We start from the raw sequence: 56,090 nt of genomic DNA, 5'->3' as shown, positions 1-56,090 counted from the left end.
GCCCGCGTCCCTGACCGCCGAGATCGCCACGGTCAAGCAGGACATCATCAATGGCACCATCAAGGTCAAGTCGAAGAACCAGCCGACCGGCTGATTCCGCCACGGTCTGAGCGGGCGCGTGCCTGGTACACGCGCCCGCCTACTGGCGTGTGGGCCCGCCTGCTCGGGCCTGGCGCGTCCGTCAAGTCCTCGATAGCTTCCGCCGATCGACTCTGATGCCCGGCGTGAGGAGTGTGTAACAAGTGCGTCTGGAACTTCGCGGCATCACCAAGCGATTCGGTTCGCTGGTCGCCAACGACCACATCGACCTGACGGTCGAGCCAGGTGAGGTCCACTGTCTGCTCGGTGAGAACGGTGCCGGCAAGTCCACGCTGATGAACGTCCTCTACGGACTCCTTCAGCCCGACGAGGGCGAGATCCTCGTCGACGACGTCCCGAAGACCATCAGCGGTCCGCGCGACGCCATCGCCAACGGCATCGGCATGGTGCACCAGCACTTCATGCTGGTCCCGGTGTTCACCGTCGCCGAGAACGTCGTGCTCGGCGACGAGGTCGAACTCGGCGCCAGCCGCGGCCCGCTGGGGCTGCTCGACCGCCGCCGTGCCCGCAAGGACGTGCGGGAGGTCTCCGAGCGCTACGGCCTCCCGGTCAACCCCGACGCGCTGGTCGAGGACCTGCCGGTCGGCGTCCAGCAGCGTGTCGAGATCGTCAAGGCGCTGGTGCGCAACGCCCAGACGCTGATCCTCGACGAGCCGACCGCCGTGCTCACCCCGCAGGAGATCGACGACCTCTTCGTCGTCATGAACTCGCTGCGCGAGGCGGGCAAGTCGATCGTCTTCATCACCCACAAGCTCAAGGAGGTCAAGGCGATCGCCGACCGGATCACCGTGATCCGGCGCGGTGCGGTCGTCGGCCAGGCCTCGCCCAGCTCCAGCGAGCAGGAGCTGGCCTCGATGATGGTCGGCCGCAGCGTGCAGCTGGTCGTCGACAAGGAGCTGAGCAAGCCGGGTGCTCCGTCCTTCCAGGTCGAGAACCTGACGGTGCTGGACGCCAACGGCCAGGCCGCCGTCGACGACATCTCCTTCACCGTCCACGACGGCGAGATCCTGGGCATCGCCGGGGTCCAGGGCAACGGCCAGTCCGAGCTGGCCGAGGCGATCCTCGGCCTGGTCCCGGCCGCCGCCGGTTCCATCTCGCTGGACGGCAAGCAGCTCAACGGCCGGACGCCGCGTCAGGTGCTGGACGCGGGTGTCGGGTTCATCCCCGAGGACCGTGGCCACGACGGCGTCGTCGGCGAGTTCACCATCGCTGAGAACCTGGTCCTCGACCTCTACAAGTCGGCCCCGTTCGGGCGCGGGCTCTCGATCAACCTGGGCGAGATCGAGAAGAACGCGACGCACCGGATCCAGGAGTTCGACATCCGCCCGGCCGTGGCGCAGCACCCGGCGGGCAAGCTCTCCGGCGGAAACGCGCAGAAGGTCGTGGTGGCACGCGAGTTGTCGCGTCCGCTGCGGCTGCTGGTGGCCTCGCAGCCGACCCGTGGCGTCGACGTCGGCGCGATGGAGTTCATCCACAAGCGCATCGTCGCCGAGCGCGACCAGGGACGGCCGGTCGTGGTGGTCTCCACCGAGCTGGACGAGGTGCTGGCGCTGGCGGACAAGATCGCGGTGATGTACCGGGGCAAGATCGTCGCCACGGTCCCGCCGACCACCTCCCGCGAGGAGATCGGTCTGCTGATGGCGGGTATCACCAACGGCCAGGCGCCGCAGGCCGAGACGGCCACGGGCGAGGCGGCCACGGGCGAGGCGGCCGACACCGGGACGGGGAGCAATGACAGCGCGGCGGACGCCGCACCGACGAACACGGAGGAGGCGGACTCGTGAGCACGCCCGAACCTGAGAAGAACGAGGCCGACGCCGCCAAGGCCGATGCCGCCAAGGCCGCCGCCTCCGCGCAGCCGAACGGAGCGACGCCGACCGCGCCGAAGCCGTCCCGCGACTGGGGCACGGTGATCCGCAACGTCTTCACCGCGGAGAACTCCACGACCGTCACCATCTTGGCCATCGTGCTGGCCCTGGTCGTCGGCGCGATCCTGATCGTGGTGTCCAACACCGACACCATGAACAAGCTCGGCTACTTCTTCGCCGCCCCCGGGGACTTCCTCTCCTCCGCCTGGAACGACATCTCCAGCGCCTACACCTCGCTGTTCAAGGGTGCGATCTTCGACCCGGCGACGGTCTCCGGCACGCCGTCCCAGTTCTTCGGCCCGATCTCGAACACCCTCGAGTACGCGACGCCGCTGATCTTCGGCGGTCTGGCGATCTCGGTGGCGTTCCGGGCCGGGATGTTCAACATCGGCGGCCAGGGCCAGCTGATCATCGGCGCGATCTTCGCCTCCTACGTCGGTTTCTCCTGGACCGATCTGCCGGGTCTGGTGCACATGATCGTCGCGGTCCTCGCGGGCATCGTCGGCGGCATGCTCTACGGCGGGCTGGTCGGCTGGCTCAAGGCCTACCGCGGCGCGCACGAGGTGATCGTCACGATCATGCTCAACTACGTCGCCTTCTTCTTCCTGGGCAGTTGGCTGCTGAACACCTCGGTGTTCCACAACCCGTCGGCGGCGGGCCAGGCGATCTCCAAGCCGGCCAGCCCCAGCGCGGTGCTGCCGCACCTGTTCGGCGACTCGCTCTTCACCGACATCGGCCTGCTCTTCGCGCTGGCCGCGACCTTCGGTGTGGCGTGGTTCTTCAAGCGCAGCAAGCTGGGCTTCGAGGTCCGTGCGGTCGGTCTGCGCCCGAGCGCGGCGCGCACCGCCGGCATCAACGTCAACCGGGTCCAGATCGCCTCGATGCTGATCTCCGGTGGGCTGATGGGCCTGATCGGCGTGACCCAGACCCTCGGTCTGGCCAACCCGAACAACAACTCGCTCAGCCCCAACATCGACGCGGGTCTCGGCTTCACCGCGATCACCGTGGCGCTGCTGGGCCGCACCAAGCCGTGGGGCGTCGTCTGGGCGTCGCTGCTCTTCGGCGCGCTGCAGGCCGGTGGTGCGCTGATGCAGACCCAGGCGCAGGTCTCGATCGAGATCATCACCGTCATGCAGGCCCTGATCGTCATCTTCGTCGCCGCGCCGCAGCTGGTGCAGGAGATCTTCCGGCTCCGGGCCCACAAGATCGACACCGGTGGCAAGGGCGACGAGAACGCGCCCGCCCCCGACCCGTTCCACACGACCGACACCACCAACGTTGCCGGAGGCGAGGCATGAGCACGGCATCCACCGCTACCGGGAACAACAGCACGGGCGGCGACATGCTCTCGCTGGCCGACGCGGCAGCCAAGCGGTCCAAGCTGGTCAGTGGCATCGCAATGGCCGTGATCGGCGCGCTCGGCCTGTGGGGCTTCGGCTTCGGCTCGCGTACCTCGAACGGCGTGCACACGCTGTTCGGTCTGGAGCTCGTCCCCGGCACCGGCAGCCTCAGCCCCATCTCGGCCCCGGCCCAGCCGGTCGCGCTGGCGCTGATGTCGCTGGCCGTCGTCTGCGGCCTGGTCCGGGCGTTCGCGCCGGTGTCGAAGAAGGTCCAGCTCTGGCTGGCCGGCGTCTACTTCGCGGCCTACGTGGTGGCCTTCCTGGTGTGGGCCGCGGCCGGGTCGTCCGTCGGCCTGAACGTTCCGTCGATCATCCAGCAGACCGCGCTCGCCGCGGTGCCGCTGGTGCTCGGTTCGCTCAGCGCGCTGCTGTGCGAGCGCTCCGGCGTCGTCAACATCGCGGTCGAGGGCCAGTTCCTCTTCGGCGCGTTCGCGTCGGTGCTGACCGCGTCCACGACCGGCTCGGTCTGGGCCGGTGCGGTCGCCGGCTGCCTCGGCGGCGCGCTGATGTGCGCGCTGCTGGCCGTCTTCGCCAACCGCTACCTGATCGAGCAGGTCGTCCTCGGCGTCGTGCTCAACCTCCTTGCCTCCGGCGTCACCGGCTTCCTCTACGACCGGCTGATGTCGAGCAACGGCGGCGAGTACAACAAGGGGCTGGGCTTCAACAACATCTCGATCCCTGGGCTGTCGTCCATCCCGATCATCGGCTCGCTGTTCGACGAGAACATCCTGTTCTATGCGGCCTACGTGCTGGTGCCGGTGATCTGGTTCCTGGTCTTCCGCACCCGCTGGGGTCTGCGCACCCGCGCGGTCGGCGAGCACCCGACGGCCGCCGACACCGTCGGCATCAAGGTCATCGGGCTGCGCTACCGCAACGTCATCACGGCGGGTCTGCTGTCCGGTCTCGGCGGTGTCTGGCTGACGCTGGGTCTGGCCAGCCAGTTCGGCAAGGACATGAGCGACGGCAAGGGCTACATCGCCATCGCGGCGCTGATCGTCGGCCGCTGGTCGCCGATCGGCGCGCTGGGCGCGGCGGTGCTGTTCGGCTTCGCCACGGAGATCCAGCTGGCGCTCTCCTCGCTGAGCACACCGATCCCGGGCGCGTTCCTGGCGATGGCGCCGTACCTGGTGACCATCTTCGTCGTCGCGGCGCTGGGCGGCCTCTCCCGTCCGCCGGCGGCGTCCGGCAAGCCGTACATCAAGGGCTGAGGGATTCGCGATGGCGGAGACGAAGGCGGACCTGGTCATCGACTGGGACGAGCTGCGCACGGCCGCCCGGGAGGCGATGGGACGCGCGTACGCGCCGTACTCCCACTTCCCGGTCGGCGCGGCGGCGTTGGTCTCCGACGGCCGGATCGTCAGCGGCTGCAACGTCGAGAACGCGAGCTACGGCCTCGGCCTGTGCGCGGAGTGCGGCCTCGTCTCCGCGCTCCACGCCACCGGCGGCGGGCGGCTGATCGCGTTCACCTGCTGTGACCGCGACGGCAAGCCGTTGATGCCGTGCGGCAGGTGCAGGCAACTGCTGTGGGAGCACGGGGGAGCGGAGCTGATCGTCGAGTCCGTCTCGGGGATCCGGCCGCTGGCCGAGCTGCTGCCCGACGCGTTCGGACCGGAACGACTCTGAGGTAGTTGCACTCTGCCAGGGGCGTGGGGAACTGTTGCGCAACGGGCCGGATCCAGGCGATCCGCTCGGTGGTCAACCCCGACAAGCTCGGCCGTCTGGGGCCGGTGGCCGACGCCTGGGCGCTCAACCGCGAGGCGCAACAGGCCCGTCGAACGGCAGAGGACTAACGGCGGACGAGTAACGGCGGGGGAGTAACGACGGCGGCAGCCGCGCACGGGTGGTGCACGTCCGTGACCTGCGGGATCGTGGGGTCTGGGCGGAATCAGCCCGTGTTGCGACTTCGCGCCTGGTGCAAGCCTTGGTTACGCGCGTAGAGTTGCCGCGTCATCCCCCCGGGTCATCCCCGCACCTCAGGAGCCACCGTGGACGCCATCTCCGTCATCCGCGCGAAGCGCGACCGCGCCGAGCTGACCGATGCTCAGATCGACTGGGTGATCGACGCCTACACCCGCGGCGAGGTCGCCGACGAGCAGATGTCCGCGCTGGCGATGGCGATCCTGCTCAACGGCATGAACATGCGCGAGATCTCCCGCTGGACCGAGGCGATGATCCGCTCCGGCGTCCGGATGGACTTCTCCGCGCTGCCGCTGCCGACCACGGACAAGCACTCCACCGGCGGCGTCGGGGACAAGATCACCCTGCCGCTCGCCCCGCTCGTCGCGGCCTGCGGCGCGGCCGTGCCGCAGCTCTCCGGCCGCGGGCTCGGCCACACCGGCGGCACGCTGGACAAGCTGGAGTCGATCCCCGGCTGGAAGGCGCTCCTGTCCAACGACGAGATGATGCACGTGCTGCGCGAGACCGGCGCGGTGATCTGCGCGGCGGGTGACGGCCTCGCCCCGGCGGACAAGAAGCTCTACGCGCTGCGCGACGTCACCGGCACGGTCGAGGCGATCCCGCTGATCGCCTCCTCGATCATGTCGAAGAAGATCGCCGAGGGCACCGGCGCGCTGGTCCTGGACGTGAAGGTGGGCTCGGGCGCGTTCATGAAGAACCTGGCCGACGCCCAGGAGCTGGCCCGCACCATGGTCGGCCTCGGCAAGGAGGCGGGCGTCAACACCGTCGCGCTGCTGACCGACATGAGCACGCCGCTCGGCCTCACGGCGGGCAACGCGCTGGAGGTGCGCGAGTCGGTCGAGGTGCTGGCGGGCGGCGGCCCGGCGGACGTGGTCGAGCTGACGCTGGCGCTGGCCCGCGAGATGCTGGCCGCCGCGGGCGTGAGTGGCAAGACCGGTACATACAAGGACCCCGAGACCGCCCTCAAGGACGGCTCCGCGATGGACCACTGGCGTCGCATGATCGCCGCTCAGGGCGGCGACCCGGACGCGACGCTGCCGGTCGCCCGCGAGCAGCACGTCGTCACCGCGCCCGCCACCGGCCTGCTCACCGGCCTGGACGCCTACGCCGTCGGCGTCGCCGCCTGGCGGCTGGGTGCCGGTCGTGCGCGCAAGGAGGACCCGGTGCAGGCGGGCGCGGGCGTCGAGATCCACGCCAAGCCGGGCGACAAGGTCACCGCGGGCCAGCCGCTGCTGACCCTCCACACCGACACCCCGGACCGCTTCGCCTACGCCCTGGAGGCGTTGGACGTCGACGGCGCGGTCACCGTCGCGCCGGAGGGCACGGACTTCCGCCCGACCCCGATCATCCTCGACCGGATCGCCTGAGAGCGCGTCCGGCAGGTCAGGTCACGGCCCGTAGGTCAGCAGGACGCTCGTGTCCAGCCGCCACGGGCCGACCTTGACCGTGTCGCCGAAGGCGAAGTGCTCGCGGCTGGCATACCTCGGCTGCGAGTGCACGATGCCGGTGCCGTCGCGGGGGTCGACGATCAGGTAGAGCGGGATCCCCATGGCGGCGTAGTCGCGGACCTTCTCCTCGTAGTCGTTCTCCGGGTTGGACTTGGAGACGACCTCGACCACCAGCAGGATTTCGGAGGGATGGAAAGCCGCGTCCTCCTCCTCGAGTGCTTGCTCGGGGAAGACCATGAGGTCAGGACGTCGAAGCCGACCCAGGCCCTGGTCCTCCAAGTCGGCTCCTCCGTGAGCGATGAAGCCAGGGTGGGTGTCGGGAAGCTGCTCGTTCAGCTGCCGGGCGAGCTTCAGGACCGCCAACTCGTGTCGCTTGACGGGCGACATCATCATGACGATCTCGCCGTGGGCGATTTCCACACGCCCTATCCCGGGTACCTGAGGCAACTGATCCGCGATCGCGCGGAGCCGGGCATATGTGGCGGCGTCCATGCTCATGCACCGAGTGTAACGACGCGTACCCGCTCACTGCCGGGCGTAGACGGCGACGAAGTCGCGGCTGGAGTAGTCGTAGTAGCGGGTGGGCGCGCGGACGAAGTTGACCAGGTTGTGGGGGACCGGGTTCTTGGGGTCGTGGGTGGCATCGTAGGAGATGTAGGACGGCCAGCTCAGGTTGATGTCCAGCATCATCGCCGTCACGGCGCCCGCGCGCTGCAGCATCGTCGCCAGGTCCTGGACGGTCAGCAGCCGCCCGCCGACGTAGACGATGTCGCCGTTGCGGTCGACGCCCACGCCGGAGCGGGCGACCGCCGGGTTGCCGCCGTCGTCGAGGCCCCAGGTGGCGGTCCCGCCGTAGCGGGCGTCGTCGGTGACCTGGCCGTTCAGCACCAGCGGGACCAGGCACTGGCGGACGCCGGTCACGTCCGGGGCCATGGAGACGGTCCGACCCCAGACGCCGACGGTGAGCGAGCCGTCCTTGTGGAAGACCTCGGACGCCGCGCCGTCGCGTAGATAGCCGACGGTCCGCCCGTCGAGGTAGAAGCCGCCGTGCGCGTCGCCGTTGGAGACCTTGAAGCCGCCGTTGTAGGCGGCCACCAGGCCGAGGCGCTCGTTCGGCGTGATCGTCGGCGGCACCGGCCAGGTCCCGCCGGGCTCGGCCACGCCGGGGTGGAGGTCGAAGCGGAGCGCCTTCTGTTTCATCCAGACGACGCCGACCGGGTTGCCGCTGTCGTACGCGGCCCACCGGACCAGCGTGCTCTGGACAACCGGCCGACCGTGCTCGGTGACGAGCGGGGTGAAGACGCCCTCGCCGTGCTGGGCGGGGGAGACCAGCGGTTGGACCGGCGCGTGCATCGGGATCGGTGGGAGCATGGGCGTCCGGGCCGGGGCCGGGTGAACGGCCGTCAGGGTGTGGGCCTCCGCCGCCGTGCCGTTCGAGGCGCAGGTCAGGGTGTGGACGGTGTGCTGGTGCCGGTTGTCGACCAGGTCGACGACGGAGCTGAGACCGTGGCAGCGTCCCCAGAGCACGAGCTTGGTCTCGGTCCCGGCCGGACCGGGCGCGGCCAGCGCGTCCTGCACGCAGTACCCGACGCCGGCGGCGAGGGCCAGGGCCGTGCCCAGGGCCGCCCAGCGGAGCCGCTCGGGGGTGAACGCGTTCTTGCTGATCCTGGGCAGTCGCATGGGGACCTCTTCGCTCGGCGCACAGGTCCGGGGAGACGTACCCCGGCGGGAGCGGCCCGCCGGGAAGTTCACCCACCCGGCGGACCTGTTCCCGCGTCGCTTTGGGCGGGCCTACCCCAGCGCCGCAGCCTGTGTGCGCCTCAGGTGCGCGGCTGAGACGGAGCCGTACGCCGTCACGCCCAGCGCCAGCACCATCGCCGCCAGTGCCACCATGACCGTCGCGTTCCATCCGGCGGCGTGGTACGCGTCCGCGCCGACCGAGCCGCCGAGGCTGTTGCCGAGGTAGTACGCCGCCAGGTAGAGCGCCGAGGCCTGCGCCCGTCCGGTGGTGGCCGTCCTGCCGACCGCCGCCGAGGCGACGCAGTGGCCGGTGAAGAAGCCCGCCGTGATCAGCACCAGGCCGAGCAGGGTCAGCGCCAGCGAGTCGGGCAGGGTCAGCAGTAGGCCGACGGAGGTCGTCCCGGCCGCGACGTACAGCGCGCCGCGTCGGCCCAGCCGGGCGCCCACCCGGGCCGACAGGGCCGAGGCGACCGTGCCGACGAGGTAGACCACGAAGATGGAGCTCGCCAGGGCCTGCGGCAGGTTGAACGGCGCAGCGACCAGCCGGAAGCCGAGCACGGTGTAGACCGCGCCGAAGACGGTCATGAAGAGCAGGCCGAGCGCGAAGAGCCGGGACAGCAGCGGGTTGCGGATGTGTCCGGTGACGGTCCGCCAGAGTGCGCCGGGGTTCACCGGTCCGGGGCGGAAGCACTGCGCCTTCGGGATCAGCACCCGGAACGCGATCGCGCACAGCAGCGACGCGACGGCGACGGCGGCCAGCCCGGCCCGCCACCCGTACGCGCCGGCGACGACGCCGGAGAGCAGCCGGCCGCTCATCCCGCCGATGCTGTTGCCAGCGACGTAGAGGCCCATCGCCGGGGCCAGCGCGGACGGGTGGACCTCCTCGGCGAGGAACGCCATCGCCGTCGCGGGCAGCCCGGCGAGCGCGACGCCCTGCAGACCGCGCAGCGTGGTCAGCACCGCCAGGCTGTCCGTGAACGGCAGCACCAGCGCGATCACCACCGCGGCGAAGACGGAGGCGGTCATGATCCGCGTCCGGCCGAAGCGCTCGGAGAGCGCGCTGATCGGGATCACCGCGAGCGCGAGCCCGATGGAGGCAGCCGAGACGGTCCAGCTGGCCTGCCCGGGCGTCAGGTGGAGGCCCTGGGAGAGGGAGGGGAGCAGGGCCTGGGTCGAGTAGAGCAGCAGGAAGGTGGCCAGACCCGCTCCGAAGAGCGCCAGCTGGGTGCGGCGCAGTCCGGGGGAGCCGGGCAGATGGCGCAGGTCGGCGTCGGGAAGGTCGAGGTTGGGGAGGGCGGGGAGGGTGGTGCTGCTGGCTGGGGCTGCTTCCGCTGGCATGCTTCGAAACTAGGTCCGGGGCATTGATGCGTCCAATACATCAATGAGCGAGTATCCATACCATGAGGCATCATCGCAGCTTGGAGCCCGCATCCCTCCCAGCGGAACTGGCCGCGCTGTCGCCCAGATCACCTGCCGCGCTGCTCTCCCCGCTGCTGGCGCAGTTCGCGGCGGTCGCCCGGCAGGAGCACGTGACCCGGGCGGCGGCGGAGCTGGGCATGCCCCAGCCGACGCTGAGCCGGGCCGTGGCCCGGCTGGAGTCCGAGCTGGGCGTCGCGCTGCTCTCCCGCGAGGGACGCGCGGTCCGGCTGACCCGCGCCGGACGGGTCTTCCTCGCCTCGGTGGAACGGGCGTTGGCCGAGCTGGAGCGGGGCGTGGACGCCGCCCGCGCCGAGGCGGACCCGATGGGCGGCCGGGTCGCCTTCGGCTTCCTGCACACCATGGGGACGGAGGCGGTGCCGATGCTGCTGCGCGGCTTCCGTGCGGAGTTCCCCCGGGTGCGGTTCCAGCTGGTGCAGGACTACGGCGAGGCGATGCTGGACCGGTTGCGCGAAGGGGAGTTGGACCTGTGCCTGCTCTCGCCGCGCCCGGAGGACCCGGATCTGACGTCGCGTCGGATGGGGGAGCAGCGGCTGCGCCTGGTCGTCCCGGCGGACCACCCCCTGGCCGGACGCCGCCGGGTGCGGCTGGAGGAGTTCGCCGAGGACACCTTCGTCACCCTGGTCCCGGGCTACGGGATGCGCAGGATCACCGACAGCCTGTGGGCGGAGGCCGGGTTCACGCCACGCATCTCGTTCGAGGGCGAGGAGGCGGAGACGCTGCGCGGCCTGGTGGCCGCGGGCCTCGGCGTCGCGGTGCTGCCGCCGTCGTCGGTGCCGCGCGCGGACGTGGTGGAGCTGGCCCTGACCTCCGCCGCGGCCCGCCGCGAACTGGCCCTGGCCTGGTCGTCGGTCCGCCCGCTCCCGCCTCCTGCCGAGGCCTTCCGCGACTACGTGCTCTCCGAGAAGGACCATCTGCCGCTGCACAGTTGACCTGCTCCCCGGATGTGATCGTTCGGTGTGCAGGCCGCGACCGCTGCGACCGGCCTGTATGACGCCTCGCTACGATGCGCACGGGCGTGCGAGGAATGCGTATGGCGACCGGGGGGGCCGCGCACGTCTGTCGGTGTGTCATGACTCCCGGTTGAGCTTCGAGGAGAAGGCACCCGTGAGTTACCCGCCCTATGGCAGCGGCCCCGGGGGCAACGCGCCCCAGCCGAACAACCCGTACCAGAGCGGCTTCCCGCCGCAGGGGCAGCCTCCGCAGCAGTCGCAGCAGCAGCCGAACCCGTACAACCAGGGCCCGGCTGCGCCGCAGTCGCCCTACGGCGGGCAGCCCGCATACGGCGGCCAGCCCGCTTACGGCGGCCAGCCCGCTTACGGCGGTCAGCCGCCGTACGGTGGTGGGCAGCCGCCCTTCGGTGGCGGGCCGGGCATACCCGGCGGCGGAGTCGGTGGCTCCGGAGGCTCGGGCGGTGGCGGACCGAAGCGCTCGAAGAAGAAGCTGCTGATCACGGTGGGCATCGTGCTCGTCGTGCTGGTCGGCGGCGGCACGGCGGTCATGGCCGCCGTCGGCAAGAGCAACGCGGTCAGCACCTCGTCAGCGGGCGGGAGCAGTTGGGCTCCGCCGGCGTGGGCCACAAAGGCGAACGACATCGGCGCGGCCGATCCCAAGACCAAGGTCCAGGGCACGGTCTGGTTTGCGAAGAAAGACCCGAACAGCCTGGCCGAGTACGCCGAGAGTGTCGCCACTCCTGGATCACCGGACTATCACAAGTATCTGACTCCAGATCAGTTCTCCTCGAACTTCACCAACGCGACGGACGCCGGCACCGCCGTCGAGGACTGGGTCCAGCAGGCCGGGATGACGATCGTCTCGCAGGACGACCAGTCCGTCGTCGTCTCCACGACCTTGGGTGAGGTCGAGTCCACGCTCAAGGTCCAGGTCGACAAGTTCAAGCACGACGGCCGAGTGGACATCGCGCCCACCGGTCAGCCGCAGTACCCGTCCGACGTCAGCCAGTACGTCGCCAGCGTCACCGGTCTGACCACCTCCTCGCCGGTCTTCAGCGACTTCGTCGCCCAGTCCGGGGCGACTGCTCCCAAGAAGAAGGGCAAGCATGTCGCGGCGGCAGCAGGCAAGTACGCGCCCGCTGATGCCAGCGGCTTCAGCTCGCAGTACTGCAGTGTCTACTGGGGGCAGAAGCACTGGAACGATGCCCCGCCCGGCCCGGGTGGGCCACTGCCGATGCGGATGTGCGGTTACACCCCCGACCAACTGCGGCACGCCTACGGTGTGGCACAGAGCGGTCTGACCGGCAAGGGCGTCACGGTTGCAGTGGTGGACGCCTTCGCCTCGCCCACCATCGTGCAGGACCTCGCCCAGTACGACCAGCAGATGGGCCTGCCCCAGTTCGCGCCCGGCCAGTTCACGCAGGTGTCGCCTGCCGGGGGCTTCGACCCCAGCAGCACTCCTTCGGACGTGGAGAACTGGGCGGGTGAGGAGACGATGGACATCGAGGCCATCCACACCATGGCCCCGGACGCGAAGATCGTCTACTACGGAGCGCGCGCGGACACCGACTCCGACTTCGACAATGCGCTCGAGGATGTCGTCGCCAAGCACACCGCCAACATTGTCAGTTGCTCCTGGGGCGGCCCCGAAGCCGACAACCCACAGGAGGAATACCAGGCCGAGACCCAGATCTTCCAGCAGGGTGCCGCGGAGGGGATCGGCTTCAACTTCTCCAGCGCCGATAACGGGGACTACACGAAGTTCGCATCCGAGGCCTCCGGCAGCGCCGACCAGACCACGACCCCGGCGGTCGCCTACCCGGCCTCCAACCCGTTCGTCACCGGGGTCGGCGGAACGAGTCTCGGCATCGGCGCCAACGGCAGTTACTCCTGGGAGACCGGCTGGGGCAACTGGTACCAGCCCGTTTCCGGAAACAGCTGGGCTGCGCCCACCACCTTCATCGGCGGTGCCGGCGGCGGCAACAGCAACGTCTTCCCGGAGCCCCCGTATCAGAAGGGCGTCGTCCCGAGCTCCCTGACCACCGTGTCCACCGGCACTGCGAACCGGGAGGTGCCCGACGTCAGCATGGACGCGGACTGGGACACGGGCATCTTGATGGGCCAGACCGTAAACGGCACGATCAGCGTTGATCCCAGTTCGAGCGGGTCGGGGGGTGCAACCTTCAGCGAGAGCGGCGGCAAGTACGTTGCCTACGAGTCCGGCGGCACCAGCCTGGCCGCCCCGATGTTCTCCGGGGTCGAGGCGGATGCCCAGCAGGCGGCGGGCGGGGTGCCGGTCGGTTTCGCCGATCCCGCGCTCTACAAGATGGCCGGAACGCCTGCGCTCCACGACGTCGCCGGGGTGCCTGCCGCACTTGGACATGAGCCGGCTCAGGAGGGTTGGGACCAGAATCAGCTTCCCGAGATGATCACCATGGACTCGGACACAACGCTGAAGACCGCAGTCGGCTACGACGACATCACTGGCAACGGCAGCCCCGCGCCGGGCTTCCTGACCTGGTTCAAGGATCACCCGAACGGCTGAGCGGAAGCGCTACTTGTACGGAGGGTGCCCAGGGGTCGGGTCGTGCCGGCTGACCTGGGCGCCCTCGCCGTTTCCGGGGTGCGCGGCGGTGAACTTCGGAGTTGCATCTACGCGCGTAGGGGCTACCATCGGCAGATGGTGACCCAGACGCCCCCCAGCCCTCTTGCCACGCCTGAGCAGATCCGCCGCGCACCCAAGGTCGTCCTGCACGATCATCTCGACGGTGGCCTGCGCCCGCAGACGATCATCGAGCTCGCCGACGCCGTCGGATACGACGCTCTCCCCGAGCGGGACCTGGCCAAGCTCGGCCAGTGGTTCCGTGACGCGGCCGACTCCGGCTCGCTGGAGCGGTACCTGGAGACCTTCGCCCACACCTGCGCCGTGATGCAGACCCGCGAGGCGCTGATCCGCGTCGCCTCCGACTGCGCCGAGGACCTGGCGGCCGACGGCGTCGTCTACGCCGAGGTGCGGTACGCGCCGGAGCAGCACCTGGAGCGCGGGCTGACCCTCGACGAGGTGGTCGAGGCCGTCAACGAGGGCTTCCGCCTCGGTGAGGAGCGCGCCCGCGAGAACGGCGGCCGGATCAAGGTCGGCACCCTGCTCACCGCCATGCGCCACGCTGCCCGCTCCCGCGAGATCGCCGAGCTGGCCAACCGCTACCGCGACCACGGCGTCGTCGGCTTCGACATCGCCGGCGCCGAGGCCGGTCACCCGCCGACCCGGCACCTGGACGCGTTCGAGTACCTGGCGGGCGAGAACAACCACTTCACCATCCACGCCGGTGAGGCTTTCGGTCTGCCCTCCATCTGGGAGGCGATCCAGTGCTGCGGCGCCGACCGTCTCGGTCACGGCGTCCGCATCATCGACGACATCACCGTCAAGGACGACGGGCAGGTCGAGCTCGGCCGACTCGCCTCCTACGTCCGCGACAAGCGGATCCCGCTGGAGATGTGCCCCACCTCCAACCTGCAGACCGGCGCGGCCAGCTCCTACGCCCACCACCCGATCGGCCTGCTGCGCCGCCTCCACTTCCGCGTCACCGTCAACACGGACAACCGGCTGATGAGCGGCACCAGCATGAGCCAGGAGTTCCAGCACCTGGTGGACGCCTTCGGCTACACCCTGGACGACCTGCAGTGGTTCACCGTCAACGCGATGAAGAGCGCGTTCATCCCCTTCGACGAGCGACTGGCCATGATCAACGAGGTGATCAAGCCGGGATATGCCGCGCTCAAGGCGGAGTGGCTCTTCGTCTGAGGTCTCCTCGGCTCTCCTGAGCACCTCTGGTTCCTCACTCTTTCGAGGGATGCGGGATTTGGGGTGCGCCGCGCCTGCTGGATACGTTGGGCGGCCAGTCGGGCACCGGGAGTGACTGTCGGCGCTCGGCGGCACACGACGCAGACGACAGGACACGAGGAGACCGCTCATGAAGAAGGCCACGTTGCAGGTAGCGGGCACGACCCTGCTCGGCGCCGCGGTTGTCGCGGCCGTCGCCGGTCCGGCCGCGGCGGACCCGGTCGGCGGCGCGGCGCCGCAGCTCGGCTCGCTGACCAGCGGAGCCTCGTCGCTGACCGCTCCCAACGGCGGTCTGTCGAGCGTGACCTCGACGGCCCAGGGCCTGATCAACAACACCGCGCCGACGGTCCAGGGCGCGACGTCCTCGCTGCCGACGTCCTCCCTGCCGATCGCCACGCGCTCGATGCCGGAGCAGCGCGCGGCGGCGCCCGCGCCCCTGGGCGGCGGCCTGCCGGGCACCGACCAGTTGACGGGCGGCGTCGGCAAGGCCCTCGGCGCGCTGCACGGCCTGCCGATCCAGGCCCCGGCCATCAGCTGACGTACCGACAGTTGCTCCTTGGCCGGGCCGGGCCGGACTGGACCGGATCGGTCCGGCCAGGCGTGTCGACGTCGGCTCAGGGCCTGTCGGCTCACTGGCACCGTCGGCTCAGGGGTTCAGTCGGAGGGGAGCAGCAGCCACAGGGCCAGGTAGACGACGAACTGCGGCCCGGGCAGCAGGCAGGACAGCACGAACAGCACACGGACGGTGAGCGGGCTCAGCCCGAAGCGACGGGCGATTCCCGCGCAGACGCCGCCGAGCATGCGGTCGCCGCGGGGACGAGCGAGGGTGGCGGTCGCGGACATGGGATCACTCCTGAGGATCGGGCCCGGGCGGGTGTTTCTCCCGTTGTCCCGGGCTTCGTTTCGATACCTCAAGCCTCCCGTGCGGGAAGCCCCGTCGCGTCAGCCCCGCCGATGATCCGAACCCTGCCCGAACCCGTGCTCCGGAGGGACCTGACCTCAGGGGTTTTCTCAGGGGCGCTCTCGGGGGCGTGCTCAGGGCTGCCTCCGAGCCCCAGGCCGGAGGAGGCAGCGCGCCGTCGCAGCCAGGCCCGTCCGGCCGGGACCACGGCCAGGTGCGCCAGCGCGATTCCCAGCATGGCCAGCACGATGTCGTCGACGTTCGGCATCTTCAGACCGAGCGTGGTCTGCACGACCTCGATGGCGGTGGCGATCAGAATGCCCGTCAGCAGGGTCCGGGCGAACGAGCCGAACGCGGGCGCGTCCCGCCGTCCACCGGCGAGCGGCAGGAGCACGCCGAGCGGCGCGAGTGCGAGGACGCCGCGCAGCAGCTCCAGATAGGCCTGCGTGGTTCCGGCCGCGAGCTCCACCTTGACCGAGGCGAGCGGCGTCAGGTTGGTGTCGGCCACCCACGGGGTCGGCGTGGTGTGGACGGTGACCCAGAGCAGCACGCCCAGATGCACCGTCAGCAGCAGGAGTCCGAGCCGCCGTGCGCCCTGGTGTACGTCCACGGCTCCAAGGACGCGGTGGTGGCGCGGGTGGTTGCGCAGCGGTCAGCCGTGTGGCCCCCGTCACGCGCGAGGTGCAGTTGCCCCTCCGCGCCCCTGGGGGTGCGACTACCTGTTTCACGGTGCCTGACTGCCGTCCGCCGACGGCGAGAGGCTCAGGCAGGAGTCCAGCGACTCCGTGCTCTGGCTCGCGCTCGGCGTCGGGCTCGGTGCGGTCGTCTGCTGCGCCGCCGACGCCGCCGACGCCGCCTCCCCCGGCGGTGCCGTGGCATCGAGGCCCGGGATCAGGGCCAGCCAGGCAGAGGGGCTGGCCGACGCGGGGACCAGGAAGCTGGGGGCCGCCGGTTGTTCGGGCCCGTTCGAGGCACCGGGGGTCGGTGGGCAGGCGGTTCGGGACGCGGGCAGGCCCGCGTCGACCGGTACGGCGGTGCTGCGGATGCCGCAGCCGGTCAGCGCGAGCGCGGCGACCAGGCCGAGGACCACCGCCGCCCCCGTGCGTCGCGTCCGAGTGCTACCGCGGAGCTCCAGGCGTCGTTTCACTTCGCGTCGTCGCCTTCCTGCGTCGGCGGAGGGGTCATCGGCAGGCGCAGGGTGAAGACCGCGCCGACGCCGTCGACCGCGTTGGCCGCCGAGATCGTGCCGCCGTGGATACGGGCGTTCTCCATGGCGATGGACAGTCCGAGGCCGCTGCCCTCGGAGCGGCGGCGCGAGGCGTCCGCCTTGAAGAAGCGGTCGAAGACGTGCGGCAGCACGTCCTCGGGGATGCCGGGACCGCCGTCGGCGACCTCGACGACCAGCTCGTCGGCGACCTCGTCGACCCGGGTCCGCACCCGGACCGGCGAACCGCCGTGCTTGAGCGCGTTGCCGATCAGGTTGGCCAGCACCACGTCGATCCGGCGCGGGTCCACCGGGACCATGATGCCGCGCGGCGCGTCCAGTTCGACGGCGTCCAGCCAGGCGCGGGCGTCGATGGTGGAGGTGATCAGGTCGGCGATGTCGACCTCGTCGCGGACCACCTTCGCGGTGCCCGCGTCAAAGCGGGTGACCTCCATCAGGTTCTCCACCAGCTCGGTCAACCGCCGCGTCTCGCTGACGACCAGGCGGACGGCCGGCTCGATCATGGGGTCCAGCGAGTCGGCCTCGTCCTCCAGGATGTCGGTGACGGCCGTCATCGCGGTCAGCGGTGTGCGCAGCTCGTGCGACATGTCGGCGACGAACCGGCGGCTGGCGTGCTCGCGGGCGCTGAGGTCGGCGACCTGCTCCTCCAGTGCCGCGGCGGTGTGGTTGAACGTGCGCGAGAGCTCCGCCAGCTCGTCCTGGCCGGTCACGTCGAGGCGGGCGGCCAGATTGCCCCTGCCGAGCTGTCGCGCCGCCTCGGCCAGCCGGGCCACCGGCCGCAGCACCGTCGCCGCGGCCGCCTGCGCCAGTAGCGCCGCGCCGACCAGGGCCAGCAGGGTGGCGATGCCGAGCGACCAGGCCAGCGAGTCCATGTCGCGGCGCTCGTCGTCCAGCGACTTGAACATGTAGGCGGTCGGTCCGTCGGGCAGCACCCTGGTGCCGCCGATCAGGTAGGGGACGCCGTCGATGCTGACCCGCTGCCAGAACAGGTGGTACTGGTTCGGCGCGGTGGTGCACCGCACGCAGGGTGTGTCGACCTGCTGCTGCAGCGCGGTCGGCACGGTCGTCGGGGAGAACTGCGGGTTCGAGCTGACGGCGCAGCTCGGCGAGGTGAGCAGCACGTCGTAGCGGAGGCCGGTGGCGGCCACCGCGTCGGCGGTGTACTGCAGCTGCGCGCAGTTCGGGTCCAGCGGCAGCGCGGTGATGTTGCGGTCCAGCGACGCCCGGAAGTCCGCCAGCGCGGTGTCCTGGGTGCGCTTGAGCACGGCGTCCCGGTTGAGCCAGTACGCGATGCCGGACGACGACACCGCTGCGGCCAGGGCGACCAGGGCGAAGACGGCGACCATCCGTATCCGCAGCGAGGTCAGCCGGAGGCGCCGGGCCAGCCAGCTCGCGCGCGGATGCGCGGGACGCGGCTCGTCGCCGGTCCCGGTGCGGGTGCCGGTCGTGGTCCCGGTACCGGTTCTGGACCCGGCACGGCCGCTGCCGCGCTCGGAGGGCCCGGAATGCCCGGACCGCCCGGTCTGCTCGGACTGGTCAGGTGGCTCAGGGTGCCGGGTGTGCTCGTCGCTGGTGCTCATCGTCACGCGGGAACGTCCAGGCGGTAGCCCACGCCGCGCACCGTGCGGATCAGCGTCGGGGCGGACGGGACGTCCTCGACCTTGGCGCGCAGCCGCTGGACGCAGGCGTCGACCAGGCGGGAGTCGCCCAGGTAGTCGTGCTCCCAGACCAGTCGCAGCAGCTGCTGGCGCGAGAGCGCCTGGCCGGGACGACGGCTGAGCTCCAGCAGCAGCCGCAGTTCGGTCGGGGTCAGCTGGAGTTCGGAGCCGGCCTTGGTGACGATCATCGCGTTGCGGTCGATGACCACGTCGCCGAAGGCCGCCGAGTCCGAGCTCTCCCGCTCGCCACGCCGCAGTACCGCCCGGATCCGGGCGTCCAGCACCCTCGGCTGGACCGGCTTGACGACGTAGTCGTCCGCGCCCGACTCCAGGCCGACGACCACGTCGATGTCGTCCGAGCGCGCGGTCAGCAGGATGATCGGCAGCTGGTCGGTGCGACGGATGCGCCGGCACACCTCGAAGCCGTCGATGCCGGGCAGCATCACGTCCAGCACGATCAGGTCCGGTCGCTGCTCCTTGAACAGGCGCAGCCCGTCCTCGCCGGACGCGGCGGCCGAGATGCGGTGGCCTTGCCGGGTCAGCGCGAGTTCGAGACCGGTGCGGATCGCATCGTCGTCCTCGATGAGCAACAGGTGAGACACGCGGTTCATTGTGGCCTACCGGACGGGGGTGGATCGAGCCTGTGCGAGGAGGCTCCCGGCCGCTCCGTCCCGGAACAGGACCTTCGACCCGTGCTCTGTTGCACGCCTGTGACAGTCGGCGGACAGCGCGATGACGACCCCTTGGCAGGATTTTCGGTGTCGGGAGGAACACCGGGGGCCCGACACCGCAACGGACGCACCACTGGACACCGAGGGAGCACACGATGAACGCAGTCATCGAGGCCCACGCCGACAAGGCCGCCGCGACCCTGCCTCAGCCGCTGTACGCGCTCCGCTCTGTTCCTGGTGTCGGACGCCAGGGAGCCGCGAACGGTTCCACGGGTCACACCGACCCGTTCGAAGCGGCCTCCAGCCGCACCGACGAGTTCACCGCCTACGTGCAGGAGCGCCGAGCCTCCCTCTACGCGACGGCCTACCACCTGACCGGTGACCGCTTCGCCGCCGAGGACCTGCTGCAGAGCGCGCTCTTCAGCACCTACCGGGCCTGGGACCGGATCTCCGACAAGGCCGCGGTCGGCGGCTACATGCGCCGCACCATGACCAACCTGCACATCTCGGCCTGGCGCCGGCGCAAGGTCAACGAGTACCCGACCGAGGAGATGCCGGAGCCCGCGGGCTTCGCCGACACCGACGCGATGGGCGGCACCGAGCTCCGCGCCGTGCTGTGGCAGGCGCTGGCGAAGCTGCCGGAGAACCAGCGCACCATGCTGGTCCTGCGGTACTACGAGGGCAAGACGGACCCGGAGATCGCCGACGTGCTGGGGATCAGCGTCGGCACGGTCAAGAGCAGCATCTGGCGCGCGCTGCGTCGCCTCCGCGAGGACGAGAGCCTGGCCGCCGCAGACGGTGACCTGGGCCACGCCTTCGGCGAGCTGGTCGCCTGAGAGAGCTTTTCTGAGGGGGGGTGCTGCGGGTACGGGGGTAGCCCGCAGCGGCAAAAGGCCTGGAATCGGCGTTGGGGGACGCCGGGTCCAGGCCTTTTGCCGTGTGCCGGGCTTTCTGTGTCCTACGGCTTTGTCCCACGCGGCTTTGTCCTGCGCGGCTGCGTCCTACGCCGCCGTGGGCTGGACCGGTAGCGCCTCGCGCCCCTTGGCGCTGACGCGCTGCAGCGCCTCGCGGCCGTTGCACGGAACCGCGCCGAGATCCTTCTGCCGCGTGACGACCGCGCGCTCCGCGCGCATCAGGCGGTAACCGCGACGGAGCAGGTACGGGACGGACTTCCGCGCCTCGCGGACGTCGCGGAGGAAGCGGCGGTACGCCGTGGTCAGCGCGTGGTTGCGCAGGCAGATCGCGTCGGCGAGCAGCCCCTCCGCCTCGCAGGCGCGGACGATCTCCGCGGCGAAGATGCCCTCGGCGAGGAAGACAGGAGAGTCGATCGTCAGCGTGCGCGCGTCGACGCGGCCGTTCGCCGGGATCGAGTAGACGGGGACCTCGGTCGTGCCGGTCCCGCACAGCGCGCGGATCGCCGCGACCGCCTGGTCGAAGTGCCAGGACCGCGGGTCGTCCCAGTCGACGCTGTCGTCATGGAGCCGGGGCAGGGTCGGGTCGTCGCCGTCCTTGTAGAAGTCGTCGAGCTGGAGCACCGGGAGACCGGCGCGCTCGGCCAGCGTGGACTTGCCGGAACCGGACGGGCCGCAGAGCAGGATGACGCGGGCCGGAGAAGGGTTCACGGAAGAGGTAGCCACGGGACACCAGTGTGACATCCGCAGATAAAGAAGCGGGCACGAAAGAGCGGGCACGTGCTCACGGCGAGAGAGCACGTGCCCGCGTCAGTGTGGGGAGGGTCACATCCCCATCGGGTGCCAGACCGTCTTGGTCTCCAGGAAGGTCAGCAGCCGATCCGTCCCGGGGGCCGTCGTCCAGTCGAACGAGGCGTCCGCCGGGCGCAGGATCCGCTTGAGCGTGTCCGCCGCCGCGACCTCCAGCTCCTTGGCCGAGGCCGGGCCCTCGTCCGCGACGACGCCCGCCAGTTCGAGCGCGTTGACGTCGGCGTGGGAGGCCAGCGTCGGGGCGATGTCCTCGGTGCGGCCGGAGATCAGGTTGACCACGCCGCCCGGCAGGTCGGAGGTGGCCAGCACCTCGCCCAGCGAGAGACCCGGCAGCGGTGCGTTCGGGGCCAGCGCCACGACCGCGGTGTTGCCTGTGGCGATGACCGGGGCCAGCACCGAGACGAGGCCCAACAGCGAGAAGCCGTTGCCGCCCTGCGGAGCGACGACGCCGACGACGCCCGTCGGCTCCGGGGTGGACAGGTTGAAGTACGGACCGGCGACCGGGTTGGCGTTGCCGACGATCTGGGCGACCTTGTCGGTCCAGCCCGCGTACCAGACCAGGCGGTCGACGGCGGCGTCGACCAGCGGCGCGGCCTTCTTCGCGCTCAGGCCCTCCGACACCGCGACCTCCGCGGTGTACTGCTCGCGGCGGCCCTGGAGCATCTCGGCGGCGCGGTAGAGGATCTGGCCGCGGTTGTACGCGGTCGCGCCCGACCAGCCGCCGAAGGCCTTGCGCGCGGCGGAGACCGCGTCGCGGGTGTCCTTGCGGGTGCCCTGGGGGGCGTTGGCGAGCCACTCGCCGGTCTTGCGGTCGGTCACCTCGTACACCCGTCCGCTCTCGGAGCGCGGGAACTTGCCGCCGACGAAGAGCTTGTAAGTCTTGTAGACGTCAAGGCGGAGTGCCGTCGTGGGCTCAGACATCGAGGTAGGCCTCCAGACCGTGGCGACCGCCTTCGCGGCCGTAGCCCGACTCCTTGTAGCCGCCGAAGGGCGAGGTCGGGTCGAACTTGTTGAAGGTGTTGGACCACACCACACCGGCCCGCAGCTTGCTCGCCATCCACAGGATGCGCGAGCCCTTCTCGGTCCAGATGCCGGCCGACAGCCCGTACGGGGTGTTGTTGGCCTTGGCGACGGCCTCCTCCGGCGTGCGGAAGGTCAGCACGGACAGGACCGGGCCGAAGATCTCCTCGCGGGCGATCCGGTGGGTGGCGGAGACGTTGCTGAAGACCGTCGGCGCGAACCAGTAGCCGGAGGAGGGCAGTTCGCACGCCGGGGACCAGCGCTCGGCGCCCTCCGCCTCGCCCGCCGCGGTCAGCTCCTGGATCCGCGCAAGCTGCGCGGCGGAGTTGATCGCGCCGATGTCGGTGTTCTTGTCCAGCGGGTCGCCGACGCGCAGCGTCGACATCCGGCGCTTGAGGGCGTCGAGCACCTCGTCGTGGACCGACTCCTGGACCAGCAGCCGCGAGCCCGCGCAGCAGACGTGGCCCTGGTTGAAGAAGATGCCGTCGACGATGCCCTCGACCGCCTGGTCGATCGGCGCGTCGTCGAAGACGATGTTGGCCGCCTTGCCGCCCAGCTCCAGCGAGAGCTTCTTGCGGGTGCCGGCCAGCGTGCGGGCGATGGCGCGGCCGACCTCGGTCGAGCCGGTGAAGGCGACCTTGTCGACGTCCGGGTGCGCGGTCAGCGCGGCGCCGGTGCGGCCGTCGCCGGTGACGATGTTGACGACGCCCTTGGGCAGGCCCGCCTGACGGCAGATCTCCGCGAAGCGCAGGGCGGTCAGCGGGGTGGTCTCGGCGGGCTTGAGGACGACCGTGTTGCCGGTGGCGAGCGCCGGGGCGATCTTCCAGGCCAGCATCAGCAGCGGGAAGTTCCACGGGATGACCTGGGCGGCCACGCCCACCGGGCGCGGGTCGGCACCGTAGCCGGCGAACTCCAGCTTGTCGGCCCAGCCCGCGTAGTAGAAGAAGTGCGCGGCGACCAGCGGCAGGTCGACGTCGCGGGTCTCCTTGATCGGCTTGCCGTTGTCGATCGACTCGAGCACGGCCAGCTCGCGGGAGCGCTCCTGGATGATCCGGGCGATGCGGAACAGGAACTTGCCGCGCTCGCCGCCCGGCAGGGCGGACCACGAGGTGAAGGCCCTGCGGGCGGCGGCGACCGCCCGGTCCACGTCGGCCTCGGTGCCCTGCGCGAACTCGGCGAGGACCTCCTCGGTGGAGGGGTCGACGGTCTTCAGCGCCTCGGAGCCGGTGGAGTCGACGAACCCGCCGTCGATGAAGTGCCCGTACGTCGAGGCGATGTCACCCGCGGCGGCGCGCGACTCGGGCGCGGGGGCGTACTCGAACAGTGCCATGGTGATCAGTCCACCGTCACGTAGTCGGGACCGGAGTAACGGCCCGTGGAGAGCTTCTGCCGCTGCATGAGCAGGTCGTTCAGCAGGCTGGAGGCGCCGAACCGGAACCAGTCCGGGCTCAGCCAGTCGTCACCGAGGATCTCGTTCACCATGACCAGGTACTTCATGGCGTCCTTGGTGGTGCGGATACCCCCGGCCGGCTTCACACCCACCTGCACGCCGGTGGCCTCGCGGAAGTCGCGTACGGCCTCCATCAGTACGAGGGTGTTGGCCGGGGTCGCGTTGACGGCGACCTTGCCGGTGGAGGTCTTGATGAAGTGGGCGCCCGCCAGCATCGCCAGCCAGGAGGCGCGGCGGATGTTGTCGTAGGTGACCAGCTCGCCGGTCTCGAAGATCACCTTGAGGTGGGCGGAGGTCCCGTCCGGGCGCTCGCAGGCCTTCTTGATCTCGGTGATGGTCTCGAAGACCTCCGAATACCGGCCGGAGAGGAAGGCTCCCCGGTCGATGACCATGTCGATCTCGTCGGCCCCGGCGGCGACGGCCTCGGCGGTGTCGGCCAGCTTGACCGGCAGCCCGGCCCGGCCGGAGGGGAAGGCGGTGGCGACGGCGGCGACGTTGACCGGCGCGCCGCCGAGGGCCTCCTTGGCGAAGGGGACCATGTCCGGGTAGACGCAGACGGCCGCGGTGTGCGGGACGTCCGGGTTCCCGGGGTCGGGGGATTGGGCCTTCTGGCAGAGCGACCGGACCTTGCCAGGGGTGTCGGCACCCTCCAGCGTGGTCAGATCGATCATGGAGATGGCCAGATCGATGGCGTAGGCCTTGGCGGAGGTCTTGATCGACCGCGTGCCGAGCCCGGCGGCGCGCGCCTGCAGGCCGACGGCGTCGACGCCGGGCAGCCCGTGCAGGAAGCGACGCAGGGACGCCTCGGAGGAGGCGATCTCGGCCAGGCTGTTCCTGGAGGCCGATCCGCTGGCGGAGGGGGAGGATGACGACATACTCACCAGCGCAGCATATCTACACGCGTAGCGTTTCGTCAGGGGGGCGTCCGTGTGAAGTGCGTCGGGTCTCGGTGCTTGACGCGCGTTGCGCCCGATGCCATACCGAAACCCCACTGCACGTGGTGTCGGCGCCAACCTGGGGCAGAATCGGTGACCATGAGCGACACCCCGGGCGGCGACAAGCCCACCTCCTCCGGCAGCGACGACGACGTCCCTGTCTACAGCGACAAGGTCTACCGCTCCGTTTCGGGCGTGGCGGGCGGCGTGTTCCTGCTGGCGCTGCTGATCTCGCTGAGCATCGACGCGATGGTGCAGGGCTCCGGCCGCGCCCCGATCACGGCTGCCGCCGTCCTGGTGGCGGCGGTCCCGCTGATCGCCGCGTTCACCCTCTGGCCGCAGGTCCGCTCGGGGGAGAAGCGGCTGCTGGTCCGCAACCCGTTCCGGACGATCGACGCCCCGTGGGGCACGGTCGAGTCGCTGACCGCCGCGCTCTCGGTCGAACTGCGCGCGGGCGGACGGAAGTTCGTGGTGTGGGCGCTCCCGGTCTCGATGCGGCAGCGCAAGCGCGCCAACAAGCAGGCGATGCTCGCCGCGGGCGACCGTTCGATCACCGGGGGCGGCGCGTCGCGCCGCGACTCGGGCAGGCTCGGCTTCGGTCTGATGGGCGGAGGGGGCCGCGATTCCCGTGGCGGCGGCTTCGGCCGCCCGGCCGAGGACACCGGCCCGACCCAGGCGTGGGCGGACAAGGCGGTCGTCGAGCTCAACGAGCGCGCCGAGATGTTCCGCGCGGAGCGCGGCGCGGTCGCGGACGAGGGCGCACCCGCGGTGACGGGCCAGGTGAAGGTGACCTGGACCTGGCCGATCGTCGCTCCGCTGGCGGTGGGGATCATCGCCCTGATCGTCATCCTGGCGACGGGCTGACGCTTTTCGGTACGGGTGACCGGTTCTGGTTGTTGCAGGCCGGGGAAGTTGCAGCACGCTGGGGGCGTGGGGAACTGCGCGAGACACCACCCCGTGCGGATGGCCCTGCGCGTTCGGGGACTTACCGCGTTGGGTGGCTTGTCGCGCAGTTCCCCGCGCCCCCAGCGTGCTGCAACTGCCTGTCGGAGCAAGAGTGGTCGGCCCTGCATTGTCGGCAGCGCAGTTCCCCGCGCCCCGGATCGTGCAACTGCCTGTGGGAGCGCGTCAGGGCGTAAGGAGGAACGCCGCTTCCAGCGCGGCCAGTTCCGCGTCCGTCACGCCGTGCGCACGCACGTACGCGCGGGCCTCGCCGTGGCGTTCGCGCATGCGCGCGAAGAACGCGGAGAGGAGGTCGCGGGAGATCGCGCGGCTGCGCCGCTCCACGCCGAACTCGTCGACGTAGAGGACCGGCCCCTGGTCGAGGCCCAGCGCGGAGTTCGAGACGAAATAGTGGTCGAGGATCTCCGCGTCGGAGACGCCCAGCGCGGACTGGAGGGTGGCCACCGTGATGCCCGTGCGGTCCTTGCCGACCGCGCAGTGGAGCAGCGCGGGCAGCGCGCCCGGGCGCGCCAACGCGCTCAGGGACCGGGCGATCGCCGGGCCCGCCGTCTCCGCCATGAACGCGTAGAGGCCTTCGAGGGACTCGCGTCCGGCCTCCGCGTCGCGCTCCTCGTTGTCGCGCTCTGCGGCGATCTCCTCCGCGGTGGCCTCGCGCGGCGGGAAGGTCGGCAGGTGGAGGACGGCGACGTCCGCGCCGAGCGCGCGGTCGGGCCAGACGTCGAGTTCGGGCTGCGAGCGCAGGTCGATCACCGTGCGCAGGCCCAGCTCGGCGAGGTGGCGGGTACCGTCCTCGGTGATCTCGTGCAGGGAGCCCGAGCGGTAGAGGAGGCCGGACGCCAGCTGCGCGCCCGACGTCGTCGGCAGGTCCCCGGCGTCGCGGAAGTTGCGGACGCCGGGGACCGGGATCAGTTCCACACCAGATATCGACACCCCGACAGCATGGCAGAGAGTCCCTGGTGGCTGACCTGGTGGCTGACCTGGCGGGTGATCAGATCCCTGCGGCCGTGGCCAGATCCGACTTCAGGCGGGCCAGCAGCTCCGTCGCGCGCTCGCGTGCCGCACCGAGTTCGGCGCGGGAGGAGACCGGGACGACGACCTCCAGGTAGCACTTGAGCTTCGGCTCGGTGCCGGACGGTCGGACCACGATCCGTGCGCCGCGGACGGCCTCGCCGCTCAGGTGGTAGCGGAGCCCGTCGGTGGGCGGGAGCTTGTCCGAGCCCGCCTCCAGGTCCTCCGCGGAGTCGACGTGGAGGCCCGCCAGTTCGGTCGGCGGGTGCTGACGCAGTCGGGCCATCGCGTCGGCGATCAGGCGCAGGTCGGCGACGCGGACCGAGAGCTGGTCGGTGGCGTGCAGGCCGTGGGTGGCCGCCAGGTCGTCGAGGAGGTCCTGCAGGGTGCGGCCCTGGGACTTGAGCGTGGCGGCCAGTTCGGCCATCAGCAGCGCCGCGCTGACGCCGTCCTTGTCGCGGACGGCCTCCGGGTCGACGCAATAGCCGAGCGCCTCCTCGTAGCCGAAGCGCAGACCGTCCACGCGCGAGAGCCACTTGAAGCCGGTGAGGGTCTCCTCGTAGCCGAGGCCCGCCGCCTCGGCGATCCGGCCGAGCAGCGAGGAGGAGACGATCGTGGTCGCGAAGGTGCCCTTGGCCTGCTTGGACACGAGGTGCGCGGCGAGCAGCGCGCCGACCTCGTCGCCCCGGAGCATCCGCCAGCCGCTGCCGTCGGCCGCGTCCGGGTCGGCGACGGCGACCGCGAGGCGGTCCGCGTCGGGGTCGTTGGCCAGGATCAGGTCCGGCTGGTGCTCGGCCGCGGCGGCGAAGGAGAGGTCCATCGCGCCCGGCTCCTCCGGGTTGGGGAAGGAGACGGTCGGGAACTCCGGGTCCGGGGCGCCCTGCGCGGCGACCACGGTCGGCGCGGGGAAGCCGGCGCGCTCGAACGCGGCCAGCAGCGTGCCGCGGCCGACGCCGTGCATCGGCGTGTAGACGACGGAGAGGTCGCGCGGCGCGTGCGGGTCCACCACGGAGGCGACCCGGGCCAGGTACGGCTCCAGCACGTCGGCCTCGCTGAGCACCTCCCAGCCCTCCACCGCCAGCGGCACCTCGTCCAGCGAGCCGACCTTGGCGATCTCCGCGGCGATGCCCGCGTCGTGTGGGGGCACGATCTGCGAGCCGCCGAAGTCGCCGCCCAGGTACACCTTGTAGCCGTTGTCGCGCGGCGGGTTGTGGCTGGCCGTGACGGCGACGCCGGCCGCCGCGCCGAAGTGGCGGACCGCGAAGGCGAGCACCGGCGTCGGCAGCGGACCCGGCAGCAGCGCGGCCTTGAGTCCCTGGGCGACCATCACAGCGGCGGTGTCGCGGGCGAAGACGTCGGAGTTGTGGCGGGCGTCGTAGCCGACGACGACCAGTCCGGTGGCGGACCGCTGCTTGAGGTACGCGGCCAGGCCCATCGCAGCGCGGATCACCACGGCGCGGTTCATCCGCATCGGTCCGGCGCCCATCTCGCCGCGCAGCCCGGCGGTGCCGAACTGCAGCGTGCCGCTGAAGCGTTCGGACAGGTCGGACCAGGCGGCGGTACACGCCTCGTCCGGACCCCCCTCGGTGGCGGCGAGGAGACCGGCGAGTTCGTCGCGGGTGGCCGGGTCGGGGTCCTCCGCGAGCCAGGTCCGGGCCCGGTGGAGCAGATCGTCGCCGGAGTTGACCTGATGGGCAGTCATCGCGTCACGTCCTCATTGCCTGTTGCCGTTGCGTGGAGTGGAGAATTCGGCCGTACAAAAAGCATGGCACCCGGGGCGGAAACCGTCGGATGCCATGCTGTGCGAGTTGCGGGTGGTCTGCCCGTGGGGGCTGACGGGGCTCGGAACGAGGGCCCGATCGGCGGCTCAGATCCGCTCGAGGACCTTGCCGAGCAGCGCGCCCATCCGGGTGGCCGAGGTGCGACCGGCTTCGAGAACTTCCTCGTGGTTGAGCGGCTCGCCCGTCATGCCCGCGGCCAGGTTGGTGACCAGCGAGAGGCCGAGCACCTCGGCGCCCGCGTCGCGGGCGGCGATCGCCTCCAGCGTCGTCGACATGCCGACCAGGTCGCCGCCGATGGCACGGACCATGGCGATCTCGGCCGGGGTCTCGTACTGCGGGCCGCGGAACTGGACGTAGACGCCCTCCTCCAGGGTGGGGTCGACCTCCTTGCAGAGCGCGCGCAGGCGGGCGGAGTAGAGGTCGGTCAGGTCCACGAAGTTGGCGCCGAGCAGCGGGGACGCGCCGGTCAGGTTGATGTGGTCGCTGATCAGGACGGGCTGACCCGGCTGGAAGCCCTGACGCAGACCGCCGCAGCCGTTGGTCAGCACGACCGTGCGGCACCCGGCGGCGACGGCGGTGCGTACGCCGTGGGCGACGGCGGCGACGCCGTGGCCCTCGTAGTAGTGGGTGCGGCCGAGGAAGACCAGGGCGCGCTTGTCGCCGATCTTGATCGACCGGATCTTGCCGGCGTGCCCGGCGACGGCGGGCGGCGGGAAGCCGGGCAGCTCGGTGATGGGGAACTCGAACTCGGGCTCGCCCAGCTCGTCAGCGGCGGGGACCCAGCCGGAGCCCATCACCAGGGCGACGTCGTGCGCCACCCCACCGGTCAACTCGCGCAGCCGGGAGGCTGCGGCCTTCGCGGCATCGTACGGGTTGACGGGGTTCGTGCCGGCGTCCGGCTGCGGGGAAGCGTTCACGCAAGTGAGGATATCTGTTTTCTCCTACGCGCGTAGAGCACGAAAGGATGACATTTGCGTGGACGTGTCGCGGGTGCTTTTGGAGCTTCCTCCAGATGAGATGCGAGGGACGTTCGCAACGTCCCACCTGCTCATGCGCGTCAGCAGGGGCGCTTGCGGACGTCCATCACGTAGTCGTGGGGCGCGCCCGCGCTCTCCGCCGCGTCGGCGATCAGGCCGAGGTAGCGGGCGCTGGGCAGGCCGCCCTCGTAGTCGTTGAGGATGTACGTCCACGCCGTGACGTCCCCGTCGAGGGTGTGCACGCGCACCCGCAGCTTGCGGTAGAAGCCCAGCGGGACGCCCTCCCAGCGGTCGAGGCCCGGTTCGTCCATGGGGGCGATGTCGTAGAGGGCGACAAAGACCTGCTCCTTCTCGTCCTCCACGACGGTGGCGATCGAGCCTTCCCAGCCGAACTGCTCGCCGCCGAAGGTGAGCCGCCAGCCGTCGAGCCAGCCCGTGCCGCGGAGCGGCGAATGCGGCGCACGGCGGCTCATCTGCCGCGCGTCGAGGTTGCTGGCGTACGCGGCATAGAGCGTCATGCGGCATAGCGTACGTGAGCCTGGCCACGCCGGGTCGAGGCGTGTGTCACTGCCGGATGAATGTGCGGGAGAATGGGGCACGTGACTCGGATTGTGATCATCGGTGGCGGACCTGGCGGCTATGAGGCGGCGCTTGTCGCCTCGCAACTCGGCGCGGAGGTGACCATCGTCGATCGCGACGGCCTCGGCGGGGCCGCCGTGCTGACCGACTGTGTGCCATCCAAGACGCTGATCGCGACTGCCGAGGTGATGACCACCTTCGACAGCTCGTACGAGGAACTCGGCATCGTCGTCCGTGACGACGCCAGCGGCGGGGCTCCGGCGGATCGTTTCATCAGCGTCGACCTCGGCAAGGTCAACCGACGCGTCAAGCGGCTCGCCGTCGCGCAGTCGCACGACATCACCCAGTCCGTCACCCGTGCCGGAGTCACCGTGGTGCGCGGCCACGGCCGTCTGGAGGGCGGCCAGGCGCTGGACGGTTCGCGTGCGGTCATCGTGGACCTGGTCGACGGAGGCAGCCAGGAACTGCGCGCCGACGTCGTGCTCCTCGCCACCGGTACCCACCCGCGCGAGCTGCCGGACGCCCGCCCGGACGGCGAGCGCATCCTGACCTGGACCCAGGTCTACAACCTGGAGGAGCTTCCCGAGGAGCTCATCGTGGTCGGTTCCGGTGTCACCGGCGCCGAGTTCGCCGGCGCGTACCAGGCGCTCGGCTCCAAGGTCACCCTGGTCTCCAGCCGCGACCGCGTGCTGCCGGGTGAGGACCCGGATGCCGCGACCGTGCTGGAGGACGTCTTCCGCCGCCGCGGCATGAACGTGATGAGCCGCTCGCGCGCCGAGTCCGCGCGCCGGGTGGGCGACAAGGTCGAGGTGACCCTCGCCGACGGCCGGGTGATCACCGGCTCGCACTGTCTGATGGCGGTCGGCTCGATCCCCAACTCCGAGGGCCTGGGCCTGGAAGCCGCGAGCGTGAAGACCAGCGACTCCGGCCACATCAAGGTCGACCGGGTCTCCCGTACCTCCGCTCCCGGCGTCTACGCGGCCGGTGACGTGACCGGCGTGCTGCCGCTGGCGTCCGTCGCGGCGATGCAGGGCCGGATCGCGATGTACCACGCGCTCGGCGACGCGGTCGCGCCGCTGAACCTGAAGACCGTCTCCTCCAACGTCTTCACCGACCCCGAGATCGCCACCGTCGGTTACAGCGCGGCGGACGTGGAGTGCGGGAAGATGGACGCCGTCTGCGTGAAGCTGCCGCTGCGCAGCAACCCGCGCGCCAAGATGCAGGGCATCCGCGACGGTTTCGTGAAGCTGTTCTGCCGTCCCGGCACCGGCATCGTGGTCGGCGGCGCGGTGGTCGCGCCGCGCGCGAGCGAGCTGATCCACCCGATTTCGTTGGCCGTCGACCTCAACCTGACGGTGGAGCAGGTCGCCAACGCGTTCACGGTCTACCCGTCGGTCTCCGGCTCCATCGCCGAGGCCGCGCGCCAGCTGCACGTCCGGAAGCGGAGCGGGCAGCACAACTGACGGCGCGTGAGGGGAGCGCGGACCCGCAGCGGAGCGGCGCACAGTGTAGAGGTGTGCGCCGCTCCGCTGCGGGCGTTTTGAGCAAGTAGGCGCAATCGCCTGAAAGCTAACGGTCGTGCACGTTACCGTCTGTTTCGTGTTCGCAGCAGAACGTCGTCAGTTGATCCTCGAAATGGTGCGCGCAAACGGAGCGGTGTCGCTCCGGGAGCTCGCCCGCGTCGTCCAGACCTCAGAGGTGACCGTACGCCGAGACGTACGCGCCTTGGAGGCCGAGGGCCTGCTCGACCGCCGGCACGGGGGCGCGGTGCTCCCCGGCGGATTCTCCCGAGAGCCCGGATACCCGCAGAAGACGCATCTCGCCGCCGCCGAGAAGAGCGCCATCGCCGACCTCGCCGCGACCATGGTCGCCGAGGGCGACGCCATCGTCGTCGGCGCCGGCACGACCACCCAGGAGCTGGCCCGTCGCCTCGCCCGGGTCCCCGGTCTGACCGTCGTCACCAACTCGCTCCTGGTCGCCCAGGCGCTCGCCCATGCCAACCGCGTCGAGGTGGTGATGACGGGCGGGACGCTGCGCGGGTCCAACTACGCCTTGGTAGGCAGCGGCGCGGAGCAGTCCCTGCAGGGGCTGCGGGTCGCCCGTGCGTTCATCTCCGGCAGCGGGCTGAGCGCGGAGCGGGGTCTGTCGACCACCAACATGCTGTCGGCGTCCGTGGACCGGGCGCTGGTCAACGCGGCGGCGGAGGTGGTGGTCCTGGCGGACCACGGCAAGCTCGGCAACGACACCATGTTCCAGACGGTGCCGAGCGAGGCGATCACGCATCTGGTCACCGACGAGCAGGCCACGCTGGGTGAGCCTGCGGCCCGCGAGCTGGACGCTCTCGCGGACTGCGGTGTCCAGGTCCACGTCGCGCCGATGGCTCCGCCGAGCACCTACCCCACCCCGCAGGACGCTCCGCGCAGGCCGGCCAGCTTTCCCGGCCAGCGGCGCGCGCCCGTGCCGGTAGCCTCCGGCAGGCGGTGAGGTTCCTTTGGGCAAGAGGGGAGTTGCACTGTCTGGGGGCGCGGGGAACTGCGCGACGAGCCACCCCGGGTGGTAGGCCGCCGAACGTGCAGGGCCATCCGCACAGGGTGGTTGCTCGCGCAGTTCCCCGCGCCCCCAGACAGTGCAACTAGCTGTTGTCCGGCTTCCTCAACGCCATGCGCCGGGCGATCACCGTACAGGCCATCAACTGCACCTGGTGGAACAGCATCAGCGGCAGCACCATCACGCTCACCGACGACGCCGGGAACAGCACCGCCGCCATCGGCAGCCCGCTTGCCAGGCTCTTCTTGCTGCCGCAGAAGATGAGCACGATCCGGTCCGCGCGGGCGAAGCCCAGCCGCTTGCCGGCCACCGAGGTGACGCCCAGGACCGCGAAGAGGACGGCCAGGCAGACGCCGAGCAGCAGCGCCAGCCTGATCACGGAGAGGCTGCTCCAGACGCCGCTGACCATGCCCTCGCTGAACGCGCTGTAGACGACCAGCAGGATCGAGCCCCGGTCGACCAGCGTCAACGCGGGCTTGTGACGGGATATCCACGCCGCGATCCAGCGGCGTGAGAACTGGCCCAGCAGGAACGGCAACAGCAGCTGCAACAGCAGGTCGACCGCCGAGCCCGCGTCGATCCGTGCGCTGCCGCCGAGGACGATCGCGGCCAGCAGCGGCGTCAGCACGATGCCGATCAGGCTGCTGAACGACGCCGCACAGACCGCCGCTGCGACGTTGCCGCCCGCGATCGAGGTGAAGGCTATGGACGACTGGACCGTCGACGGCAGCAGCGTCAGGAAGAGCACGCCCTTGGCCAGGGACGCGCCCAGGACCGGCGTGGTGAGCCACTGCGCCGCGAGGCCCAGCAGCGGGAAGAGGGCGAAGGTCGACAGCAGGATGGTCAGGTGCAGTCGCCACTGCTTGGCCCCGTCCAGTGCGGCCTTCGGGGAGAGGCGCGCGCCGTAGAGGAAGAACAGCAGGCCGATCGCGACCTCGGTCGCGTCTGAGACGGCGTGTGCCGCCTGTCCGCGCGCGGGGAGGAGCGCGGCGAGGCCGACGGTGGCCAGGATGGCCATCAGATATGGATCGACGCCCACCCGGCCCAGCGTGTTGCGCAGGGCCGTGATGGACGTCGTCCGGTCGTTCAGGTCATTCATACGTGCGGGTCGTGCCGTGATCCAGGGATCGCGGACGTCAGTCCTTGATCTCGCAGATGGCGGCGCCGGAGGTGACGGTGGCGCCGACCTCGGCGGTGATGCCGACGACGGTTCCGGACTTGTGGGCGTTGAGGGGCTGTTCCATCTTCATGGCCTCGAGGACGACGACGAGGTCGCCTTCGGCGACGGTCTGGCCCTCCTCGACGGCGACCTTGACGATGGTGCCCTGCATCGGGGAGGCGAGGGTGTCGCCGGAGACGGCGGAGCCGCCCTTGCCCGCGACCGCGCGGCGCTTGGCCTTGCCGCCGCCCGCGGCCTTCGCGGCCGGGCCGGAGGAGACGCCAAGCCCGGCGGGGAGGGAGACCTCGATGCGCTTGCCGCCGACCTCGACCACGACGGTCTCGCGGCCGCCGTCCTCGTCGTTCTCACCCGCGCCCGCACCGGTGAACGGCGGGATGGTGTTGTCGAACTCGGTCTCGATCCAGCGGGTGAAGACCTGGAACGGGGCGTCGCTGCCGCCCAGCTCGGGTGCGAAGGCCGGGTCGGCGACCACCGCGCGGTGGAACGGGATGGCGGTGGCCATGCCCTCTACCTGGAACTCGGCCAGGGCGCGGGCGGCGCGTTGCAGGGCCTGCTTGCGGGTGGCGCCGGTGACGACCAGCTTGGCCAGCAGGGAGTCCCAGGCCGGGCCGATCACGGAGCCGGTCTCCACGCCGGAGTCCAGGCGGACGCCGGGGCCGGACGGCGGGGCGAACAGCGTCACCGTGCCGGGGGCCGGGAGGAAGCCTCGGCCCGGGTCCTCGCCGTTGATGCGGAACTCGAAGGAGTGACCGCGCAGCTCGGGGTCGTCGTAGCCGAGTTCCTCGCCGTCGGCGATGCGGAACATCTCGCGGACCAGGTCGATGCCGGTGACCTCTTCGGAGACCGGGTGCTCGACCTGGAGGCGGGTGTTGACCTCGAGGAAGGAGATGGTGCCGTCGTTGGCGACCAGGAACTCGCAGGTTCCGGCGCCGACGTAGCCGGCCTCCTTGAGGATCGCCTTCGAGGCGGCGTAGAGCTGGGTGTTCTGCTCGGCGGTGAGGAACGGCGCGGGGGCCTCCTCGACGAGCTTCTGGTGCCGGCGCTGCAGGGAGCAGTCGCGGGTGGAGACGACCACGACGTTGCCGTGGGTGTCGGCCAGGCACTGGGTCTCGACGTGGCGCGGCTTGTCGAGGTAGCGCTCGACGAAGCACTCGCCGCGGCCGAACGCGGCCACGGCCTCACGCACGGCGGACTCGTACAGCTCGGGGATCTCTTCGAGGTTGCGGGCGACCTTGAGGCCGCGTCCGCCACCGCCGAAGGCGGCCTTGATCGCGATCGGCAGGCCGTGCTCCTGGGCGAACGCCACGACCTCGTCCGGGCCGGTGACCGGGTCCGGGGTGCCGGCCACCAGCGGCGCGCCGGCGCGCTGGGCGACGTGGCGGGCGGTGACCTTGTCACCGAGGTCGCGGATGGCCTGCGGCGGCGGGCCGATCCAGATCAGGCCCGCGTCCAGGACGGCCTGGGCGAACTCGGCGTTCTCCGACAGGAAGCCGTAGCCGGGGTGGACGGCGTCCGCGCCGGCGTCGGCTGCGGCCTTGAGGACCTTGGCGATGTCGAGATAGCTGGTTGCCGGCGTGTCGCCACCGAGGGCGTAGGCCTCGTCGGCCGCGCGGACGTGCAGCGCGTCCCGGTCCGGCTCGGCGTAGACGGCGACGCTGGCGATTCCGGCGTCCCGGCAGGCACGGGCGACGCGGACGGCGATTTCTCCGCGGTTGGCGATGAGCACCTTGCGCACAGTCAGTGGCTCCCTTCTAGAACCCAGGAGAGTCTAGGGAACTTCCTGGTGTACCCACGAGTCCGGCCCGGTGGTGAGCTTGCCCACACGCACGGTGAGCGCCGCTTTGTCCACGGTACGCCGCTTGTCTCGAGCGGACGTTGTGCGGATGTCGTGCCCCTGCGCAGCGCCTGGAATCGGACTCTGTCAACGGTCTTCCGCCGGTGACTACTGCTCAGTAAGGTGCGGGGATGCGGAGATGGACAGCTGTCGCGACGTTGGTTCTGCTCGTCCTGGAGGCGGGCGTCTCGGCCGTGGTCGCCCTGGTCGTCGGCAAGGCGGCCGACTACCAGCACATGAGTCTCGGCGGGGTGCCCACGTCGGCCATGGCCTCCAGCGCCTATGTCGGATTCGGGCTGATCGCGCTGTTCCTGCTGCTGGTCGCGGCGCTGCTGCTGCGTGTCGCGCTCCGTGACGTCGCGCCGACGAAGGTCGAGAGGATCGTCCTGATCCTTGCCGCCGTCTTGCACGGCCTGTTGGCCGCGGTGCTGCTCGCCCTGAGCGGCGTGTGGGTGTTCGTGCCGCTCGCGGTCACGTTGACGCTGCTGGTGCTGATCCTCTTCATTCCGTCGGACGGGCCGCGGCAGCCTTCTGCGCGGGAGCCGTCGCCGACGCTGCCTCCGTCGCTTCCGCCGCAGGGCGGGCCTTCCGCTCCTGCAGCACCTGCCGCGTGACGTCTCCGACGGACTCGATCACGTCGGACCCGTAGTTGTCCGGCTGCAGCACCCGAAACAGCAGCGCGAAGGTGCCGTCGACGCCGTGGCGGTGATTCAACTGCCGGTAGTTGTTGCGGAGATGGCGCACGCCCGCGAGGTTCGAGACCGCTGTCTGGCCGCAGACCAGGAAGGTCGGCTGCTGCTGCTCGCCCACCGCGATCCGGGCCAGCAGCACGTAGTCGACGACGCCCGGCTCGCGCACGTAGGAGTGGTCGCCGATCTCGAAGACGTTGCCCTGGCTGCCCTCCCACTCCGGGAGGTGGACGAAGCCCGGCAGCTTCAGCCGCAGGTGCGCGGCGGTGCGCTCGTTGGCCAGCGGCCCGCCGATGCAGAACTCGGCGCGGTCGCCGATCCCCTGGCGGATCTGGTTGGCGGGCTTCACCGCGTAGCGGGCGCCGCACTCGTAGACGAGGGCGGAGAGCTCCATCAGCGCGTAGACGTCGTTCTGGGCGACGATCCGGTCGCTGTCGGTGGTGCCGACCTTCCTCGGCACCACCAGCAACGCCTCACCGCCGGGCCGCAGCCCGAAGAACTCCCGCTTGTGGTCCAGGCGCCGACGTCGCAGCAAAGCCTGCACCACCCACGCGAGCGCCGCGCTGAAGGCGCTGGAGACCACGCCCAGCACGATGTTCCATATGTCGCCGCTGCTCATGCCCCGGGCCCCCGACGTCGAAGTGAGATCTCGTCAGAGAGCATGCCCGACGCGGGCGCTCAGCTCCACAGGTCGGTCAGCTCCACAGGTCGGTCAGTTCCACAGATCGGTGATGCGGACGTCCACCTCGGCGAGGAGCCTGCGCAGCAGGGGGAGGGAGAGGCCGATCACGTTGCCGTGGTCGCCCTCGATCCCGTCGACGAACGGCGCGGACCGCCCGTCCAGCGTGAACGCGCCTGCGACGTGCAGCGGTTCGCCGGTCGCCAGGTAGGCCTCGACCTCCTCGTCGTCCGGCGTCCCGAAGCGGACCGTGGTCGACGCGGTGGCGGAGGCGCGCTTGCCGGTCCGGGTGTCGATCACGCAGTGCCCCGTCTGCAGGACGCCGGACCGCCCGCGCATGGAGTGCCAGCGGGCGCGTGCGTCGTCGACGTCCTCGGGCTTGCCGAGGGCCTGGCCGTCCAGCTCGAGGACGGAGTCGCAGCCGATCACCACCTCCCCGTCGTGCAACTGCGGGGCGACGGCGTCCGCCTTGGCCTCCGCGAGCACGAGCGCGAGCGCGCCGGGCGTGGGCGCGGTCAGCGCGTCCTCGTCCACACCGCTCACCACGACGCGCGGATCCATCCCGGCCTGCCGCAGCAGCCCCAGCCGGGCGGGAGAGGCGGAGGCGAGCACGAGGGCACGGCGGGGGCGGTTGCCGGTGATGGTGTCGGTCATGGGGCCCACAGTACGGGGGTGCCTGAACAGGAACGGTTCAGACCATCACCACGATGAGCGCCAACGAGGCGCAGACGGCGATCAGAATCCCGACCCGCCGCAGCAACGCGCGGACGAGGAGCGTCTCCGACCGCGAGTCGTCGGGAGGGTCTGACCAGAGCACACCTCCACTGTGTGGAACGGCCTGGAGCGGCGCATGAGTATCCCTACTCAATTGCCTGAGCGCCTTGTACCAGTGGGTAACAGAAGGCTCTGCAACGTCCCCGGTACGAGAGCTGAACTACCGCGCCCAGGCGGAGGTGCGCCAGGCGCTCGGGCCGGGCTTCGGCGGAGCCTGCAAGCGCCGCGCCTTGTCGCGCCACGCGGTGGTCTCCTCGGGTGGGGCGGCGGCAGGTGTCTGCGCCGCCCGGGCGGAGACCACCGCCAGGACGGCGGCGATCTCCTCGGGATTGGGCTGCCCGTGCAGCACGCGGATGGGAGCCATCAGGCCTGTTTCCTTCCTGGTCGAAGCTGACGGGCGCTTACAGCGGGATGTTGCCGTGCTTCTTCGGCGGGAGGACCTCCCGCTTGTTGCGCAGCGCGCGCAGGCCCTTGACCACGTGCTGGCGGGTCTCCGACGGCAGCACGACCGCGTCGATGTAGCCGCGCTCGGCCGCGACGTACGGGTTGAGCAGGGTGTCCTCGTACTCCTGCATCAACTGCGCGCGGGTCGCGTCCGCGTCGTCCGCCGCGGCGATCGTGCCGCGGTGCAGGATGTTGACCGCGCCCTGCGCGCCCATGACCGCGATCTGCGCGGTCGGCCAGGCCAGGTTGAGGTCGGCGCCCAGGTGCTTGGAGCCCATGACGTCGTACGCGCCGCCGAAGGCCTTCCGCGTGATCACGGTGATCAGCGGGACGGTCGCCTCCGCGTAGGCGTAGATCAGCTTGGCGCCGCGGCGGATGATGCCGTCCCACTCCTGGCCGGTGCCGGGCAGGAAGCCGGGGACGTCGACGAAGGTCAGCACCGGGATGTTGAACGCGTCGCAGGTCCGCACGAAGCGCGCGGCCTTCTCGGACGCGTCGATGTCCAGGCAGCCGGCGAACTGCATCGGCTGGTTGGCGACGACTCCGACCGCGTGGCCCTCGACCCGGCCGAAGCCGGTCAGCATGTTCGGCGCGAAGAGCGACTGCGTCTCCAGGAACTCACCGTCGTCGACGATGTGCTCGATCACCTTGTGCATGTCGTACGGCTGGTTGGCCGAGTCCGGGATGATCGAGTCCAGCTCCTCGTCCTCCGCGGTGGTGGCCAGGTCGGCCTCCTCCGGGAAGGACGGCGGCTCCTCCAGGTTGTTGGAGGGCAGGTAGGACAGGAGCGCCTTGACGTACTCGACGGCCTCCTTCTCGTCCGAGGCCATGTGGTGCGCCACGCCCGACTTGGAGTTGTGGGCGCGCGCGCCGCCCAGCTCCTCCATGCCGACGTCCTCGCCGGTGACGGTCTTGATCACGTCGGGCCCGGTGATGAACATGTGCGAGGTCTGGTCGGCCATCACGATGAAGTCGGTGATGGCGGGGGAGTAGACCGCGCCGCCCGCGCACGGGCCCATGATCAGCGAGATCTGCGGGATCACGCCGGAGGCCAGCACGTTGCGGCGGAAGATCTCGCCGTACAGGCCGAGCGAGGCCACGCCCTCCTGGATGCGCGCGCCACCGGAGTCGTTGATGCCGATCATCGGGCAGCCGGTCTTCAGCGCGAAGTCCATGACCTTGACGATCTTCTCGCCGAAGACCTCGCCCAGCGAGCCGCCGAAGACGGTGAAGTCCTGTGCGAAGACCGCGACCTGACGGCCGTCCACGGTGCCGTAGCCGGTCACCACGCCGTCGCCGTAGGGGCGGTTCTTCTCCTGGCCGAAGTTGGTCGAGCGGTGCCGCGCGAACTCGTCGAACTCGACGAAGGAGCCCTCGTCCAGCAGCTGCCGTACCCGCTCACGGGCCGTCAGTTTGCCCTTGGCGTGCTGCTTCTCCACAGCACGCGCCGAGCCGGAGTGGACCGCCTCGTCGATACGGCGACGCAGGTCGGCGACCTTGCCCGCGGTGGTGTGGATGTCCACGTCGGCGTTCGCCTGGTCGGCGGAGGACATAGGGGCGCGGCTCCCGTCAGGAGGGGTAGTACCGGGGCCTGGCCGAGGAGGCCGGCGCGCAGTACCAACGGGTGGGTTTCCGATCAGTAGGTTAGCCACGACGGCTTGCCTCGGATATGGCGAGTGACAGGGGTCATACGCTGGAGCCGTGACCGAATCCCCGTGGAACGATCTTGAGCGCCCGCCGCTGCGCGCCACCCAGCTGAACCGTGATCCGGGACGGCTCGGCGCGCTCTGGAACAGCCTGGTGGTGGTGAACGAGACGGGCTCCACCAACACCGACCTGGCCGAGCTCGCCGCGCGCGGCACGCCGGAGGGCGCGGTGCTGGTGGCCGAGCAGCAGACGCACGGCAAGGGCCGGCTCGACAGGCGCTGGTCGGCCCCGGCCCGGTCCGGGATCTTCCTGTCGATGCTGCTCCGTCCGGGTGACGCGGGCGTGCCGCGCGACAACTGGAGCTGGCTGCCGCTGCTGGTGGGCGTCTCCGCGTCGACCGCGCTGAGCCGCGCGGCGGAGTGCGAGGTGCGTCTCAAGTGGCCCAACGACCTGCTGGTCCCGATCGGCCCGCAGGGCCATCGCGAGGAGCGGAAGACGGGCGGCATCCTGGTCGAACTGGCCGACGAGGGCCGCGCGGTGATCGTCGGTATCGGCGTCAACGTCACCCTGCGGGAGGCGGAGCTGCCGGTCCCGACCGCTGCCTCGCTGGCGCTGGCCGGAGCGAAGGTGACGGACCGGGAGATCCTGCTGCGCGAGGTGCTGCGCACCTTCTCCGAGCTGTACGAGGAGTGGTGCGCGGACGGCGGCGACCCGTCGGCGACGCGGCTGCGCGAGGCCTACCTGAGCCAGTGCGCCACTATCGGCAAGCATGTGCGGGTGCTGCTGCCGGGCGACAAGCAGATCGTGGGCGAGGCGGTCGACGTGGACGACCTGGGCCGGTTGGTGCTGCGCGAGCCGAGCGGCGCGGAGCACGCCGTCAGCGCGGGCGACGTGATCCACGTGCGCGGGGCCTGAGCACCGGGCCTGAGCGCGGGGCCTGAGCACGGGGCGTACGGCGGGTCGACATGTGGCCGGCGGGCCCGCCGTGCACGGCGTCCACCGGGGCGGATGCCCCGGAATGACGGATTCCGTGCGAGTATCACTGGGCGAGGTGTGAGCAAGGACACGCCTGTCGCACGTCGGCTGTGGTAGGTCGGCACGGGCGGGTGGCGAGGACGGACGGGACGGACAGGTGGACGACCGGGAGCGGGAGGATCACGGCGAGCAGCAACACCGTGATTCGGTGGCGCTGCAGTTGGAGCAGCTGATCCTGGACTCCGAGCGGCAGTACACCCCGTACCAGGCCGCTCGGGCGGCCGGCGTCTCGATGGAGCTGGCCTCGCGGTTCTGGCGGGCGATGGGCTTCGCCGACATCGGCCAGTCCCGGGCGCTGACCGAGTCCGACGTGATCGCGCTGCGGCGGCTCGCCGGCCTGGTCGAGGCCGGGCTGCTGAGCGAGCAGATGGCGATCCAGGTCGCCCGCTCCACGGGCCAGACCACGGCGCGCCTCGCCGAGTGGCAGATCGACACCTTCTTGGAACACCTGACCACGGCGTCCGAGCCGGGCCTGACGCGCGCGGAGATCGCCTACCCGCTGGTCGAGCTGCTGCTGCCGGAGCTGGAGCAGTTCCTGATCTACGTGTGGCGGCGTCAGCTGGCCGCGGTGACCGGGCGGGTGGTCCAGGCGGAGAACGACGAGGAGATGCAGAGCGGCCGCCTCGCGGTCGGCTTCGCGGACCTGGTCGGCTTCACCCGGCTGTCGCGGCGGCTGGAGGACGAGGAGCTCGGCGAGCTCGTCGAGAACTTCGAGTCGACCTGCGCCGACCTGGTCGCGGGCCGGGGCGGGCGTCTGGTGAAGACCCTCGGCGACGAGATCCTCTTCGTCGCCGACGAGGCCGCGACGGCGGCGGACATCGCCCTGGCGCTGGTGGAGATGCTCGGCAAGGACGACTCCATGCCGGCGCTGCGGGTCGGCATGGCCTTCGGCGCGGTCACCACCCGCATGGGCGACGTCTTCGGCACCACGGTCAACCTGGCGTCCCGGCTCACTTCCATCGCACCCAAGGACGCCGTCCTGTGCGACGAGGAACTGGCCCGGGCCCTTCAGCGCGAGGGCGCGGTCGCGCAGGCGGAGCCGTCCGGCACGGACGCGCTCCAGGAGATCTCCTCGGTCGGCGTCTCCCCGCTCCCGGAGCCGGTGCAGCCGCCGCTGCCGGACGCGGAGTACCGCTTCGCGCTCCAGCCGATGTGGCGCAGGCCGGTCCGTGGTCTCGGTCTGGTCGAGCCCTGGCTGCTCACCCGGCGCGCGTCGGGGGCGTGAGGTTTCCGCAGTTCAGCTCTTGTCGGCGCCGATGCGGGCGCGGAGCAGTTCGGAGAGCGGGTACGGGGGCTCGGCGGGGATGAGGGCGTTCGCCTTTGTCGTCTCGCCCGCGCGGACCAGGGCGTGGGTCTCGTGGGCCAGGTCGGTGACGTCCGTGATGCCGATGATCCACTCGTCGACGTAGCGGTGGACCGCCTCGCCGGTCAGGCCCATCTGGATCGCGCGGTGGGGGAGTTCCTGCTGGTTCGTCGAGCGTTCGGGGTCCCACTGGATCCGTACCGGGCTGGCGCGGAGCTGCTCCTTCCACGCATCGGCGGAGCTGTGCAGGTCGCGGTCGTAGTGGCTCAGGCACGCGTGCGCCAGCGCCCACGCGAACCCGTCCCGGCTGATGCGGACTGCCAACACCCGCTCCTGGTCCGGCTTCGTGCCCCAGCCGGAGCGGTACATCATCCAGCGGAAGGACGGCTTGATCCACGTCATCCGCTCCCGCTTGAACGGAGCGACGAACGTCCCGGCGGCGAGCGCGGCGTCGGCGATGGCGGGCGGATAGGCCTGATAGACCGTCAGGGTGTCGTCGTCATGGGCGGCTCGGATCTGTCGTTGGGGTCGTACGGGTTCCATGACGAGAAGCGAAGCATTCCGGCTGCGCCCATGTCGAAGCGTTATGGGAAATCGAGCTCCACGTGCTGCTCGCCGGGTAGTGGCCCGTCCGGTGACCGCCACCGGCCGTGCCCCATGCCCAGCGCACAGGAGAAGGTCACCCGAGTCCGACGCCCGTCTTCCTCGCCCGCCTCGGTGATTCGGATCCTCACCGATCAACTGCCCTTTGACGGCTTGCAGTTGAGCAGCACGGACACGGAGAGGCGCGCTTGCTCCCGACTTCTCAGCAAGGGCCGGAGAGGTCGAAGACAGGCAGCCCCTGAGGGTCACTCGGCGCTGTGATCGAGAAGATCCACTCCCCATAGGGGAAGTCGCTCACGGCGGTGAGCGAACGGCTGTCGTCGAAGGTCAGGCGCAGGTCCCGGTACTCTCCATGCGTCTCCAGGGCGAGATCAGTCACTCGGCGGCCGATGAGGGACGCCAGCTCCTGGATTCCTGAACTTTGGCCGCCAATATGCCATTCGGTGTTGATGCGGTAGTGCCAGTTGCTCCCGCCCACCAGCACGCCGTCCTGATCGGGTGCCACCGTGGTGACTGTGAGAGGCAGAAGCGCTGACGCGTCGTCGAGGATGGGGTCCACTACGGTTCCAGTTCTACGTGGGTCCGGGATCGAACATACTGCTTCGACGACGTGTTTGGTGGGAGCTGCTTCGGCGGTTGGACCGCTTTGCCGGTGAAGGGGCTGATGGGTGCATCGCTCCCATTGGTGAAAGACGCGCGGAGGCCGGCGCCGTTGGCCTGTGGTTGCATGATGCGAACCCGAGAACCGTCAGGGAGTTCGTAGCCGGTACCCGCCGACTTCGTGGCGAACGTGCCGAATCCTGGCTCGCCGGAATTGACGGCTTCCTGAAGACCCTGCTCGAACTCTGCTGCGCTTGTCGGGACCACGACTCCGTCTGCAGACGCTACGAAAGCAGGCTTTGACGGGTGCGGCGAGAGGCCGAGCCGGTCAAGCCAGATGTGGGGATTGGGTACGTACGCGTAGGGATCGGGGCCCGGTCGAAGGCCCAGCGGGTCCAGCGAGAGATACCTTCCGGCCTCGGGGTCGTAGTAGCGGTGGTAGTTGTAGTGGAGGCGGGATTCAGGGTCGAAGTACTGGCCGGGAAAGCGGAGCGGGGTGTATGTGCTGGCGTTGGTGGGCCACGTCGTGCGTCCCCACAGGAACGACGACGACCGCCAGGCAATCTTTCCATTGACGACGTCGAAGAGTTCTGTCGGTGTGCCGACGAGGTCGGTCATCACAGCGAAGAAGCGCTTCTCCGTGTTGCCATTGACCGAGATGTCCTCGGTTTGCGTCAGCGGGTGATGTCCGAGGTGGTCCCAGGTCAGGGTGTACGGTCCTGGTAGATGCGCTGCCCTTGTGATCTGTTCGACGAGGGTCGACGAGTCCCAGGTGAACTCGGTGACCTCAACGGGACCCACGCCGCCCGACGCGATGCGTTCCTTGCTCAGCCGACGCCCGAAAGCGTCGTAGCGGTAGTGCCAACGGCTCCCGTCCGGAGTCTCGACGTCCGTCAGTTGGTCGGCCTCGTTCCAGGTGTAGCCCCAGACATCGGCCGTGCGGTTGTCAGGCGTCGCGATCTCACGGCGTACAACACGACCGCACGAGTCGTACTGATAGCCGACCTGCTCGGCCAGAAGAGTGCCGTTGGCGTCGTAGCTGCAGTTCTCGGTGCGCTGGTCGGAATGTGAGGCGGTGACCCGTCCGCCTCGGTCCAGTTCGAACGACTGCTCTCCGAAGAGAAGATCCGATATGGCGACGAGTCCACCATCGGCGCGATAGCGGAAGCGGCGCGCTTGGAGGACGGACGGCTCGCCCTGGCCGTGCCAGGCGGTCGCGGTCTGTTCAGTGAGCCGCCCTGATTCGTCGCAGGAACTGGCCAGGCTCAACTGGCCATTGATCACGCGGAGCACTTCCGACCCTCGAGGATCGAAGGAGAAGTCGAGTTGGCCGTTCGGCGTCGCGAGACTTGAGGGGAGTCCCGTCGCTCCGTACGTCCAGGTGCTGGTGTGACCTCCCGGCGTCCTACGTGTGAGCCGTCGGCCCAGCGAGTCCCTTGAGCTGCTGAGCGTGCGGCCGTTCACTGTTTCGCTCAGCACGTTGCCCAGCGCGTCGACAGTCCTGTGGATGTCCGCCTCGGGGTTTGTCGCTCGTACGACGTTTCCAGCTCGGTCGTAGGCGAAGTCGGTGCGCCCTCCGCCGTGTACCTTGCTGGTCAGGCGACCGAGTTGGTCGTACGAGAACTCCGTTCGTCGGCCCATCGGATCTGTGCGAACGCTGATCTGTCCGGCTGCGTCGAGAAGGTACCGCGTCTCACGTTCCTCGTAGTCCCGCTCCGCGATCAGTCGACCAGCGGTGTCGTACGTGTAGCTCCACGTTCGTCCGAGTGCGTCGGTGAGCGAGACGAGCTGCATGTGGGCGTCGTGCTGGAAACTGATGCGGCCGCCGTCGGCGTCGACCCGGGCAGCCAGGGTCTCGAAGTGCGTGTACTCGGATCGGGTAGTGGCGCCGGACTCGTCGGTGTTGCTCAGGCAGTTGCCCTCTGCGTCATAGGTCCAGAGCTGAGTGGTGCCGTCCTGCGCGGTACGCCGCGTCAGATTGCCCTCGACTGTCCACTCCTGCCGAGTGGTGTTGCCCCTGCTGTCAGTGATCAGGCATACGCGGCCGAAGGCATCGCGTGTGTAGTGAGTCGTTTCACCGGTGTGAGTAGTCACCTCGACGGGGAGCCCGGCCCTGTCGCTGCGAATACGGCTGGATGCCCCGGTCGGGTGGCTGATGCCGGACAGATGCCCGCGCTCGTCGTACGTGTAGGCGGTGACCGCGCCGAGCGGATCTGTCACTGAGGTGCGGCAGCCGGCTGCGTCAAAGGTTTGCAGCCACACTGACCCGCCCGGCTCGACAGTCCGGGTCGGCAGGCTGATCTCGCCGTCATATTCGGCGCTGGTGCGCTCGCCGTCCGGGCGGATGACCGCGACGAGGTCCCCCGCACCGTCGTACGTGTAGCGGGTGGTGCGGTCGAGGGGGTCGGTCTCGCTGAGCAGGCGGTTGAACTGGTCGCGCTCGTAGTGGGTGGTGTTGCCCAACGGGTCGACGATCGCGACGACTTGGTGGCGGTCGTTGATGTGGTGGTGCGTCGTGTGGCCCAGGGCGTTGGTCTCGCTGTGGATGCGGAGGCCTGTTGCCTCGTCCCGGTCTCCGTAGCGGAAGGTGAAGCGGAGCGAACCGTCCTCGCCCCCTTCGTCGACGACGCGTCCCCGGTTGTCGTAGACGTACCAGTACCGGCTGTTGTTGCGGTCGGTCCAGGAGGTGACGCGGTCCCAGGCGTCATAGGTGAAGCGCATCGGCAGGCCGGAGGAGTTGTACACCTCCGTCAGGTTGCCGTCCTCGCCGTAGGCGTAGCGCAGCAGCTCCTGGTCGCCGCCGTCCGGGGCAGCTCCGGCCAGCAGCAGGGAGGTGATCCGGCCGGACTCTGTGGTGACCAACAGCCGGTAGCCGCCGGAGTGCTGGATGGCCAACGGGGTGCCGACTCCGTCGTACTCCAGGTCGTAGTGGCGGCCGGAGCGGTCGTGGACTCGGGTCAACAGGGCGGTCACGCCGTCGGGTTGGACGGTGAACTCGCGGACCAGGCCTGTGCTCGGTTCGGTGACGGTGTAGGCGCGGCCCCGGGCGTCGACGCCCAGCAGGTGGCGGTCGCCGGCGGAGGCGAAGACCGGGTCGCCAGGCTCGGGGTGCGGGTAGGCCTGGGTGACGCGGTCGGCGCGGATGTGGACGACGCCCTCGGCGTCGATCTCCAGGCGCTCGTCGAAGGTGCAGACCCAGCGGCGGCCCATCCAGCGCCCGGCCCGGTAGCCGGACTCGAAATTGCGGGTGAAGAGCAGCGGCAGCGATCCGGGCAGGGAGGCATCGACCTGGTCGATGAACATCCGGCCCGTGGCAATGTCGACGGGCTCACCGGCACCGCAGACGGCGTCGTCGCCGCGTCCGGCTTCCTCGGGGTCCTGGACCTGCTCGCGGCCGGGGCTTCCCGGAGCGCCACCCTCCTCCGACGGCGCGCCCTCGTTGCCGGGGCTGCCGCCTTCGTCGGGGTGCGTGCCGGCGCCACCGGTTCCGGAGCCGTCTCCGCCGCCCGCGCCCGTGTGCGGGTCCGGCGGGGCAGCGGCGCCGGGCTTCTCGCCTGACTTGGCGATGTCCTCGGCGGTGTTCTTCTCGTCCTGGGCAGCGCCCTCAGCGATCTGCTTGGACTTCTTCTCGGTGTCCTTGAGGATGTTCTGGTAGGCCTCGCTGAAGTCCTTGGAGAGCGCCTCCCCGGCCTTCTCCGCGGTCTTGCCGACCTCGTCGGCGATCTGGTTGCCCATTCCCCCGTGCCCTTGTCCGGTGCTTCCGTTCGGCCTACGTGAACTGCTCGGCCTACGTGAACTGCTCGACTTACGTGAACTGCTCGGACTACTCGAAGCTCATGCCCTGGAGCTTCCCCGAGAGGTTCTGGGCGTGGGTCTGGACCGCGTCGGCGTGGACGGCGAACATCTGGGCGTGGGAGCTGAGGTTCTCCGGGTGGATCATGAAGCCGTCGCCCGCGCCGGAGCCGGAGACGCCGAGCATGTCCTCCAGGGCGGAGTAGGTCATGCCCGCGACGGCCTTCTCGATCACACCGAGCAGCGGCGTCAGCGCGGCCTGGACGATCTCGCCGATGATGTACTGGACCAGCTGCTGCTCCAGGTAGTCGACGGCCTGCTCCGCCGCCTCGACGATCAGCCCCTCCGCCGCCTCGGCGAGGCCGAGGGTGGCCACGGCGGCGGCCTGGTCGGCGACGAAGCTCGCGGCGAGCCCGATCAGTTCGCCGATGCAGTCCATCTTCATGCCGACGATGTAGTCCGCGCCCGCGTCCAGCGCGGTGGCCAGGACGTTGCAGGCGTCGAGCAGGTCGGACATGTGACTCTGGGACAGGTGGGCCCACTTGGAGACCAGGAGCTCGTACGAATTCGCCTGGTAGTGCTGGCCCATGGACTTGATCGTGGACGTGGCCTGCTGGTGCGTGTCGTCGATGTTCTGCGCGAACTCGCGGACGTGGGACGCGAATTCGCGAACTTTGTCCTCGTTGACCTGCGGCCAGTTCACCCCGATGAACTGGAGGAAGGAGACGACCTCCCCGGGCAGTTCGATGGCCATGCGGTTCCCCCCTGATCGTCGGGTCCCCCATGACCCGGCCGGAGCAGCGTCGGCTTTTCGCCACGGTAGCAGCCGGGTCTGTCAGCCGGGGCGGGGAGAATTCGACAGCCGGATGACTCTGCGCTGCCTGTGGTGCTTGCATGGGATATGTCAGTTTTATCCGTACGCTGTATGCGAGGTGATCAGCGTCGGCCGGCCGAGCAGACCGTGTCCGCGAGTGACCGCGAGGAGCAAGCACCGTGCAGGCCAGTGAAGAAGCCCCTGCGTCGCCCCTGGCCGATCAGCGCCTGCGTGCGGTGGTCGGGCTGGCGCAGGCCATGGCCGGAGCGCCGGACGCGCGGCACGCCGCGCAGCTCGGGGCGGGCCGGGCCCGGGCGGCGATCGACGCGGACTTCGCCGCGATCTCGGTCTGGGAGCGGGAGCGCGGCGAGCTGCGGGTGCTGGTCAACGACGGTCTGCTCGCGCCCGGCGAGGAGCAGTTGCCAGAGAACGAGTCCTACCCGCTCGGCGAGTACCCCGAGATCGCCCGCAACCTCGCCGAGCGCGGGCTCGGCGAGGACTTCGCCCCCGACGGCCTGCCGCGCGCGTGGGTGCAGAGCGCCGACGGCGGCGTCGCCAACGGCCCCGACTGCCGCGCCAGGGCCGCGTCCCTGCGCCGCCGGGGCCGCGCCTGCTGCCTGGTCGCGCCGATCGTCCTGGGTGGCCGGGCCTGGGGTGAGCTCTACCTCGCCCGGATCGAGGGCAAGCCGGTCTTCGACGCCGACGAGGCCGCCTACGGCACCGTGCTGGCCGCGCAGATCTCCGCCGGGCTGGCGCAGAGCGAGCGGTTGGAGGAGGTCCGCCGCCTCGCCTTCACCGACCCGCTGACCGGCCTGGCCAACCGCCGCGCGGTCGACACGCGTCTGGACGAGGCGCTGGAGGAGCACCGCGCCGACGGCACCGTCGTCTCCCTGGTCGTCTGCGACGTCAACGGTCTCAAGCGGGTCAACGACGACAAGGGGCACGAGTTCGGCGACCGCCTGCTGGAACGGTTCGCCAACCAGCTGTCGCTGTGCGGGGCGATGCTGCCGGGCTCGGTCGCCGGACGGCTCGGTGGCGACGAGTTCTGCCTGGTCGCCGCCGGTCCCACCGCGGACGAGGTGGTCCGCGTCGCCGAGGAGCTGTGCGCGCAGGCGCTGACGCTCGATCAGGGCGAGGGCGTGGCCTGCGGAGTGGCCTCGACCGGCGACCCGATCGGCCCGGTCACCACCGCCGACCGCCTCTTCCGGCTGGCCGACGCCGCGCAGTACCGGGCCAAGTCGGGCCCGGCGGCGCAGCCCGTCGTCGCCGGACGCGGCAGCCTTCCCGACCCGACGATGAGCCTCGCCGACAGCGGTGCCCGCCCCAGCGGCAACCGCCGCACCGAGCGCCGCCGCTTCCGCGGTGCGCGGCACACCGCGGACCCGGGCCAACTCCTTTCCGCGGCGCTCGCGGTGCTGGACGAGCATCCCCATCCCGCCGACACGGTCACCCGCCTGGAGGCCGTCGCGGAGACGGCTGCGCAACTGCTGGACGCGGTCGCCTGGTGGGTCTCCTACGTGCCACCCGGCGCGACGCAGATGCACACGGTCCGCTACGGCATCCGCAGGATGACCCGCGGCCCCGGCAGTACGCGCGCCCAGGTGCAGCGCGCGATGAACGAGGCGCCGGACGCGGTCTTCGACCTCGGCGCGTATCCGCTCACAGCCCAGGCGATCCGGGGTGGCAGCTTCGGCATGCGCACGGGCGTCCCCGGCAACGACCCGGCGGAGGAGGCGGTCCTGGTCGTCGGCGGGTACCGCGCGATGGCCGCGGCGGGTGGGACCAACCCTGCGGGCGGCTGGATGCTCGAACTCTTCGCGGACGAGACGACGTTGTCTCTGACGGGCGTCGGCCCGACGCTGCGGGCGTTGGTTGCTGTGGCGATCTCGGGGCCGGTCAGCGCGCCGTGAAGTCGCACTATGTGAGGATCAAGGTTGGGCAAGTGAGGTAGTTGCAGCACCCAGTGGCGCGGGGAACTGCGCGACCAGCCTCCAGGGAGCTGGCAGGCCGAGCGCACCGGGCCGTCCGCACAGGGTGGTGTCTCGCGCAGTTCCCCGCGCCCCTGGGTGCATGGCTCATCGCCTGCAGAATCCCCGCGCCCCCGGGGTGAGTGCAACGACCCGTCAGGCGATCCGGTCCGCGCCCGCGTAGATGTTCGCGCTGCGGTCGCGGAGGAAGCCGACGAGCGTCATGCCCGTCTCCGTCGCGAGGTCGACGGCCAGCGCGCTGGGCGCGGACACCGCGGCGAGCAGGGGGATGCCCGCCATCGCCGCCTTCTGGACCAGTTCGAAGGACGCGCGTCCGCTGACCATCAACGCGTGCCGGTGCAGCGGCAGCAGGCCTTCCCGCAGGGCCCAGCCGATGACCTTGTCGACCGCGTTGTGGCGGCCCACGTCCTCGCGGACGCACAGCAGGCGGCCCTCAGCCGTGAACAGCCCGGCGGCGTGGACGCCGCCCGTCGTGGCGAATGCGCGCTGGCCGGTGCGGAGCGCGTCCGGGAAGGAGTAGAGCAGGTCGGAGGTGAGCTTCAGGTCGTCCGTCGCCAGGTCGTACCGCAGGCGCTTCTGGACCGCGTCGACCGTCTCCGCGCCGCAGAGGCCGCACGCGCTGGTCGTGAGCAACTGCCGGTACGCGGAGACGGGGACGGCCGCCGGGTCCGCGACGCGCGCGTCGACAACGTTGTAGGTGTTCTCACCCTCCGCGTTGGTGCCCGCGCAGTAGCGCAGCGTCGGCAGGTCCTCGCCGGAGGCGACCACGCCCTCGGCGACGAGGTAGCCGGCGACCAGGTCGAAGTCGTCGCCCGGGGTGCGCATGGTGATCGCCAGCGAGCGACCGCCCACGCGGATCTCCAGCGGCTCCTCCGCGGCCAACGCGTCGGGGCGCGCGTCACGGCGTCCGTCGCGCAGACGGACCACGCGGCGGCGTTCGATCACCCGGCCCATTGCGGACCCTCCGGTCGCTCGATCGGCACTGTCGGCTCCACCGTACCCGGCTGCTGTGAGGGCCTGATCGAGGTCGTTGCCGCACCGTCTTCCGGGCCCGGTTGTCATGGCGTCATTCACATGGTGTGATTTCGCATATGGATATGCAGAACGTCGACAGTGCCGGCAACGTGGTCGTCATCGGCAAGGCCAACGTCGGCCCGGACGACGTGATCGCCGTCGCCCGCGGCAACGCCCGCATCGAGCTCTCCGCCGACGCGGTGGCCGAGATGGCCGCCTCGCGGGCCCGGATCGACGCGCTGGCCGCCGAGCCGCGCCCGGTCTACGGGGTCTCCACCGGTTTCGGCGCCCTCGCCGTCCGGCACATCAGCCCCGAGCTGCGCGCCCAGCTGCAGCGCTCGCTGGTCCGCTCGCACGCGGCGGGCATGGGACCGCAGGTCGAGCGCGAGGTCACCCGCGCGCTGATGCTGCTGCGCCTGAAGACGCTGGCCTCCGGCCGCACCGGCGTCCGTCCGGTCGTCGCCGAGACGATGGCCGCCCTGCTCAACGCCCAGATCACACCCGTGGTCCACGAGTTCGGCTCGCTCGGCTGCTCCGGCGACCTGGCCCCGCTCTCGCACTGCGCGCTGACGCTGATGGGCGAGGGCCTCGCCTACGGCCCCGACGGCGCGGTCCGCGACGCGGGCGAGCTGCTGGCCGAGGCCGGCATCACGCCGATCGAGCTGGCCGAGAAGGAGGGCCTGGCCCTCATCAACGGCACCGACGGCATGCTCGGCATGCTGGTGATGGCGATCGCCGACCTCGGCCGTCTCTTCACCGTCGCCGACATCACCGCCGCCATGTCCCTGGAGGCGCTGCTGGGCACCGACAAGGTGCTCCAGCCGGAGCTGCACGCCATCCGCCCGCACCCGGGCCAGGCCGCCTCCGCCGCCAACATGGCCAAGGTGCTGCAGGGCTCCCGCCTGACCGGCCACCACCAGGACGACGCGCCGCGCGTCCAGGACGCGTACTCGATCCGCTGTGCGCCGCAGGTCGCGGGCGCGGGCCGGGACACGCTCACCCACGCCCAGCTGGTCGCCGACCGCGAGCTGGCCGCCGCCGTCGACAACCCGGTGGTGCTGCCCGACGGCCGCGTCGAGTCCAACGGCAACTTCCACGGGGCGCCTGTCGCCTACGTGTTGGACTTCCTGGCCGTCGCCGCGGCCGACCTCGGCTCGATCGCCGAGCGCCGCACCGACCGGCTGCTCGACAAGAACCGCTCGCACGGTCTGCCGCCGTTCCTGGCCGACGACCCGGGCGTCGACTCCGGCCTGATGATCGCCCAGTACACCCAGGCCGCCCTGGTCAGCGAGAACAAGCGGCTGGCCGTCCCGGCCTCGGTGGACTCCATCCCGTCCTCGGCGATGCAGGAGGACCACGTCTCCATGGGCTGGTCCGCCGCGCGCAAGCTCCGCCAGTCCGTGGACAACCTGGCCCGCGTGCTCGCCGTCGAGCTGGTCGCCTCGGCCCGTGCCCTGGAGATCCGCACCTACAGCCACACCGGTGAGGGCGAGAGCCCGCTGGCGCCGGCCTCGGCCGCTGCGATCGCGGCGGCGCGCGAGGCGGGCGTCGGCGGTCCGGGCTCGGACCGGTTCCTGGCTCCCGACCTGGAGGCGGCGTACCAGTTCGTCCGTAGCGGCGGGTTGGTCGCGGCTGTCGAGCAGGTCACCGGCCCGCTGGCCTGACCGCTCGCGGTCGATGTTGATCAACACCGACTGCTTTCGATCGGACCTGTTCGCACCCCTTGGTACCCCTCGCTCACCAGGCGAGAAGGTACTTGCCGACTCTGCATGCGTTCATGCAGAGTCGGCACCTACTGAATCCCGGTCGGTTGCTGGAGGCCCCATATGAGCGTGACACCGTCTCAGGCGGCCGAGACCCTGCCGGGCCGCGGACCGGACGCGAATCCGGACGCGGATCCGGATGAGAAGCCCGACGAGAAGCCGGACGAGAAGCTCGACGAGGCACCCGAGGAGGCGACGGGTGTGGCGGGCGTCCAGTCCGGTGGTCCGTCCAGCCGGTTGCTCAGGCTGTTCGAGGGCTACCGGCTGACCCCGACCCAGCGCCGGATCGCCCACTGCCTGGTCAGGAACGCCGCCGAGGCGCCGTTCCTCTCCAGCGTGGAGGTGGCCGAGCTGGCCGGTGTCAGCCAGCCCTCGGTCACCCGCTTCGCCGTCGCGCTCGGTTTCGACGGTTACCCGGCACTCCGCCGCCAACTGCGTGAGCTCGGCCTGACCGAGCCCGGCGAGAAGCCCGGTGCGACGGGCGGCGGCGCCCGCGAGACGCAGGGCGAGGTCGTCCGCAACGAGCAGCAGCAGGCGGTGCTCACCGAGATCGCCAACCTGCAGCACCTCGCCTCGGTGCTGGCCGACCCCGAGCCGGTGCTGGAGGCGGCCAGGATCCTGGCCGCCTCCCGGCCGCTGGTCGTCCTCGGCCTGCGTGCGGCTTCCGCGCAGGCGAACGGCTTCGCGTACTTCGCCGCCAAGGTCCACCCGGACGTCCGGCTGCTCGACGAGGGCGGCAGCATGCTGCTCGACCGCATCGAACAGGCCCGCGTCGCCGGAGCCACGGCACTGATCTGCTTCGCGCTCCCGCGCCACCCGCGTGAGCTGATGGAGGCACTGACCACGGCCAAGGCCGCGGGCCTGACCGTCGTCACGGTCGCGGACAGCGCGTTCGCGCCGGTCGCCTCCCTCTCCGACCTGCTGCTGCCCGCGGCGGTCGGGTCGAGCCTGGTCTTCGACACCGCCTGCGCGCCGATGATGCTGGGCCGGGTCCTCCTCCAGGCCATGTGCGACGAACTGCCCGACTCGGTGCAGCGCCTGGAGCTCTTCGAGCAACAGGCCGCCGGCCGCGGCCTCTTCCTCGGCTGAGGCGGTCACTTGACCTGAGGTCGCGGGTGCTGTGAGGCTGCGGCCTGCCAGGTGCAGTCCGACCTGGGCAGATATACAGGAGGGGACCTGATGAGGAAGATCCAAGCCGGCCTCGGCGGCGCGCTCGCGGCTGCCCTGACGGTGGTTGCCATCCCGGCAGCGCACGCTGCGACCCCGGCGTACGTCGGCACGGTGAACACCTATGTCAACGGGATGCCCGCGACCGTCGAGCGCGGTACGACGGTGGATCTGACGATCTGGTACCGCGAGAGCTCCGCGTACAACGTGATCCCGTTCGGGTCCGCCCTGTCCCTTGCCGCTGATGATCTCCGGCAACCTGGTTACCGTGGCGTCACCGTGAGCGTCCAGGATCCGGTGACCGGGAAGTGGAATGTGGTGCGCAGCGCAGCGGGATCGAACGACGGCTACTACTTCTCCGGGTACTCCCAGCCGAAGGTGCTGCACCCGGCGTACTTCGCGCACCTCAACATTCGGATCTCGTTCAGTAAGGCTGCGTACGCGGGCCGTTGGGAGGCGTCCATGGATGCGACCACCGCGTACGGGGTGTTCAACGCTCGCGGTCAGGCGGTCAGCGGGTACATGCGACTCGAGAACCGGGCGGTTGACTTCACCGTCAAGTAGCCCCGGGAAGAGCGGCTGCTGAGGGCGCGTACCGACGACGGCCGGTCGTCGGTGGTCTGCACTAGAGTCCCTGAGTTGGACGCCCGGGCCGCCGGGCGCGGGGAACGGGGGACACTGTGGCGAAGGACCGTGACATCGACCCGGAGGCGGACGCGCGTGCCTGGCGCGAGGCCGATCTGCCGGAGCTGACGCCGGAGCGCGAGCAGGAGCTGAAGCACGCCGGCTTTGCGGTGAAGAAGCTGCGGCATCTGGCGGCTGGGGGCCGCTACGGGCGCTCCCTCGCTGTCAGTGTGCTGATCTGCTTCACCGACGCCTACCCGCAGGCCGCGTCCGTGCAGGACATCGCCCGCGCCGGTGAGGCGGGCCGGATGATCACTTCGCGCAGCGCCGACCAGCTCGAGGCGGCGCTCCAGCTGCGCGGGCTGCACAGCAGGAGCGGCGCGTCGGGCGGCGCGGCCGTGCAGAAGGCGAAGGCCCTCATGACCGCCACGCCGGCCACGGGCGTGCGCTGGTGGCTCGGCTGGGTCCTCGTCGCGCTCCTCGCAATCGTGCTCACCAGCGGCATAGCCGCGCTGGACGTCGGCATCGGCGTTGTGTTCGGTGTGATCTGGTTGATCATGGGATGGTTCCTGGTGGTCCGCCGGCTGGTCTATCGGCGCGCGCCGGTCGGCAAGGAGATCGGACGGCTCTACCTGATCGCTGCGATCTGCTTCGTGGTGGCCGGCGTGGGCGCATCCAACGCGGGGCTGCTCGTCCTGGGGCAGCAGGGCGTCGGCAGCGTCGACTCGCAGTCGACTGAGACCGGCAGCCACGGCACGCAGTACCTGCAGTGCACCGTGCTTCAGCCGGACGGTTCCTACGACGACATACGCTCCACCGGCGCCTGCCCCGGGCCGGTCGGCTCGTCGGTGACCATGGTCTACCTGCCGGGGGGTGAGGACCAACCCTTCCGCCCGGCGGTCGGCACCCGGGGCTCGCTCGCGCCGCTGGCCGTGCTCTGGGGGCTCGGCACCCTGGCCGGCTGTGGCCTGCTGGCGGGGGCAGGGTGGAGAGGGCGGCGTCCCCGTGCTAGCTGAGAATCTTCGCTTTCGCTGCCGCGAACTCCGTCGGGGTCAGTAGTCCCTGCTGGATCATCTCGCCCAGCCTGGCGAGTTTTGACGCCACGTCATCCGTTCCCGCGACCTGGTCCCGGGCCGCCTGGTCGGCCTGCGTGCGGGCGCGGGATTTACCCGCCGCGTAGGCCGCACCACCGACGAGTGTGCCGCGCAGCAGCGGGGCTCCCACCGGGCGGAGCACCGTCGGTCGGACCGGCCGCGTCGGTCGCATGAACATCCTGCTCACCCCTGTGCTTTCACGAGTGCCTGCCGCGCCTCGGCGACATGCTCGGGCGGGATCCTGACCGAGGCCGCCACACGGCCGTTCGCGGCGCGGAAGGCGTCGGCCGCCTCCGCAGCCCAGACGTGTTCGACGAGGAGCAGCAGCGCGCAGGAGCCTGGTTCCAGCAGCTCCGCCGCCTCTGCGGCGTCCTCCTCGCCCATCAGGTGGACCAGGTCGGCGCCGCCCGACTTCGGTAGCGCCGCGCGCAGGTGCTCGTGGTCGATCAGCTCGGACACGCTGATCGTGCCGTCCGCGGCCTTGGTGACCACCAGCGAGTCGATCAGCCGGACCCCGCCCGCGCGCCGCAGTGCGCCGAGTGGGGCGATGACGTCCGGGCCGATCTGCTCGCCGGGGAAGGCGAGGACCAGGAATTCCACGGGGCCCACGTCGGACTCCTCTCGGTTGGTCCGTGTCAGCATAGGTGCCAAAGCTTGACAAGCCGGTCATACCGGACACTCGCCCTCTGGTGGTGGGGTGAATGAACGGCTATCTTCATCCTCAAGAAATCTGAATGGATCCATCCAGGACTTCAGGATCACGACCTCCAGGGAGGACGAACCCATGGCGCAGCAGCAGAGCGGCCCTCGTACGGTCCGTGCCGCACGTGGTACGGGGCTCAGCACTTTGGGTTGGCAGCAGGAGGCCGCCCTGCGGATGTTGAACAACAATCTGGATCCGGAGGTT

At 70.5% G+C, this 56,090-nt stretch carries 53 protein-coding genes and 1 pseudogene (1 of these 54 running past the window's edge); 24 read left to right on the top strand and 30 right to left on the bottom strand.

Going from position 1 to position 56,090, the window contains the following annotated elements:
* From ABH928_RS26815 to ABH928_RS26785, 7 genes and pseudogenes are all read left to right on the top strand, one after another.
* Nucleotides 1–94 carry the 3' portion of a BMP family protein gene (locus ABH928_RS26815; protein ID WP_370070954.1) on the top strand. It extends 992 nt beyond the left edge of the window, so 94 of the gene's 1,086 nt are visible here — the last part of the coding sequence; its start codon lies beyond the left edge, outside the window; it ends in the stop codon at nucleotides 92–94.
* Between the two features lie 148 nt (nucleotides 95–242).
* Nucleotides 243–1,883 carry an ABC transporter ATP-binding protein gene (locus ABH928_RS26810; RefSeq protein WP_370070952.1) on the top strand — a complete coding sequence of 547 codons (1,641 nt, stop codon included), beginning with the start codon at nucleotides 243–245 and terminating at the stop codon, nucleotides 1,881–1,883.
* Nucleotides 1,880–3,265 (top strand): ABC transporter permease, encoded by a 1,386-nt coding sequence (locus ABH928_RS26805; RefSeq protein WP_370070950.1) that lies wholly within the window; start codon nucleotides 1,880–1,882, stop codon nucleotides 3,263–3,265. The genes ABH928_RS26810 and ABH928_RS26805 overlap by 4 nt, the downstream gene beginning before the upstream one ends.
* A complete protein-coding gene (locus ABH928_RS26800; RefSeq protein WP_370070948.1) occupies nucleotides 3,262–4,575 on the top strand; it encodes an ABC transporter permease in 1,314 nt (437 codons plus the stop codon). The genes ABH928_RS26805 and ABH928_RS26800 overlap by 4 nt, the downstream gene beginning before the upstream one ends.
* Before the next feature lie 10 nt (nucleotides 4,576–4,585).
* A complete protein-coding gene (locus tag ABH928_RS26795; RefSeq protein ID WP_370070946.1) occupies nucleotides 4,586–4,990 on the top strand; it encodes a cytidine deaminase in 405 nt (134 codons plus the stop codon).
* A gap of 44 nt (nucleotides 4,991–5,034) precedes the next feature.
* Nucleotides 5,035–5,157 (top strand): annotated as a pseudogene (locus tag ABH928_RS26790) (RNA polymerase subunit sigma-24); the annotation flags it as partial.
* 195 nt (nucleotides 5,158–5,352) lie between these two features.
* Nucleotides 5,353–6,651 carry a thymidine phosphorylase gene (locus tag ABH928_RS26785; protein WP_370070944.1) on the top strand — a complete coding sequence of 433 codons (1,299 nt, stop codon included), beginning with the start codon at nucleotides 5,353–5,355 and terminating at the stop codon, nucleotides 6,649–6,651.
* A 21-nt stretch (nucleotides 6,652–6,672) separates the two neighbouring features.
* On the opposite strand, the gene ABH928_RS26780 is transcribed toward ABH928_RS26785, so the two are convergent.
* The 3 genes from ABH928_RS26780 to ABH928_RS26770 all read right to left on the bottom strand — a co-directional run bounded on the left by ABH928_RS26780 (nucleotide 6,673) and on the right by ABH928_RS26770 (nucleotide 9,810).
* A complete protein-coding gene (locus tag ABH928_RS26780; protein WP_370070942.1) occupies nucleotides 6,673–7,230 on the bottom strand; it encodes a Uma2 family endonuclease in 558 nt (185 codons plus the stop codon).
* A 27-nt stretch (nucleotides 7,231–7,257) separates the two neighbouring features.
* On the bottom strand, nucleotides 7,258–8,412 hold the full coding sequence (locus ABH928_RS26775; protein WP_370070940.1) for a phosphodiester glycosidase family protein: 1,155 nt from the start codon (nucleotides 8,410–8,412) through the stop codon (nucleotides 7,258–7,260).
* A 111-nt stretch (nucleotides 8,413–8,523) separates the two neighbouring features.
* Nucleotides 8,524–9,810: an MFS transporter gene (locus tag ABH928_RS26770; RefSeq protein WP_370070938.1), complete on the bottom strand. Its 1,287-nt coding sequence runs from the start codon at nucleotides 9,808–9,810 to the stop codon at nucleotides 8,524–8,526.
* 62 nt (nucleotides 9,811–9,872) lie between these two features.
* Here ABH928_RS26770 and ABH928_RS26765 point away from each other — a divergent pair, with 62 nt between their 5' ends.
* The 4 genes from ABH928_RS26765 (at nucleotide 9,873) to ABH928_RS26750 (ending at nucleotide 15,241) form a co-directional block, all read left to right on the top strand.
* The gene (locus ABH928_RS26765) at nucleotides 9,873–10,841 is read left to right on the top strand and encodes a LysR family transcriptional regulator (RefSeq protein ID WP_370070936.1); all 969 of its coding nucleotides are present in this window, start codon (nucleotides 9,873–9,875) and stop codon (nucleotides 10,839–10,841) included.
* Nucleotides 10,842–11,016: 175 nt separating this feature from the next.
* A complete protein-coding gene (locus ABH928_RS26760; protein ID WP_370070934.1) occupies nucleotides 11,017–13,407 on the top strand; it encodes a protease pro-enzyme activation domain-containing protein in 2,391 nt (796 codons plus the stop codon).
* Between the two features lie 135 nt (nucleotides 13,408–13,542).
* The gene (locus ABH928_RS26755; RefSeq protein ID WP_370070932.1) at nucleotides 13,543–14,664 is read left to right on the top strand and encodes an adenosine deaminase; all 1,122 of its coding nucleotides are present in this window, start codon (nucleotides 13,543–13,545) and stop codon (nucleotides 14,662–14,664) included.
* Nucleotides 14,665–14,833: 169 nt separating this feature from the next.
* A complete protein-coding gene (locus ABH928_RS26750; protein ID WP_370070930.1) occupies nucleotides 14,834–15,241 on the top strand; it encodes a hypothetical protein in 408 nt (135 codons plus the stop codon).
* Between the two features lie 116 nt (nucleotides 15,242–15,357).
* Here the strand turns inward: ABH928_RS26750 and ABH928_RS26745 are convergent, their stop codons facing one another.
* From ABH928_RS26745 to ABH928_RS26725, 5 genes are all read right to left on the bottom strand, one after another.
* A complete protein-coding gene (locus ABH928_RS26745; RefSeq protein WP_370070928.1) occupies nucleotides 15,358–15,546 on the bottom strand; it encodes a PspC domain-containing protein in 189 nt (62 codons plus the stop codon).
* Between the two features lie 68 nt (nucleotides 15,547–15,614).
* On the bottom strand, nucleotides 15,615–16,214 hold the full coding sequence (locus tag ABH928_RS26740) for a VanZ family protein (protein ID WP_370070926.1): 600 nt from the start codon (nucleotides 16,212–16,214) through the stop codon (nucleotides 15,615–15,617).
* Nucleotides 16,215–16,328: 114 nt separating this feature from the next.
* Nucleotides 16,329–16,751, bottom strand: coding sequence for a hypothetical protein (locus tag ABH928_RS26735; protein WP_370070924.1), 423 nt, complete (start codon nucleotides 16,749–16,751; stop codon nucleotides 16,329–16,331).
* Nucleotides 16,748–18,175 carry a sensor histidine kinase gene (locus ABH928_RS26730; RefSeq protein WP_370071055.1) on the bottom strand — a complete coding sequence of 476 codons (1,428 nt, stop codon included), beginning with the start codon at nucleotides 18,173–18,175 and terminating at the stop codon, nucleotides 16,748–16,750. Before ABH928_RS26730 ends, ABH928_RS26735 begins: the two co-directional genes overlap by 4 nt.
* A 236-nt stretch (nucleotides 18,176–18,411) precedes the next feature.
* Nucleotides 18,412–19,089, bottom strand: coding sequence for a response regulator (locus ABH928_RS26725; protein ID WP_370070922.1), 678 nt, complete (start codon nucleotides 19,087–19,089; stop codon nucleotides 18,412–18,414).
* A 224-nt stretch (nucleotides 19,090–19,313) separates the two neighbouring features.
* On the opposite strand from ABH928_RS26725, the gene ABH928_RS26720 reads away from it, so the two are divergent.
* Nucleotides 19,314–19,994, top strand: a complete 681-nt coding sequence (locus ABH928_RS26720; protein ID WP_370070920.1) for a SigE family RNA polymerase sigma factor — start codon at nucleotides 19,314–19,316, stop codon at nucleotides 19,992–19,994.
* 165 nt (nucleotides 19,995–20,159) lie between these two features.
* Here ABH928_RS26720 and ABH928_RS26715 read toward each other — a convergent pair whose 3' ends face one another.
* From ABH928_RS26715 to deoC, 4 genes are all read right to left on the bottom strand, one after another.
* Nucleotides 20,160–20,795 (bottom strand): uridine kinase, encoded by a 636-nt coding sequence (locus tag ABH928_RS26715; RefSeq protein WP_370070918.1) that lies wholly within the window; start codon nucleotides 20,793–20,795, stop codon nucleotides 20,160–20,162.
* A gap of 99 nt (nucleotides 20,796–20,894) precedes the next feature.
* Entirely contained in the window at nucleotides 20,895–21,800 is a 906-nt protein-coding gene (locus ABH928_RS26710; RefSeq protein ID WP_370070916.1) for an aldehyde dehydrogenase family protein, read from the bottom strand.
* Nucleotides 21,793–23,229 carry an aldehyde dehydrogenase family protein gene (locus ABH928_RS26705; RefSeq protein ID WP_370070914.1) on the bottom strand — a complete coding sequence of 479 codons (1,437 nt, stop codon included), beginning with the start codon at nucleotides 23,227–23,229 and terminating at the stop codon, nucleotides 21,793–21,795. Before ABH928_RS26705 ends, ABH928_RS26710 begins: the two co-directional genes overlap by 8 nt.
* A 5-nt stretch (nucleotides 23,230–23,234) precedes the next feature.
* Entirely contained in the window at nucleotides 23,235–24,224 is a 990-nt protein-coding gene (gene deoC, locus ABH928_RS26700; RefSeq protein WP_370071053.1) for a deoxyribose-phosphate aldolase, read from the bottom strand.
* A 159-nt stretch (nucleotides 24,225–24,383) separates the two neighbouring features.
* On the opposite strand from deoC, the gene ABH928_RS26695 reads away from it, so the two are divergent.
* Nucleotides 24,384–25,148, top strand: coding sequence for a PH domain-containing protein (locus ABH928_RS26695; protein ID WP_370070912.1), 765 nt, complete (start codon nucleotides 24,384–24,386; stop codon nucleotides 25,146–25,148).
* A 264-nt stretch (nucleotides 25,149–25,412) separates the two neighbouring features.
* Here the strand turns inward: ABH928_RS26695 and ABH928_RS26690 are convergent, their stop codons facing one another.
* The 4 genes from ABH928_RS26690 to ABH928_RS26675 all read right to left on the bottom strand — a co-directional run bounded on the left by ABH928_RS26690 (nucleotide 25,413) and on the right by ABH928_RS26675 (nucleotide 29,531).
* Nucleotides 25,413–26,177 (bottom strand): tyrosine-protein phosphatase, encoded by a 765-nt coding sequence (locus ABH928_RS26690; protein ID WP_370070910.1) that lies wholly within the window; start codon nucleotides 26,175–26,177, stop codon nucleotides 25,413–25,415.
* Between the two features lie 58 nt (nucleotides 26,178–26,235).
* Entirely contained in the window at nucleotides 26,236–27,957 is a 1,722-nt protein-coding gene (locus tag ABH928_RS26685) for a phospho-sugar mutase (protein WP_370070908.1), read from the bottom strand.
* 165 nt (nucleotides 27,958–28,122) lie between these two features.
* Complete coding sequence (locus ABH928_RS26680) at nucleotides 28,123–28,953, bottom strand: purine-nucleoside phosphorylase (protein ID WP_370070906.1); 831 nt, start codon at nucleotides 28,951–28,953, stop codon at nucleotides 28,123–28,125.
* Nucleotides 28,954–29,093: 140 nt separating this feature from the next.
* Complete coding sequence (locus ABH928_RS26675; RefSeq protein ID WP_370070904.1) at nucleotides 29,094–29,531, bottom strand: gamma-glutamylcyclotransferase; 438 nt, start codon at nucleotides 29,529–29,531, stop codon at nucleotides 29,094–29,096.
* A gap of 72 nt (nucleotides 29,532–29,603) precedes the next feature.
* Here ABH928_RS26675 and ABH928_RS26670 point away from each other — a divergent pair, with 72 nt between their 5' ends.
* Entirely contained in the window at nucleotides 29,604–31,055 is a 1,452-nt protein-coding gene (locus ABH928_RS26670; RefSeq protein ID WP_370070902.1) for an NAD(P)H-quinone dehydrogenase, read from the top strand.
* Nucleotides 31,056–31,227: 172 nt separating this feature from the next.
* Complete coding sequence (locus ABH928_RS26665; RefSeq protein WP_236047862.1) at nucleotides 31,228–32,076, top strand: DeoR/GlpR family DNA-binding transcription regulator; 849 nt, start codon at nucleotides 31,228–31,230, stop codon at nucleotides 32,074–32,076.
* Nucleotides 32,077–32,224: 148 nt separating this feature from the next.
* On the opposite strand, the gene ABH928_RS26660 is transcribed toward ABH928_RS26665, so the two are convergent.
* The gene (locus tag ABH928_RS26660) at nucleotides 32,225–33,238 is read right to left on the bottom strand and encodes a bile acid:sodium symporter family protein (protein ID WP_370070900.1); all 1,014 of its coding nucleotides are present in this window, start codon (nucleotides 33,236–33,238) and stop codon (nucleotides 32,225–32,227) included.
* A gap of 37 nt (nucleotides 33,239–33,275) precedes the next feature.
* Complete coding sequence (locus tag ABH928_RS26655; RefSeq protein WP_370070897.1) at nucleotides 33,276–35,054, bottom strand: biotin carboxylase N-terminal domain-containing protein; 1,779 nt, start codon at nucleotides 35,052–35,054, stop codon at nucleotides 33,276–33,278.
* A gap of 230 nt (nucleotides 35,055–35,284) precedes the next feature.
* On the opposite strand from ABH928_RS26655, the gene ABH928_RS26650 reads away from it, so the two are divergent.
* Complete coding sequence (locus tag ABH928_RS26650; protein ID WP_370070895.1) at nucleotides 35,285–35,767, top strand: hypothetical protein; 483 nt, start codon at nucleotides 35,285–35,287, stop codon at nucleotides 35,765–35,767.
* Here ABH928_RS26650 and ABH928_RS26645 read toward each other — a convergent pair.
* From ABH928_RS26645 to ABH928_RS26625, 5 genes are all read right to left on the bottom strand, one after another.
* Entirely contained in the window at nucleotides 35,655–36,461 is an 807-nt protein-coding gene (locus ABH928_RS26645; protein ID WP_370070893.1) for a hypothetical protein, read from the bottom strand. The genes ABH928_RS26650 and ABH928_RS26645 overlap by 113 nt on opposite strands.
* A gap of 93 nt (nucleotides 36,462–36,554) precedes the next feature.
* On the bottom strand, nucleotides 36,555–37,175 hold the full coding sequence (locus ABH928_RS26640) for a nucleoside triphosphate pyrophosphatase (protein ID WP_370070891.1): 621 nt from the start codon (nucleotides 37,173–37,175) through the stop codon (nucleotides 36,555–36,557).
* A gap of 37 nt (nucleotides 37,176–37,212) precedes the next feature.
* Nucleotides 37,213–37,338 (bottom strand): morphogenic membrane protein MmpB, encoded by a 126-nt coding sequence (mmpB, locus tag ABH928_RS26635; RefSeq protein WP_370070889.1) that lies wholly within the window; start codon nucleotides 37,336–37,338, stop codon nucleotides 37,213–37,215.
* Between the two features lie 117 nt (nucleotides 37,339–37,455).
* Entirely contained in the window at nucleotides 37,456–37,659 is a 204-nt protein-coding gene (locus ABH928_RS26630) for an acyl-CoA carboxylase subunit epsilon (protein WP_370070887.1), read from the bottom strand.
* Nucleotides 37,660–37,696: 37 nt separating this feature from the next.
* The gene (locus ABH928_RS26625; protein ID WP_370070885.1) at nucleotides 37,697–39,292 is read right to left on the bottom strand and encodes an acyl-CoA carboxylase subunit beta; all 1,596 of its coding nucleotides are present in this window, start codon (nucleotides 39,290–39,292) and stop codon (nucleotides 37,697–37,699) included.
* Nucleotides 39,293–39,440: 148 nt separating this feature from the next.
* On the opposite strand from ABH928_RS26625, the gene ABH928_RS26620 reads away from it, so the two are divergent.
* Together ABH928_RS26620 and ABH928_RS26615 are read left to right on the top strand one after the other, a co-directional pair.
* Nucleotides 39,441–40,301: a biotin--[acetyl-CoA-carboxylase] ligase gene (locus ABH928_RS26620; protein ID WP_370070883.1), complete on the top strand. Its 861-nt coding sequence runs from the start codon at nucleotides 39,441–39,443 to the stop codon at nucleotides 40,299–40,301.
* Nucleotides 40,302–40,518: 217 nt separating this feature from the next.
* The gene (locus tag ABH928_RS26615) at nucleotides 40,519–41,646 is read left to right on the top strand and encodes an adenylate/guanylate cyclase domain-containing protein (protein WP_370070881.1); all 1,128 of its coding nucleotides are present in this window, start codon (nucleotides 40,519–40,521) and stop codon (nucleotides 41,644–41,646) included.
* 12 nt (nucleotides 41,647–41,658) lie between these two features.
* Here ABH928_RS26615 and ABH928_RS26610 read toward each other — a convergent pair whose 3' ends face one another.
* From ABH928_RS26610 to ABH928_RS26595, 4 genes are all read right to left on the bottom strand, one after another.
* A complete protein-coding gene (locus tag ABH928_RS26610; RefSeq protein WP_370070879.1) occupies nucleotides 41,659–42,267 on the bottom strand; it encodes a DUF4291 domain-containing protein in 609 nt (202 codons plus the stop codon).
* Nucleotides 42,268–42,529: 262 nt separating this feature from the next.
* Nucleotides 42,530–42,832, bottom strand: a complete 303-nt coding sequence (locus ABH928_RS26605; RefSeq protein ID WP_370070877.1) for a hypothetical protein — start codon at nucleotides 42,830–42,832, stop codon at nucleotides 42,530–42,532.
* A 53-nt stretch (nucleotides 42,833–42,885) separates the two neighbouring features.
* The gene (locus tag ABH928_RS26600) at nucleotides 42,886–46,662 is read right to left on the bottom strand and encodes a DUF6531 domain-containing protein (RefSeq protein ID WP_370070875.1); all 3,777 of its coding nucleotides are present in this window, start codon (nucleotides 46,660–46,662) and stop codon (nucleotides 42,886–42,888) included.
* A gap of 88 nt (nucleotides 46,663–46,750) precedes the next feature.
* A complete protein-coding gene (locus ABH928_RS26595) occupies nucleotides 46,751–47,473 on the bottom strand; it encodes a hypothetical protein (RefSeq protein ID WP_370070873.1) in 723 nt (240 codons plus the stop codon).
* 239 nt (nucleotides 47,474–47,712) lie between these two features.
* Here ABH928_RS26595 and ABH928_RS26590 point away from each other — a divergent pair, with 239 nt between their 5' ends.
* Nucleotides 47,713–49,443: a diguanylate cyclase domain-containing protein gene (locus tag ABH928_RS26590; RefSeq protein ID WP_370070871.1), complete on the top strand. Its 1,731-nt coding sequence runs from the start codon at nucleotides 47,713–47,715 to the stop codon at nucleotides 49,441–49,443.
* Nucleotides 49,444–49,656: 213 nt separating this feature from the next.
* On the opposite strand, the gene fdhD is transcribed toward ABH928_RS26590, so the two are convergent.
* Nucleotides 49,657–50,475, bottom strand: a complete 819-nt coding sequence (fdhD, locus tag ABH928_RS26585) for a formate dehydrogenase accessory sulfurtransferase FdhD (protein WP_370070869.1) — start codon at nucleotides 50,473–50,475, stop codon at nucleotides 49,657–49,659.
* A 143-nt stretch (nucleotides 50,476–50,618) separates the two neighbouring features.
* On the opposite strand from fdhD, the gene hutH reads away from it, so the two are divergent.
* The 4 genes from hutH to ABH928_RS26565 all read left to right on the top strand — a co-directional run bounded on the left by hutH (nucleotide 50,619) and on the right by ABH928_RS26565 (nucleotide 55,105).
* Entirely contained in the window at nucleotides 50,619–52,199 is a 1,581-nt protein-coding gene (gene hutH, locus ABH928_RS26580) for a histidine ammonia-lyase (RefSeq protein WP_370071050.1), read from the top strand.
* Between the two features lie 162 nt (nucleotides 52,200–52,361).
* Nucleotides 52,362–53,387 (top strand): MurR/RpiR family transcriptional regulator, encoded by a 1,026-nt coding sequence (locus ABH928_RS26575; RefSeq protein WP_370070867.1) that lies wholly within the window; start codon nucleotides 52,362–52,364, stop codon nucleotides 53,385–53,387.
* Nucleotides 53,388–53,477: 90 nt separating this feature from the next.
* Entirely contained in the window at nucleotides 53,478–54,029 is a 552-nt protein-coding gene (locus tag ABH928_RS26570) for a hypothetical protein (RefSeq protein WP_370070865.1), read from the top strand.
* Nucleotides 54,030–54,145: 116 nt separating this feature from the next.
* The gene (locus ABH928_RS26565) at nucleotides 54,146–55,105 is read left to right on the top strand and encodes a hypothetical protein (RefSeq protein WP_370070863.1); all 960 of its coding nucleotides are present in this window, start codon (nucleotides 54,146–54,148) and stop codon (nucleotides 55,103–55,105) included.
* On the opposite strand, the gene ABH928_RS26560 is transcribed toward ABH928_RS26565, so the two are convergent.
* Both ABH928_RS26560 and ABH928_RS26555 read right to left on the bottom strand, forming a co-directional pair.
* Nucleotides 55,098–55,361: an SHOCT domain-containing protein gene (locus ABH928_RS26560; protein WP_370070861.1), complete on the bottom strand. Its 264-nt coding sequence runs from the start codon at nucleotides 55,359–55,361 to the stop codon at nucleotides 55,098–55,100. The two genes, ABH928_RS26565 and ABH928_RS26560, sit on opposite strands and share 8 nt — an antisense overlap.
* Before the next feature lie 5 nt (nucleotides 55,362–55,366).
* Complete coding sequence (locus ABH928_RS26555) at nucleotides 55,367–55,792, bottom strand: DUF6325 family protein (protein ID WP_370070859.1); 426 nt, start codon at nucleotides 55,790–55,792, stop codon at nucleotides 55,367–55,369.
* A 175-nt stretch (nucleotides 55,793–55,967) separates the two neighbouring features.
* Between ABH928_RS26555 and ABH928_RS26550 the strand changes: the two genes are divergently transcribed.
* On the top strand, nucleotides 55,968–56,090 hold a 123-nt coding region (locus ABH928_RS26550), incomplete at its 3' end, for a hypothetical protein (RefSeq protein ID WP_370071048.1).

Source organism: Streptacidiphilus sp. MAP5-3 (assembly GCF_041262505.1).
Classification (GTDB): domain Bacteria; phylum Actinomycetota; class Actinomycetes; order Streptomycetales; family Streptomycetaceae; genus Streptacidiphilus.
Note: the sequence above shows the minus strand (reverse complement) of the source record. Positions and strands in the feature narration are given on the sequence as shown.

Bases quoted from the DNA above. Each gene is read 5' to 3' on its own strand.
- ABH928_RS26575 (WP_370070867.1), top strand. From the start codon at position 52,362: ATGAGCGTGACACCGTCTCAGGCGGCCGAGACCCTGCCGGGCCGCGGA.
- ABH928_RS26720 (WP_370070920.1), top strand. From the start codon at position 19,314: ATGAACGCAGTCATCGAGGCCCACGCCGACAAGGCCGCCGCGACCCTG.
- ABH928_RS26780 (WP_370070942.1), bottom strand. From the start codon at position 7,230: ATGAGCATGGACGCCGCCACATATGCCCGGCTCCGCGCGATCGCGGAT.
- ABH928_RS26750 (WP_370070930.1), top strand. From the start codon at position 14,834: ATGAAGAAGGCCACGTTGCAGGTAGCGGGCACGACCCTGCTCGGCGCC.
- fdhD (WP_370070869.1), bottom strand. From the start codon at position 50,475: ATGGGCCGGGTGATCGAACGCCGCCGCGTGGTCCGTCTGCGCGACGGA.
- ABH928_RS26610 (WP_370070879.1), bottom strand. From the start codon at position 42,267: ATGGAACCCGTACGACCCCAACGACAGATCCGAGCCGCCCATGACGAC.
- ABH928_RS26625 (WP_370070885.1), bottom strand. From the start codon at position 39,292: ATGTCCTCCGCCGACCAGGCGAACGCCGACGTGGACATCCACACCACC.
- ABH928_RS26570 (WP_370070865.1), top strand. From the start codon at position 53,478: ATGAGGAAGATCCAAGCCGGCCTCGGCGGCGCGCTCGCGGCTGCCCTG.
- ABH928_RS26595 (WP_370070873.1), bottom strand. From the start codon at position 47,473: ATGGCCATCGAACTGCCCGGGGAGGTCGTCTCCTTCCTCCAGTTCATC.
- ABH928_RS26745 (WP_370070928.1), bottom strand. From the start codon at position 15,546: ATGTCCGCGACCGCCACCCTCGCTCGTCCCCGCGGCGACCGCATGCTC.
- ABH928_RS26645 (WP_370070893.1), bottom strand. From the start codon at position 36,461: ATGAGCAGCGGCGACATATGGAACATCGTGCTGGGCGTGGTCTCCAGC.
- ABH928_RS26710 (WP_370070916.1), bottom strand. From the start codon at position 21,800: ATGTCTGAGCCCACGACGGCACTCCGCCTTGACGTCTACAAGACTTAC.
- ABH928_RS26800 (WP_370070948.1), top strand. From the start codon at position 3,262: ATGAGCACGGCATCCACCGCTACCGGGAACAACAGCACGGGCGGCGAC.
- ABH928_RS26560 (WP_370070861.1), bottom strand. From the start codon at position 55,361: ATGTTCATGCGACCGACGCGGCCGGTCCGACCGACGGTGCTCCGCCCG.
- hutH (WP_370071050.1), top strand. From the start codon at position 50,619: ATGCAGAACGTCGACAGTGCCGGCAACGTGGTCGTCATCGGCAAGGCC.
- ABH928_RS26795 (WP_370070946.1), top strand. From the start codon at position 4,586: ATGGCGGAGACGAAGGCGGACCTGGTCATCGACTGGGACGAGCTGCGC.
- ABH928_RS26650 (WP_370070895.1), top strand. From the start codon at position 35,285: ATGCGGAGATGGACAGCTGTCGCGACGTTGGTTCTGCTCGTCCTGGAG.
- ABH928_RS26665 (WP_236047862.1), top strand. From the start codon at position 31,228: ATGGTGCGCGCAAACGGAGCGGTGTCGCTCCGGGAGCTCGCCCGCGTC.
- ABH928_RS26695 (WP_370070912.1), top strand. From the start codon at position 24,384: ATGAGCGACACCCCGGGCGGCGACAAGCCCACCTCCTCCGGCAGCGAC.
- ABH928_RS26660 (WP_370070900.1), bottom strand. From the start codon at position 33,238: ATGAATGACCTGAACGACCGGACGACGTCCATCACGGCCCTGCGCAAC.
- ABH928_RS26600 (WP_370070875.1), bottom strand. From the start codon at position 46,662: ATGGGCAACCAGATCGCCGACGAGGTCGGCAAGACCGCGGAGAAGGCC.
- ABH928_RS26685 (WP_370070908.1), bottom strand. From the start codon at position 27,957: ATGACTGCCCATCAGGTCAACTCCGGCGACGATCTGCTCCACCGGGCC.
- ABH928_RS26705 (WP_370070914.1), bottom strand. From the start codon at position 23,229: ATGGCACTGTTCGAGTACGCCCCCGCGCCCGAGTCGCGCGCCGCCGCG.
- ABH928_RS26755 (WP_370070932.1), top strand. From the start codon at position 13,543: ATGGTGACCCAGACGCCCCCCAGCCCTCTTGCCACGCCTGAGCAGATC.
- ABH928_RS26640 (WP_370070891.1), bottom strand. From the start codon at position 37,175: ATGACCGACACCATCACCGGCAACCGCCCCCGCCGTGCCCTCGTGCTC.
- ABH928_RS26630 (WP_370070887.1), bottom strand. From the start codon at position 37,659: ATGGCTCCCATCCGCGTGCTGCACGGGCAGCCCAATCCCGAGGAGATC.
- ABH928_RS26670 (WP_370070902.1), top strand. From the start codon at position 29,604: ATGGGGCACGTGACTCGGATTGTGATCATCGGTGGCGGACCTGGCGGC.
- ABH928_RS26730 (WP_370071055.1), bottom strand. From the start codon at position 18,175: ATGGTCGCCGTCTTCGCCCTGGTCGCCCTGGCCGCAGCGGTGTCGTCG.
- ABH928_RS26775 (WP_370070940.1), bottom strand. From the start codon at position 8,412: ATGCGACTGCCCAGGATCAGCAAGAACGCGTTCACCCCCGAGCGGCTC.
- ABH928_RS26770 (WP_370070938.1), bottom strand. From the start codon at position 9,810: ATGCCAGCGGAAGCAGCCCCAGCCAGCAGCACCACCCTCCCCGCCCTC.
- ABH928_RS26765 (WP_370070936.1), top strand. From the start codon at position 9,873: ATGAGGCATCATCGCAGCTTGGAGCCCGCATCCCTCCCAGCGGAACTG.
- deoC (WP_370071053.1), bottom strand. From the start codon at position 24,224: ATGTCGTCATCCTCCCCCTCCGCCAGCGGATCGGCCTCCAGGAACAGC.
- ABH928_RS26675 (WP_370070904.1), bottom strand. From the start codon at position 29,531: ATGACGCTCTATGCCGCGTACGCCAGCAACCTCGACGCGCGGCAGATG.